Source organism: Streptomyces araujoniae (genome assembly GCF_050871195.1).
In the GTDB taxonomy this organism is placed as follows: domain Bacteria; phylum Actinomycetota; class Actinomycetes; order Streptomycetales; family Streptomycetaceae; genus Streptomyces; species Streptomyces bacillaris.
The window spans coordinates 5800631-5856931 of sequence record NZ_CP194070.1 but is presented as its reverse complement, the minus strand read 5'-3'; the positions used below and the strand labels follow the sequence as shown (position 1 = coordinate 5856931).

Genomic DNA, 56301 nt, shown 5'->3' with positions numbered 1-56301 from the left:
TCCTCCTCGCCGCCCTCGGCTACGCCTCCGCGCACCCGGCCTCCGCCGGTTCGGTGCTGCGGCTGCTGTGGTGCTTCATCCCGCTGGCCGCCACCGTGCAGTTCGCGGTGGCCGTCGCCCGTACGGACCCGAGCACCCGGCCCCGGCCCGGCCTCTCGTCGCTGGGCCTCGGCCCGGTGCGGCTCTCGGTGCTGGCCGCCGTCTCGACCGCGATCTCCACCACCCTCGGCTCGATGGTGGCGCTGCTGTTCTTCCTCCATCTGCGGGGCGATCTGACCGGGATGCCGTTCGACGGCGGCGCGGCGGAGTTCCTCGGCGCGGGCACCCCGCTGCCGCTGGCCGCCGCGCTGATGCTGCTCGCCCTCGTACCGGTGACGGCGGCGACCGCGAGCGCGCTGGCCCTGCGGTCCCGGCCGGACCCGGCGCGGGACACCTTCGGCTCCGAGGAGCTGCCGGAGCCCGCGCCCGCGCCGACCGGGCTGCCCTGGGGCGTGGCGCTGACGGCCGCCGGGCTCGCCGTGGAGGCGTACGCGTCCCGTGGTGCGGCCGGGCACGCGTTCCCGCTGCCGGGCCGGTTCGACGCGACCCCGGTGGCGGTGCTGGCGGGGTGGACGCTGACCGCGACCGGCCTGGCCATGGCCGGACCGGCGCTGACCCATCTGTGCGGGCGGGCGCTCCAGGCGGTGCGCCCGGGGGCGGTGCGGCTGCTGGCGGGCCGGGTCCTGATGGACGAGGCGCGTCGGCTGGGGCGCCCGCTCGGGGTGGTCTGCGCGGTGATGGCCGCGGTGGTGGCCGCTTCGGCGCTGTACGCGGGCGACGAGCGCCCCTGGGGCCCGCTCACCGCGCTGGGCGCGGTGCTGGTCCTCGGCTGTACGGCGGCGACGCTGCTGACCTCGGCCCTGGAGGCGAAGCAGGCCCGCGCCCACACGGCGGAGGCGCTGCTGCGGATGGGCGCGCCCGCCTCCGTACCGCGCAAGGCGGCAGCGCTCCGGGCCGCCGCCCTGGTCGCGCTGTTCGCCCCGCTGACCTGGGCGATCGCGGAGCTGGCGGCACTGCCGCTGGCGAAGTAGGCCGCACGGTCCCGGGGGTGCCCGGCCGGGCACCCCCGGCTCAGGAGCGGTGGGCCCTGGCACCCCGGCTGAGGGGCGGTGGGCCCGGGCACCCCCGGCTCAGGAGCGGTGGCCCTGGCACCCCGGCTGAGGGGCGGTGGGCCCGGGACTCCCGGCCCAGGGCCGGCCGACTCGGGGAAGCCGGTTCAGGGGTGGGTGACGAGACGGGCGGCGAGGGCGTCGAAGAAGGCCTCCCAGCCGTCCTCCGCCGCCGCGTACTGGGCGGGGGTGAGGTTGCCGCCGCGCTGCTGGAAGGCCAGCTCGGTGGTGCCGTCGCCCAGATCGGTGAAGGTCACGGTGACGATCTCGCCCTCCGCCTCCTTCGGCGCTGATCCGTCCTTGAGCGTGAGGACCAGCCCGTCGGGCTCGCTCACCTCGCGGTACACCCCGTGGAAGGGCATCTCGACGCCCGGCATCACGATGACCAGGCTCCACGCCCCGCCGGGCCGGACGTCCATCGCCACCCGGTCCAGCGGGACCTCGGCCTCGCCGCCGTACCAGGCCGCGAAGTCCTCCGGTGACGTCCAGGCCGCGAAGACCCGCCGCTGCGGGGCATGGAGCACACGGGTGAGGTCGATGCCCTGGCGGGTGCCGCCGTTCATGGTCGCGGTCCTCGTCTCGTGGTGGGGCCCCTGGCCGGAATCCGGGGGTCCGGGGTCGTCTTCCAGCTTGCCCGCCCCGCCCGGTCCTGTCCTGTCCTGCCCTGTGACAGCGGTCGGGCCCCGGTCACTCCCCCGCCAGCACCACCGTCTCCGCCGCGTCGAACCGCACGCCCACCACGGCCCCCTCGTCCGGGGTGTCCCGCAGCGCGCACTCGGCCTCCAGGACCGGCGCGTTCTCGGGGGTCAGCCGTACGGAGACATGGTTGCCCCGGAAGGTGCGGACGCCCACCACGCAGCGCAGCCCGTCCTCCGGGGCGCCGATCAGCACCCCGCCCGGGCGGACCAGGAGGTCGGCCTCGCCCTGGGGGGAGCCTTCCGGGACCGGGACCTTGCCCCAGGCGGTGGCGGCGGCCCGGCCGGTCACGGTCGCCGGGGTCACGTTGTCGAACCCGAGGAAGCGGGCGACGAACGCGGAGGCCGGGCGCTGCCAGACGTCCAGCGGGCTGCCCTCCTGGGCGATCCGCCCGTCCCGCATCACGACGACCCGGTCGGCGAGCGCGAACGCCTCGCCCTGGTCATGGGTGACGGCGAGCACCGTCGTACCCAACTCCTGGAACAGCGTGCGCAGTTCGATGACGAGCCGTTCGCGCAGGCTGCGGTCGAGCTGGCCCAACGGCTCGTCCAGCATGAGGAGTTTCGGGCGCGGGGCCAGCGCCCGGGCCAGGGCGACGCGCTGCTGCTCCCCACCGGAGAGGGCGGCGACCGCCCGGCGTTCGGCGCCGGGGAGGCCGACCAGCTCCAGGAGTTCGCGGACCCGGCGCTCGGTCTCCGCCCGGCCGACGCCGTGCATCCGCAGCCCGAAGGCGACGTTGGCGCCGGCATCGCGGTGCGGGAACAGCTGGTGGTCCTGGAACATCAGGCCGAGGCCCCGCCGGTGGACCGGGACGCCCGCCTGGTCCTGACCGTCCAGCAGCACCCGGCCGCCGTCCATGGGCTGGAGTCCGGCGACGGCCCGCAGCAGGGTGGACTTGCCGCTGCCGCTGGGGCCGAGGACGCAGAAGATGCGGTGGTCGGCCACCTCCAGGTCGACGGCGTCGAGCGCGGCCCGCTTCCCGAACCGCACGGTGGCCGCTTCCAGGCTCAGCATGGTGGTCAGAACTCCCCGGATCGGTCGGTACGGATACGTTCGAGAAGCAGCAGCGAGACCGCGCACACCAGCATGAGAATCGTGCTGAGGGCCATCGCCTGCCCGTAGTTCAGCTCCCCGGAGCGGCCCAGCAGCCGGGCGACCGCGACCGGGAGGGTCGGGTTGTCGGGCCGGGCGATGAAGACGGTGGCGCCGAACTCCCCGAGCGAGACGGCGAACGCGAACCCGGCCGCGACCAGCACCGCCCGCCGCACCAGCGGCAGATCGACCTCCCGCCAGGCCCGCAGCGGCGAGGCCCCCAGCACGGCGGCGGCCTCGCGCAGCCGCTCGTCCACCGCGCGGAGCACCGGGAGCATGGTCCGTACGACGAAGGGGACGCCCACCAGGGCCTGGGCCAGCGGGACCAGGATCCAGGAGGTGCGCAGGTCGAGCGGCGGCTTGTCGAGGGTGATGAGGAAGCCGAAGCCGACGGTGACGGCGGAGACCCCGAGCGGCAGCATCAGCAGCGCGTCGAAGCCCCGTACGAGCCGTCCCGCCCGGCGGGTCAGGGCGGCCGCCGCGAGACCGCCGACGACCAGGGCGATGAGGGTGGCGACGAACGCGTACCGCAGGGAGTTGCCGACGGCCTCCAGCGGCGGTACGAGGAAGGTCGAGCCGCTGCCCCCGGCGCTCTGGAGGGCCTCGTAGTAGCCGAAGCCGTAACCGCCGGGACCGTCGAACGACCGCTCCACCAGCACCCCGAGCGGCAGCAGGATCAGCAGCAGCGCGGTGAGCAGCACCCCGCCGAGCAGCGCCCACTGTCCGGCGCCGTGCGGCCTGCGGGAGGTCTGCGCCGGGTCGACGAGCTTCAGCGCCCGCTCCCGGCGGCGTACGGTCACGGCGTGCACGGCGAGGATCGCGCCGACGGCCACGAACTGGACCATGGTCAGCACGGCCGCCGTCGGCAGGTCGAGGAGCTGGGCGGTCTGGCGGTAGACCTCCACCTCCAGGGTGGAGTAGGCGGGGCCGCCGAGGATCTGCACGACACCGAACGAGGTGAACGTGAAGAGGAAGACCATGAGCGCGGCGGCGGCCACGGCCGGGGCGAGCGCGGGCAGCGTCACCCGCCGCCAGGCGGCGAACCGTCCGGCACCGAGCACCCGGGCGGCCTCCTCCTGGCGCGGGTCGAGCTGGGACCAGAGGCCGCCGACGGTCCGTACGACCACCGCGTAGTTGAAGAAGACGTGCGCCAGCAGGATCGCCCACACGGTGGTGTCGAGCCGCAGCCCCCACACCTCGTCCAGGAGCCCGCCGCGCCCGAGCAGCGCCAGGAACGCGGTGCCGACGACGACGGTGGGCAGCACGAACGGCACGGTGACGACCGCGCGCAGCACCTGCTTGCCCGGGAAGTCGAAGCGCGCGAAGACGTACGCGCCGGGCAGGGCGATCAGCAGGGTGAGCGCGGTGGAGGCGAGGGCCTGCCAGGTGGTGAACCAGAGGACGTCGAGGATGTCCGGGCGGGTCAGCACCTCGCCGATCCGCCCGAACTGCCAGACGCCGTCCGTCCGCAGGCCGCGGCCGACGATCGCGGAGACGGGGTAGGCGAAGAAGACGGCGAAGAACGCGACGGGCACGGCCATCAGCCCGAGCCGCACCGCCGCTCCGCGCCACCCTCCGCCGCCCCCGGCCCGCGCGCCGCCGGACCGGGGTCCGGCGGCGGGGCCGGCCCCGGCGGCCTTGGTGAGGCCGTCTACTTCACGGCGATCGAGTGCCACGCCTGGACCCACTGCTCACGGTTGGCGGCGATCTTCTCCGGAGCCACCGTGGCCGGCTTCTCGACGGTCTCACCGAACTCGGTGAAGATCTCCGGCAGCTTCGCGTCCGTCACGACCGGGTTGACGAACATGTTCAGCGGCACGTCCTCCTGGAACGTCCTGCTGATCAGGAAGTCCAGCAGCGCCTTGCCGCCCGCCTCGTTCTTGGCGCCCTTCAGCAGACCGGCGTACTCGGTCTGCCGGAAGCAGGTGCCGGTGGACACACCGGTGGGGGCCTCCTCGGGCCGCGGGTCGGCGTAGAGGACCTCGACGGGCGGGCTGGAGGCGTAGCTGACGACCAGCGGCCGGTCCGCCTTGGCCTTCCTGCCGCCCGCGGAGCCGGAGAACTCCTCGTTGTAGGCCTGCTCCCAGCCGTCGACCACCTTGACGCCGTTGGCCTTCAGCTTCTTCCAGTAGTCCTGGTAGCCGTCCTCGCCCTGGGAGGCGATGGTGCCGAGGAGGAAGCCGAGGCCGGGCGAGGAGTTCGCCGCGTTCTCGGTGACCAGGAGGTTCTTGTACTCCGGCTTGACCAGGTCCTCGAAGGTCCGCGGCGGGTCGAGCTTCTTCTCCGCGAAGTACTTCTTGTCGTAGTTGACGCAGATGTCACCGGTGTCGACGGGCGTGACCCGGTGCTCCTCGTCCTGCTCGGTGCCTTCCGCGACCCGGTCCAGGCCCTTGGCCTCGTACGCGGTGAAGAGGCCGTTGTCGAGGGCGCGGGAGAGCAGGGTGTTGTCCACGCCGAAGAAGACGTCGCCGCGCGGGGAGCCCTTGGTCAGGATCTCCTGGTTGAGGGCGGCACCGGCGTCACCGCTCTTGAGCAGCTCGACGGTGTAGCCGCTCTCCTCGGTGAACTGCTTCAGCACGTCTTCCGAGGCGTTGAAGGAGTCGTGGGTGACCAGGGTGACGGTCTTGGATCCGCTGCCCTTGGACGCACCGGACCCGGCCGGGGTGTCGTCGTCGGAGCCGCCGCAGCCCGCGAGGACGGTGACGCCGAGCGCCGCGGCGAGCGCGGTGGCGGCGTACTTCTTGGTGGTGTTCATGTGATTCCTCCTGGAGGTGACCAGGAAGAGACGCGGCCCCACCCGTCTCCGGAGACGTCACGGACGCGACCGGAAGCGGGCAGGGCGCAACAGCTTGAGTAAGGTCCGAACTTCCTACCCGGAATGACCCGGGCGAGGTTCAGAGGGTCTGCGGCCAACCTGTCCTTGGTGCCGCACTCTCAGCGCTGTGGCGCTCCCCTGTCGGAATATGAAGTTGATTTCGGGCCCAGGCTACACGGGCGGATTTCGGCCGGTACGGCTGAGGTGACCGGCCCCCGGAGCCCCGGCCGCTCTCAGCGCTCCGAGGCCGCCAGCTGCCCGCAGGCCCCGTCGATCTCCTGGCCGCGGGTGTCCCGGACGGTGACGGGCACGCCGTGGGCCGCGATGGCCTCGACGAACGCCTTCTCGTCCTCGGGGCGCGAGGCGGTCCACTTGGAGCCGGGGGTGGGGTTGAGCGGGATCAGGTTGACGTGGACCCGCTTGCCCTTGAGCAGCCGGCCCAGCAGGTCGCCGCGCCAGGCCTGGTCGTTGATGTCCCGGATCAGGGCGTACTCGATGGAGATGCGACGGCCGGACTTCTCCGCGTACTCCCAGGCCGCGTCCAGCACCTCGCGGACCTTCCACCGGGTGTTGACCGGGACGAGGGTGTCGCGCAGTTCGTCGTCCGGGGCGTGCAGCGAGACGGCGAGGCGGCACTTGAACCCCTCGTCCGCGAAGCGCAGCATCGCCGGGACGAGCCCGACCGTGGAGACGGTGATCCCGCGCTGGGAGAGGCCGAGGCCGTCCGGCTCGGGGTCGGTGAGCCGGCGGATGGCGCCGACGACCCGCTTGTAGTTGGCGAGCGGCTCGCCCATGCCCATGAAGACGATGTTGGAGAGCCGGGCCGGGCCTCCGGGCACCTCGCCGTCGCGGAGGGCGCGCATGCCGTCGACGATCTGGTGCACGATCTCGGCGGTCGACAGATTGCGGTCGAGCCCGGCCTGCCCGGTGGCGCAGAACGGGCAGTTCATCCCGCAGCCGGCCTGGGAGGAGATGCACATCGTGACGCGCTCGGGGTAGCGCATCAGGACGGACTCGACGAGCGTGCCGTCGTGCAGCTTCCACAGCGTCTTACGGGTGGTGTCGTCGTCGCAGCTGATGTGCCGCACCACGGACATCAGCTCGGGGAACAGCGCCTCGGCGAGCTTCTCCCGGGACCCGGCGGGGATGTTGGTCCACTCGGCCGGGTCGTGCGCGTACCGCGCGAAGTAGTGCTGCGAGAGCTGCTGGGCGCGGAACGGCTTCTCGCCGGTCGCGGCGACCGCTTCCTTGCGCTCGGCGGGCGTGAGGTCGGCGAGGTGCCGCGGGGGCTTCTTGGCTCCGCGGGGCGCGACGAAAGTGAGTTCTCCGGGCTTAGGCATGGTTCATCCAGTGTCGCAGACATACGGGTGAGGGCCCGCCGCCCTGTGGACGACGGACCCTCACTCGTGGAACGTGCAGGTGGGACGGGGTGCGCGCCCGTGCGGGGACGCTCAGCCCGAGCCGACGAACAGCACCAGCAGCAGCCAGACCACCGGCGCGGTCGGCAGCAGCGAGTCCAGCCGGTCCATGATGCCGCCGTGACCGGGGAGCAGGGTTCCCATGTCCTTGATCCCCAGGTCCCGCTTGATCATGGACTCGCCCAGGTCGCCGAGGGTGGCGCTGACGGCGACCGCGAGGCCGAGCAGCAGACCCTGCCACCAGGAGCCGCCGTCGATCAGGAACTCCATGCAGAGCGCGCCCGCGACCATGGCGAAGGAGACCGCGCCGAGCAGGCCCTCGCGGGTCTTGCCGGGGCTGATGCGGGGGGCCAGCTTGTGGGTGCCGAAGCGCCAGCCGACCGCGTACGCCCCGGTGTCGCTGACGACGGTGAGGACGAGGAAGGTGAGGACCCGCCACGGCCCGTCGTCCGACGTCAGCATCATGGCGACGAAGGTGGCCAGGAACGGGACGTAGAACGCGGCGAAGACCCCGGCGGTGACGTCCTTGAGGTAGCCCTCCGGTGGCTCGGTCATCCGCCAGACCAGCACCGCGAGGGCGGTCAGGGCCATGGCGACCCAGGCCCCCTCCGCGCCGCGCGCGTACCCGGCGACGACCATCGCGGCACCGCCGACGGCCAGCGGGATCAGGGGCGCGTTGATGCCCTTCTGCTCCCGCAGCCGGGAGGTCAGCTCCCAGAGGCCGACGACGACGGCGACGGCGATCACGCCGACGAAGATGGCCTTCACGAAGAACAGCGAGGCGACGATGACGGCGCCGAGCCCCACGCCGACCCCTATGGCGGCGCGCAGATCACGCCCCGCGCGCTTCTTCTGCGGCGGGGACGGCAGCGGGGTGGACATGGGCTCCTGCGGCATCTCGTCACGGAACAGGGGGCCGCCGACGTGCGCGGCATCCCCGTTCCGACGGTCGCGGCCGACCGCGTCTGCTTCTACGTCTCTACCTGCGTCGGGAACGTCCGGCACGTTGGGCATGGGCCGAGTCTGCTGGGCTTCATGCACATCGTAGGCGGGACCCGCCGGAGCGACCCCCATCTCGGGGGCGGCCCGGTAACCGGCTCCCTGCGGTGCGCCCCAGGAAGAGTCGTTCATCAGACTTCGAGCAGCTCGGCTTCCTTGTGCTTGAGCAGCTCGTCCACCTGCGCGACGTACTTCGCGGTGGTGTCGTCCAGCTCCTTCTCGGCGCGGCGGACCTCGTCCTCGCCGGACTCCTTGTCCTTGACGAGCTTGTCGAGCGCTTCCTTGGCCTTGCGGCGGATGGAGCGGATCGAGATCTTGGAGTCCTCGGCCTTGCCCTTGGCGACCTTGATGTACTCCTTGCGGCGGTCCTGGGTCAGCTCGGGGAACGTCACCCGGATGATGTTGCCGTCGTTGCTCGGGTTGACGCCGAGGTCGGAGTCGCGGATCGCCTGCTCGATGTTGCGCAGCGCGGTCTTGTCGAACGGCGTCACGACGGCCATCCGCGGCTCGGGCACCGAGAACGAGGCCAGCTGGTTGATCGGGGTCAGCGCGCCGTAGTAGTCCGCGACGATCTTGTTGAACATCGCCGGGTGCGCACGGCCGGTCCGGATCGCGGCGAAGTCCTCTTTCGCGACGACGACGGCCTTCTCCATCTTCTCCTCGGCCTCGAGGAGGATTTCTTCGATCACCACGTGCTCCTGCGTGTCTTGAGCGGGCCCGTCATCGACGGGTCCTGCGGGTCCTGCGTCGCGTCCTCACCTGCACGGTGTCCGACCGGCAGGCCGTTGTCCATCCTGGGGGGCCGTCAGGCCCGGGTGCTCTCGTCGCTCACGAGCGTGCCGATCTTCTCACCCTTGACCGCGCGGGCGATATTGCCCTCCGCGGTCAGCTCGAAGACGAGGATCGGAAGCCTGTTGTCACGGCAGAGCGTGATGGCGGTGGCGTCGGCGACCTTCAGGTCGCGCGTGATCACCTCGCCGTACTCCAGCGCGTCGAACTTCACCGCGTCGGGGTTGGCCTTCGGGTCGGAGTCGTAGACCCCGTCCACACCGTTCTTCCCCATGAGCAGCGCCTCGGCGTCGATCTCCAGGGCGCGCTGGGCGGCGGTGGTGTCGGTGGAGAAGTACGGCATGCCCATACCGGCGCCGAAGATGACGACGCGGCCCTTCTCCAGGTGCCGCACCGCACGGAGCGGGATGTACGGCTCCGCGACCTGGCCCATGGTGATGGCGGTCTGGACGCGCGAGTCGATGCCCTCCTTCTCCAGGAAGTCCTGGAGCGCCAGGCAGTTCATGACCGTGCCGAGCATGCCCATGTAGTCGGACCGGGCCCGGTCCATGCCGCGCTGCTGGAGCTCGGCACCGCGGAAGAAGTTGCCTCCTCCGATGACCACCGCGATCTGGGCGCCGTCGCGGACGACGGCGGCGATCTCGCGGGCGATGGTGTGCACGACGTCGGGGTCGACGCCGAGGCCGCCGCCGCCGGCGAATGCCTCACCGGAGAGCTTCAGCATGAAGCGCCCGGAGCCCTTGTCGTCGTCGCGCCTGTCGTCGGCCTGAGTGGCGTCCGCGCCCTTGTCCATGGAAATTCTCCTCGTGCACATACGAAGAAGGCCATTGCCGGTGGGTCTGGTGTCCCTACAGCGGCAATGGCCTCCTCGTCAGATCTGCGGTCGTCCGGCGTGAGTGCGGCCGTCGACTGCACCAGACCCTATCGGGTCCGGCGCCGTTCGCCCGGACGGACTCAGATGCCGACCTTGATGCGCGAGAAGCGCTTCAGGGTGACACCGGCCTCGTCCAGGACCTTCTGGACGGACTTCTTGGCGTCCAGCGCGTACGGCTGGCCGAGGAGGGTGGCCTCCTTGAAGAAGCCGTTGACGCGACCCTCGACGATCTTGGGGAGGGCGGCCTCGGGCTTGCCCTCGGCGCGGGTGGTCTCCTCGGCGACGCGGCGCTCGGCCTCGACGACCTCGGCCGGGACGTCCTCGCGGGAGAGGTACTTCGGCGCGAAGGCGGCGATGTGCTGGGCGATGCCCTTGGCCAGCTCGGCGTCGGCCTTGTCCAGCTCGACCAGGACACCGATCTGCGGGGGCAGGTCGGGCATGGTGCGGTGCATGTAGACGGAGACGAAGGCGCCGGTGAACTGCGCGAAGCGGTCCAGGACGATCTTCTCGCCGAGGTTGGCATTGGCCTCGTCCACGTACGCCTGGACGGTCTTGCCGGGCTCGATCTCGGAGGCGAGGAGCGCGGCGATGTCGGCCGGGGAGGTGGCGGCGACGTGCGCGGCCAGCGCGTTGGCGACGGCCTGGAACTTGTCACCCTTGGCGACGAAGTCCGTCTCGCACTTCAGCTCCAGGAGGACGCCGGAGGTCTTGTCCTCGGAGATGAGGGAGACGACGGCACCGTTCTCGGCCGAGCGGCCCTCGCGCTTGGCGACGCCCTTCTGGCCCTTGATACGGAGCGCCTCGACGGCCTTGTCGACGTTGCCGTCGGCCTCGTCGAGCGCCTTCTTGCAGTCCATCATGCCGGCGCCGGTGAGCTCGCGGAGCTTCTTGACGTCAGCGGCGGTGTAGTTCGCCATGAGTCTGTATGTCTCTCTCGAAGTCTGAAAGATCTACGGGTGAACGGCGGGGGCGGCGCTCGTGGCACCGGCCCCCGCCGTCAGCACGCGTGACGGGTGTCAGGCCTGCTCGGCGTCCGCGGCCGGAGCCTCGGCCTCGGCGACGGCCTCGGCCGGCTTCTCGGCGTCGGCGACCTTCTCGGTCTCGGCGGAGGACTGGACCTCGGCGGCGGCCGCGGTCTCGTCCTTCTTGTCGCCCTCGAGCAGGTCGCGCTCCCACTCGGCGAGGGGCTCGCCGGCGGCCTTCTCGCCCGGCTTCGAGTCACCGGTGGCGGCACCGGAGCGGGCGATGAGGCCCTCGGCGACGGCGTCGGCGATCACGCGGGTGAGCAGGGTGACGGAGCGGATCGCGTCGTCGTTGCCCGGGATCTTGTAGTCGACCTCGTCGGGGTCGCAGTTGGTGTCGAGGATCGCGACGACCGGGATGTGGAGCTTGCGCGCCTCACCGACGGCGATGTGCTCCTTCTTGGTGTCGACGATCCAGACGGCGCTGGGCACCTTCTGCATCTCGCGGATACCACCGAGGGTCTTCTCCAGCTTGGCCTTCTCGCGCGAGAGGACCAGGAGCTCCTTCTTGGTGAGGCCGGAGGCGGCCACGTCCTCGAAGTCGATGAGCTCCAGCTCCTTCAGGCGCTGGAGGCGCTTGTAGACGGTGGAGAAGTTGGTGAGCATGCCACCGAGCCAACGCTGGTTGACGTACGGCATGCCGACGCGCGTCGCCTGCTCGGCGATGGCCTCCTGGGCCTGCTTCTTCGTACCCACGAACATGATGGAGCCGCCGTGGGCGACGGTCTCCTTGACGAACTCGTAGGCGCGGTCGATGTACGACAGCGACTGGAGCAGGTCGATGATGTAGATGCCGTTGCGCTCGGTGAAGATGAAGCGCTTCATCTTCGGGTTCCAGCGACGGGTCTGGTGACCGAAGTGGACGCCGCTTTCCAGCAGCTCCCGCATCGTGACGACGGCCATGGCCGTACTCCTTGAGGTACTCGGTTATCGCGACCGCAGGTTTGCGCTCGCGCCTGACGCCCCGACGCGCCGTGCCACGAGGGACCGAGGAGCGCGGCCACCGTCCGCTGAGGGGGAGGTGGCGGGGCGTGCGAAGTCGACCCGGTCACCCGGATCGCCGTAAGAAGTGTACGGGACCCGCCGGGCGCCGGGTGACGGAGATGCCCGGGAGCGGACGGGGCCGGAGGCCGGGGGCGCGCTCGGTGTTCACGGCGAGTGCGCGCGGTGTCCACGGTCAGGCGCGTCCGATGTCCATGGTGAGGCGCGTCCGATGTCCACGGTCGGGTGGTGGAGATGTCCACAACCGGCGAGTAGTCCACAGGCGCGGCCCATGATCCCCGGAATCCCGGCCTCCGGGAGAACGTGGGCGCATGCGCTTCCCGACCTCGCGGCCCCCGGACCGCTGCGCCCTGGACCACCGCACTCCGAGCCGCCGTGCCCGGGGCGTCCGTTCACCGGACCTCCGTGCCCTGGGCCTCCGTTCCCCGGGCCGCCGCGCCCTGGGCTTCCGTGCTCAGAGCCGCCGCGCCCGGGGCTTCCGCGCTCTGGGCTTCCATGCTCTGGGCTTCCGGGTTCCGGGCCGTCGTGCCCTGGGCCGCCGCGCCCGTCCGTCTCCCGTCTGCGCCGTGCTGCTGGGGCTGGTGGTGGCGGTGCTGATGGCCGCGCTCCCGCCGCCCTCGGCCGCCCTGCGGCTCCTTCCGGCCGTACGGGCCGGGGAGTCCCCGCTCCCCGTGGCTCTCCGTACCGGGGCGCCCGGCAGGGCCCCCGGCGCTCCGGGTGAGAGGGCCGGCGGGCCGGTCTGGCCGCTGGCCGGGAGACCCGCGGTGGTCCGGGGGTGGGAGCCGCCCGCCGGTCCGTACGGGCCCGGGCACCGCGGCGTCGACCTGGCGGCCCGGGCGGGCGACACCGTGGTGGCCGCCGCCACCGGCCGGGTCGCGTTCGCGGGGCGGGTGGCGGGGCGCGGGGTCCTCGTCATCGAGCTGACCGGCAGCGGGGCGCCGCCGCTGCGCACGACGTACGAGCCGGTGCGGGCGCTGGTGGCGCAGGGGGACGAGGTCGTCGCGGGGCGGCCGGTCGGCCTGCTGGAGGCGGGGCCGTTCCACTGCGCCCGGGGCTGTCTGCACTGGGGGCTGCGGCGGGGCGAGGCCTACCTCAACCCGCTCTCGCTGCTGCGGCGCGGCCCGTCCCGGCTGCTGCCGGTGTCCGGGGTGCCCGAGCTGTGAGGGGCACCGGAGGCCTGTCGCGTACGACGGTGGCACCTCGGTCGCGCACGGCGGCGGGCCCGGCTCGCTCACGACGACGGGCTCGGTCGCCTACGCCGTCGGGCCTCGGCCGCGTGCGCCGTCCGCCCCCTGTCACGGGCGGCGACCGGGCCCCGACCGCTCACGGCGGCGGGGTCAGCCCCGTACGCCGCGCAGGATCATCGCGACGGCGGTGTCCGCGATGACGCCGGGCTCCTCGGCCACGCTCAGCTCGATACGGCGCACGGCGGCGTCGACCGAGCCCTGGAGGAGCATCGCGGCGAGCCTGGGCTGCGTGTGGCCGAGGTCCCCGAGCGCTTCGACGATCATGGCGATCAGGCCGCCGTGCGCGGCCCGGATCTTCTCCCGGGCACCGGCGTCCAGCTCGCTCGCGGAGATCGCGACGACCGCCCGGTGGCGACGGTCCCCGACGAGGTCGAGCTGTCGGCGCACATACGCCTCGATCTTCGCCTCGGGCGTCTCGGCGCGCTCCATCGCGTTCTCGACCTCGGCCGCCCAGACGGGGAAGTCGACGGCGCACAGCTCCTCGACGACGGCGGCGCGGGAGCGGAAGTACTCGTACACGGAGGACCGGGCGAGGCCCGTGCGCTCGGCGAGTGCGGGGAAGGTCAGCGCCTCCGTACCGCCCTCGGACAGCAGGGAGCGCGCGGCGTCCAGGAGGGCGCCGCGCTGCATGGTCCGGTGCTCGGCCACGGAGGCCGCTCGAATCCTGGGCACGTATCCACTCTACGGCGGCGACTGCCGGAGGGAAGGGCTCAGCCTCGGACGGGGTGGCCGGTGGGTGGAGTCTCAGCGTCCGGCATCGGCCAGTTTCGCCCGGAGCTGGAGCACGGATTTGGTGTGGATCTGACTCACCCGGCTCTCCGTGACGCCGAGGACGTTGCCGATCTCGGCGAGGGTCAGGCCCTCGTAGTAGTAGAGGGTCACCACCGTCTTCTCGCGGTCGGGCAGCGTGTTGATGGCCCGCGCGAGCAGCCGTCTCAGCTCCCGGTCCTCGGCCACCTCCACCGGGTTGTCGGCGGCGGTGTCCTCCAGGGTGTCCATCAGGGTGAGCCGCTCGCCGCCGTCGCCGCCGACCTGGAGCATCTCCTCCAGGGCGACGACGTTGGCCAGCGACAACTGGCTGAAAACCGCGTGCAGTTCCTCCAGCGTGACCCCCATCTCCGCGGCGACCTCGGCCTCGGACGGGGTACGCCGCAGCTGGGCCTCCAGCGTGGCGTAGGCGCGTTCCACGTTGCGCGCCTTCTGCCGCACCGAGCGGGGGATCCAGTCGAGCGCCCGCAGTTCGTCGATCATCGCGCCGCGGATCCTGGTGATCGCGTATGTCTCGAACTTGATGGCCCGCTCGACATCGAACTTCTCGATGGCGTCGATCAGTCCGAAGACCCCGGAGGAGACGAAGTCGGCCTGCTCGATGCTGGACGGCAGCCCCACACTGACCCGGCCCGCGACGTACTTGACGAGCGGCGAGTAGTGCAGGATCAGCTGCTCCCGCAGCCGCTCGTCGCCGGTGGTCTTGTACGAACGCCACAGTTCGTCGAGCGAGGAGGGGGCGGGAGGGCGCACAGTGCCACGCGCAACCGGTGGTACTGCCGCGCGGTCAGACCCGGAGGTGTGCTGGGGCATGTGGTGCCTTGAGCCGTTCTGCCGTGAAGTGCTGGGGACTTCTGTCTGGGGCGGAATCCTTGTGAGCGTAGCGTGACTGTGGCGTCGCAGTCCGCACAGGAGCGGAGATCCGTGCCGCGTGATTGCGTTCCGCCTGCCGCGCCGCCCGCACCTGCCGGGAGCCGGGGCCCTCGCGGTGGGCGACGGCCCCCGACAGGTCACCGATCGATCGTGCGCGGTCATCGGCCTTACCTTTTCACCCGAATGCTCCAGGTCAAGAACCGCCTCGCCGTACAGCGCGGTCGCGGGGCGACGAGCGCGTCAACCGCCAGCCGTCGCCCTCGCGTTCGACGAACCCCAGTGAGTGCAGTTCGTACAGTCGCCCGAGCGTTTCGTCGGCCGAGGCGCCCGCTCCACGGGCGAGTTCACGGATGCGCGTCAGACCGTCGTACGGAAGGGCGTCGAGGACCCTCGCCGCGATCGGGTCCAACCGGTCCCGGGGCAGCACCGGACCGCGCCGGTCGGGTGCGAGGTCACCGATCTCCCCGATCAGCTCGGCCACTTCGGACGCCTCGGTGACCAGCACCCCTTCCCCGCGCAGCAGTTCGTGGACACCGGCCGACAGTCCGCTGGTGGCGGGGCCCGGCACGCCCATCACGAACCGGCCGAGCCGCTGCGCCTGCCGGGCGGTGACGAGGGAACCGCTGCGGTACTCCGCCTCCACCACGACCGTCCCCCTGGTCAGTGCGGCGATGACCCGGTTGCGCAGGACGAACCTGGCCCGGGTGGGATGGCCGCCCGGCGGCAACTCCGCGACCACCAGGCCTTGTCGGGCCACCCGCCCGATCAACTCGGCGTGGCCCCGCGGATAGGGGACGTCGACCCCGCAGGCCAGCACCGCCGCCGTCGCGCCGCCCACGGCCAGGACCCCGCGGTGGGCCGCCCCGTCCACACCGAAGGCCGCGCCCGACACCACCACCCAGCCGCGCTCCGCGAGCCCGGCTCCGAGGGTGGCCGCCATGTGCGCCCCGTACGGCGTGCAGGCCCGCGCCCCGACCACCGCGACCGAACGCAGGGCCCACAGCCGCAGATCCGGCCGCCCCCGCACCCAGAGCGCGACGGGCCGGGCGTCCCCCAGGTCGTCGAGCTGGGTGGGCCACTCCCGGTCCCCCGGGCAGACGAGGCGTCCGCCGAGAGCGGCCACCGCCGCCAGGTCCCGCGCGGGGTCGGTGGCCGCCGCGCGGAGCCGGTAGCCCTCCAGCCGTACGGCGGTCATCCCCGGCAGCCTCTCGGCGGCGCCGTCCTCGGTGCGGAGCACCCGTAGCAGCTCGACGGCCCCCACCTGCCGCAACCATGCCCCGGCCCGCTCGTCCCCCGGCTCCACCACCCGCGTCAACGCGGCCCGCGCCAACCGCTCGGCCTCGACGCCCGACTCCGGCCCGTCCCCCGGCACCGGCCCCCGTTCCAGCCCCGGCAGCTCCGACAACTCAGCCTCCACCCGCGCGGGCACCGACCGCTCGGACTCCGACGGCCACGCAGGCACCGACGGACCGGTCTCCGGCCACGCAGGCTCCGACCGTTCAGCCTCCACCCGCGCGGGCACCGGCCGCTCGGACTCCGGCCGCTCCGACTCCACCCGCCTCACAGCGCCCCCGCCCCCATCGGCGCCCCGCGCTGGACGCCCGTGCGCAGCTCCAGGGCCACCGCCACGTCCCGGGCCTCCGGCCTGGGGGCGCCCCGGAGGTCGGCGACCGTCCAGGCCACCCTCAGCACCCGGTCCAGGCCCCGGGCCGTGAGGAGGCCGCGTTCCAGGTCGCGTTCGGCGGCGGCCAGGGCGCCGGGGGCGGTCAGCAGGCGGGTGCGCAGCTCATGGCCGGGCACCTCGCTGTTGGTGGTCCAGGGCGTCCCCGCCAGGCGCTCGGCCGCCCGGTCCCTGGCCTCCCGCACCCGTGCCGCCACCGCGGCGGTCGGCTCGCCCCGGCCGCCCTGCTCCAGCAGGTCCGCGCGGTCTACCGGCTCCACCTCGACCCGCAGGTCCACCCGGTCGAGCAGGGGCCCGGAGAGACGGGCCTGGTAGCGGCGGACCGCCGAGGGCGGGCACTCGCATCCCGCGCCCGCGAGGGTGTGCCGACCGCAGGGGCAGGGGTTGGCGGCCAGCACCATCAGGAACCTGGCCGGCAGCCGCACCACCCCCGCCGCCCGCGCCACCACCACATGGCCCGACTCCAGCGGCTGGCGCAGTGCGTCCAGGGCCTTGCCGGAGAATTCGGGCGCCTCGTCCAGGAAGAGGACCCCTCGGTGAGCGAGCGAGACCGCGCCCGGCCTCGGCATCCCGTTGCCGCCGCCCACGAGGGACTGCATCGTCGCGGAGTGGTGCGGGGCGCAGTAGGGCGCCCGGGAGACGAGCGGTTCACCCGGGGGAAGGATGCCCGCCACTGAATGGACGGCCGTCACTTCGAGGGACTCCTGCCGGGTCAGCGGCGGCAGGACCGCCGGGAGCCGCTCGGCCAGCATGGTCTTCCCCGCGCCCGGCGGGCCGGAGAGGAGCAGATGGTGGCCCCCGGCCGCCGCCACCTCCAGGGCCTTGCGGGGGCGCGGCTGGCCCGCCACGTCCGCCAGGTCCGGGGTGTGTCCCCCGCCGCGCGCCGAGGCGGGCGCGAGACCGGCGCCCAGGCCGGTGCCCGGGACCATGAGTCCGGCGAGCATGGCGTCGGGGCGCCCCCGGTCGTCGGTGGGCTCGTCGGGGACCGGCTCGTCGCAGAGGACGGCGATGAGCTGGCGCAGGCTCCGTACGCCGAGGACCGAGACACCCGGCACCAGGGCGGCCTCCCCGGCCGTCTGCTCGGGGACGACGACCTGCCGGTATCCGGCCTCGGCCGCCGCGAGGACGGCGGGGAGCACCCCCCGGACCGGACGGACCCGGCCGTCGAGCCCCAGCTCGCCGATCATCACCACGTCCGCGATGACGGCGGCATCCAGCCGCTCCGCCGCCCCGAGGATCGCGCACGCGACGGCGAGGTCGAACCCCGAACCGCCCTTGGGGACCGAGGCCGGGGAGAGCCCCACCGTGAGCTTCTTCTGCGGCCACTCGGCTCCGGAGTTCGTCACCGCCGCCCGCACCCGGTCCCGGCTCTCGATCAGGCTCTTGTCCGGCAGCCCGACCAGCGTGAAGGCCGCCACCCCGGGCTCCAGGTCCGCCTGGACCTCCACCACCACGCCCTCGACGCCCACCAGCGCCACGGAACACGCCCGTGCGTACCCCATCAGGCCACCCCCCGTGCGTGCTCGGTCACCGGGGCGCCGCGCCGGGGCACGATCACCCCGACCAGATCGATCCGGACCCCGCCGGGCGGCGGCCCGCCGTGCCGCTCCAGCCAGATCCCCGCGAGCCGTCGCAGCCGGTCCGCCTTGACCGGGGTGACCGCGGCCATGGGGTGTTCGAACCGGCCCGATCTGCGGGTCTTCACCTCGCAGAGGACCAGTGCGTCGCCGTCCGCGGCGACGATGTCGACCTCTCCGGCGCGACAGCGCCAGTTGCGCTCGATCACGGTCATCCCGGCGTCGGACAGCAGCCGTGCCGCCAGATCCTCGCCGTACCGCCCGAGTGCCCCCCGTGCGTTCATCTCTCCACCACCTCCGGGACCGACTCTGACCCGGCCGCCGGAAAGTTGTGGATCTTGGTGGACAACTCCCCCGATGTGGAAAACCCGGTCACCCACAGGGGTGACCGGGTCTCCACGTCGTGTACGCGACGCCCATGGTCAGGACCGCGCTCCGTCCGGGCCGCGCGTGGTCCGGGCCGCGCGGGTCAGCCTCCCGGGAGTTCCAGATCGCTCTTGTTCAGCTCTTCGATGTTGACGTCCTTGAAGGTCAGCACGCGGACCTGCTTGACGAACCTCGCGGGCCGGTACATGTCCCAGACCCAGGCGTCCGCCATGGACACCTCGAAGAAGACCTCACCCTGGACGGAGTGCACCTGCATCTCGTAGTCGTTGGTGAGGTAGAAGCGCCGTTCGGTCTCGATCACATATTTGAACAGACCGACGACATCGCGGTACTCCCGGTAGAGCTTCAGCTCCATCTCGGTCTCGTACTTCTCGAGGTCCTCGGCGCTCATGGCATGTTTCCCCTTCAGCCGTGCGTCCCCCCATTGTGCGTCAGCCTCCGACGCCCCTGGACGATCAGACGATCTCGGCGGCGAGGACCAACGGAACACGCGGGGGACCCTCGTCGAGGAGCGTTCGCAGCAGCTCGGCGAGTCTGGTCGGGTACACCGTCTCACGCGCCGAGAGAAGTTCGGCGGAAGTCCACCACCTCAGCCCGGCGACGCTGCGCAATTCCAGCTCGGTGAGGCCCTGCGGGGCGGTGGCGGTCTGTGCCGTACGGGCCAGGAAGTACCACTCGTCCTGGTCCCAGCGGCGCCCGTCGAACGGGAACGAGCAGGTCCGCTTCCAGAGCACCGGGCCCAGCTCGATGGCGGTGATCCCGGTCTCCTCGGCCAGCTCCCGGCGGGCGGCCTCCTCATGGGTCTCGTCGCCCTCCAGACCGCCGCCGGGCGTGAACCACCAGTCGTCGTCCGGGTCGGCCGGCTCATGGCCGTGGAGCAGCAGGATGCGGTCGTCGGGGTCCAGGAGCACCACCCGGGCCACTCTGCGCGCCCCGGCGGTCACCGGGCTGCCCCGGGGGCCCGTCGGCGGGCCGAGCGGGCGGCCACGGGCCCGTACGCGGCTCCGCCGAGGATGAGCACCATGCCCACCACCACGGCCCCCAGCTGGAGCGGGAGCGGGCCGTCGGCGGAGATGCCGCCGGGCAGCGCGGCGAAGGAGTCGGGGCGGCCGATCATGCCGTTCACCGGCCAGGCCACCGCGTCGACCCGGGCCTGGACGGCGCTCAGCGGTACGGAGCCCTGTCCGGGGTCGTCCAGGTGGACCCGGGAGTCCAGGGAGGTGGACCGCTCGTCGCCGAGCAGGAAGATCTGGCCCTCGGGCACCTCGGCGGAGAACTCCTGCGGCGAGGCGGGCGCGGGCTTGCCGTCGGCGCTGCGGCCCCGGTCCAGATACGGCTCCTCGACGGAGGTCCCGCCGACGGTGAGCCGCCCCTTCTCGTCGCAGCACGCCACCGTGTCCCCGCCGACGCCGACCACACGCTTCACCATCGGGGTGTCGCCCCAGACCCGGTCGGTGAAGACCACCACGTCACCGCGGCGGACGTCGGCGCCCGATATCCGCTCCGCGAGCACCCGGTCGCCGGCGTTCACCGTGGGGGACATGGAGTCGGTCGGGACGGCGTACGGCTTGTAGACCACCGCCGCCCAGAGGAAGCCGCCGAGAAAGAGCACGCAGCCGACGGCCACGGCCAGACCGGACACCATGGCGCCGGTCCGGCCGCGGCCGCCCCCGTCACGTTTCGTACCGCTCATCCCAGCGCTCCCCCATCGGAGATCGACAATCGCTGATCCGAGTCGGCACCCTACCCGGCGGTACGCCGGACGGTCAGCCTCCTGCGCCGCCAGAGCACCAGGGGCACGGCTCCGGCCAGGCCCAGTGCGGCCGGAGCCATCGAGGCGGCCGCGTTCAGGCCGGGCTGGTCGAAGGTGTCGGGCACCGGCAGGGTCGCCCAGCGGCCGATGGGCCAGGCGACGACGATCGCACGGCCGACGACCTCGTCGTTGGAGACGGTGCCCTGGCCGGGAAGCTCCTGGTGGTAGCGGGAGTCCAGGGAGTTCTGCCGGTGGTCGCCCATGACGAAGATCCGGCCCTCCCCGACCTTGATCGGGCCGAAGGGCTTGTCGTTGCACGGGGTGTTCCCCGGGAAGATGAACGACTTCTCGTCGAGCACCTTGCCGTTGACCGTGACCGGCCCGTTCTCCTTGCACTCCACGGTGTCACCGCCGACCGCGATCACCCGCTTGATCAGGTCCTTCTCCTCCGAGGAGGGCATCAGACCGATGAAACTGAGGAACTTCTGCGCCACGTTGGGCTCGGGGGTGGCGGTGTCCTCCAGCCAGCCGCCCGGGTCGTGGAAGACCACGACCTCGCCGCGCTCCGGCTCCGCGCCGAACCACGGGGTCAGCTTGTCGACCAGCACCCGGTCGCCCCGCTGCAGCGTGTTCTGCATCGAGTCCGAGGGGATCGAGAACGCCTGGATCAGGAAGGTCTTGATCAAGAGCGCCAGGACCAGCGCGATACCGATGAGCAGCGGCAGCTCCACCCAGAAGGAACGGTGCTTCTTGGGAGGCCTGTCATCACCCCCCGGCGTCCCGCCGTCGTCGCCGGGCGTACCGCTCTCACCGCCCGGCGGGACCGCCTGGCCGCCTGCGGGAGAGTCGTCGTGCCCCGGCCGGTCCTCGGGCTCGTCGCGTCCGGATCGTGCGCCGACCGCCAAATCCCCCACATCCACTCCTCAGTACGTGCCACTGCCCACGCCCCATCCGGCGCAGGCCCACCACTCCCATAACGAGCGGGAGTTCCGCAGGGGTCGGGAGCCGGACCATTCCGTCCCGATCCGGAGGGGCAACCCTATGCGACGGCTCCGGAACAGCAGCCTCCGATCCCCGCCCGGAACCCGGCGCCGCGGCCTCCGGTACCTGCCCGGACACCGGCGCCGCGGCCCGCGATCCGCTCGCCCGCGCCACCGCGGCGAAGGCCTCGCGCTCCTCCAGGGTGGTCCAGTTGGCGAGCGGCCAGGCGATCACGACGGCCCGCCCCACCACCTCGTCCTCGGAGACCGTGCCCCGGTCCGGTTCGTCGAGGTGGAAGCGGGAGTCGGCGGAGTTGGAGCGGTGGTCGCCCAGCATGAAGAGGCGTCCGGGCGGGACCTCCACCTCGAACTGCACGGTCGAGGGCCGGTCGTCCGGGTGCAGATAGGGCTCGGTGAGCGGTACGCCGTTGACGGTGACCCGGCCGTCCTCGCCGCAGCACTTCACGGTGTCGCCGCCGACCGCCACCACGCGTTTGATCAGGTCCTGCTCGTCGTCGGATGGCAGCAGGCCGATGAACTTCAGCGCCTCGGTGACCTGCTTGACGCCGACCGGCGGGTCCTCCTTCTCCCCGGTGTTCTCCTGCTGGAGCCAGCCTCCGGGATCCTTGAAGACGACGACGTCCCCGCGCTGCGGCTTCGATCCGAACAGCGGGGTCAGCTTGTCCACCAGGACCCGGTCACCGATCTTGATGGTCTGCTCCATCGACCCGGACGGGATCACGAACGCCTGGACCAGGAAGGTCTTCAGGACCAGCGCGATCAGCAGCGCCATCACGATGAGGACCGGTATCTCCTTCACCGCGGACCTGCGGCGCTTGCGCCGGACCTTCTTGGCGAGCTTGCGGCGCTCGGCCCGGGTCGGCAGCGAGCGGGGCGCGGTGGGCCGGGTCCCGGTCGGCAGGGACGCGTCGGGGTCCGGGGCACCGCGGGGGCGCCCGCGGTTACCCATGCGCTCCGCCGGGCTCCCGTACGCCGTCGAAGGCGCCGGTCCCTTCGAGGCCGCCGATCCGGGCCGGCGGCCAGCCCAGCCAGTCCACCCGGCCGATCACCCGCTCGACGGGGACCATCCCGCCGCCGGGCGAGCCCAGGTGGTCGCGGGAGTCACTGGAGCGGCTGCGGTGGTCGCCCAGCATCCAGAGCGTGGACCGGGGGACGACGATGTCGAACGGCGCCTTGGAGGCGGTGTCCCCGGGGTGGAGGTACGTCTCGTCCACCGGCGCTCCGTTCACCGTGAGCCTCCCCCGCGCATCGCAGCAGACGACCCGGTCGCCGCCCACGCCCACGACGCGCTTCACGAAGTCGGTGTCGGGGGGTTCGGCCAGACCGAGCGAGGCCGCCGCCCCGTGGACCAGGGCGGCCAGCGGGTGGGCGTCCGGGTCCTCCCGTACGAAGGAGCCCGTACCGTCGAAGACCACGACGTCCCCGCGCTCGGGCTCGGCGCCGAACCGGTACGCGAGCTTGTTGACGAGCACCCGGTCCCCGACCCGGAGGGTGGGCTCCATCGAGCCGCTGGGGATCAGGAAGGGCTGGACCACGAAGGCGCTGAACAGCAGCAGCCCGGCCACGCCCGCCGCCCCCACGACGAGGGCGCGCCGCCGCCAGGGCCGTACGCGGGCGGTCGCCCTCCCGAGACGCGAGAAGCGCGACCCCTCCTCGGACCCGGTGGGGGGTTCCGAGGAGCGATCGCGCTCCGAGTGCTCTGCTTGGGTGTCCATCGCGGCCGAATCCTATCCGGCCGCGCTGTGGACACCAGCGGTGCCTCAGTTGTCGCGCTTCTCCTTGATCTTCGCGGCCTTGCCGCGCAGCTCACGGAGGAAGTACAGCTTGGCGCGGCGGACGTCACCGCGGCTGACCAGCTCGATCTTCTCGAAGATCGGGCTGTGCACCGGGAAGGTGCGCTCGACGCCGACGCTGAAGGAGACCTTGCGGACCGTGAAGGTCTCGCTGACGCCCGAGCCCTGGCGGCGGATGACGATGCCCTTGAACTGCTGGATACGGGAGCGGCTGCCCTCGATCACTCGCACGTGGACGTTGACGGTGTCACCCGGGCGGAACGCCGGGAGGTCCGAACGGAGGGTGGCGGCGTTGACGCCATCGAGCAGGGAAGACATGAATTCTGCTTTCTTCGCCGATGCCACAGGTCATCGACGGGATATCGAGAGGAGTTCGGAGTGCTGATCGCGTCGGGCGGGCGTCTTTCCCCCTGTGGCAGGGGCGCACGCCGGACGTACAGCAGCGGCCTATTCTTCCACGGCCGGTGGCCTGCGCCAAAATCGGCCGCCGGGCTCCGGCGCGAAGCCCAGGATGGAGAGGATCTCGCGGTCCTTCTTGTCGAAGGCGCTGGCCTCGCACCGCTCGATCAGATCGGGCCGGTTGAGAGCGGTCCGGGCGAAGGCCTGGTCGCGCCGCCAGCGGGCGATCTTCCCGTGGTGGCCGCTGAGCAGGACGTCCGGGATGCCCCGGCCGCGCCACTCCGGCGGCTTGGTGTAGACGGGGCCCTCCAAGAGGTTGGCCATGGCACCGGGGGCGAAGGAGTCGTCGCGGTGGGACTCGGCGTTGCCGAGGACCCCGGGCAGCAGCCGCGCCACGGCTTCCGTGATCACCAGGACGGCCGCTTCCCCGCCGGCCAGCACATAGTCACCGATGGAGACCTCGACGACCGGGACGCGGGTGGCGTACTCGTCGATCACCCGGCGGTCGATGCCCTCGTACCGGGCCGGGGTGAAGACCAGCCAGGGCTGCGCGGACAGCTCCACGGCCAGCTCCTGGGTGAACGGTCGGCCGCTGGGGGTGGGCACCACGAGGACCGGGGAGTGCGCGCCGGACTCGTACCCGTCGGCCAGCGCCTCGTCCAGGGCGTCCCCCCAGGGCCCGGTCTTCATGACCATGCCGGGGCCGCCGCCGTACGGGGTGTCGTCGACCGTGTTGTGCCGGTCGTACGTCCACTCCCGCAGATCGTGGACATGGACGTCGAGGACCCCGCGGGCGCGGGCCTTGCCGACCAGGGAGACGTTCAGCGGGTCCAGGTACTCGGGGAAGATCGTGACGACGTCGAGCCGCATCAGGAGCCATCGCCCTTCGGCGTCCCGCCGGTCTCCCCGGCCTCCTCGGCCGCCGCGCCGCCGTCGGCCCCGTCCGCGCCCCCGTCGCCGTCGGCCGCCTCCGCGTCGCGCGAGGAGGCCACCACGGCCTCGCTCTCGTCGATCAGGCCGGGCGGCGGGGTGATGACCGCGCGCTGCTCCTCCAGGTCGATCTCGGTGACGATCTCCTCGACGAAGGGGATCATCACCTCGCTGCCGTCGGGGCGCTCCACGATGAACAGGTCCTGCGAGGGCAGGTGGGAGATCTCGGTGATCCGGCCGATCTCCGTGCCGTCGGCGAGGACGACGTCCAGGTCGATCAGCTGGTGGTCGTAGAACTCGTCCTCGTCCTCGGGCAGCTCCGCCGGGTCCACCTCGGCGATCAGCAGGGTGTTACGGAGCGCCTCGGCGCCCGTACGGTCGTGCACGCCCTCGAAGCGCAGCAGGAGCCTGCCGCTGTGGACCCGGCCCGACGCGACCGTCAGCGGACCCGTGGCCGCCGGTTCGGTGGCCAGGACGGCGCCGGGACCGAGCCGCAGCTCCGGCTCGTCCGTTCGTACCTCGACGGTGACCTCGCCCTTGATGCCGTGGGCGCGGCCGATCCGCGCGACTACCAACTGCACGCTGTTCTCCGAATTGATGGGGGTGCGGACGCATGGATGGGGTCCGGACGCGGTGGCGCCCCGGTGTGGCCGGCGAGAAGGGGCCGGGGACCGACAAAGGCCGGGGAAGGCTCGAAAGCCCTCCCCGGCCCTGGCCGGTGTTCAACTGCGGTCAGCGGACCTGGTCCACATCGACGAGGTCGACGCGGATGCCACGGCCGCCGATGGCGCCCACGACGGTCCGCAGGGCGCGGGCGGTACGGCCGTTACGGCCGATCACCTTGCCGAGGTCGTCGGGGTGGACCCGGACCTCCAGCACGCGCCCGCGGCGCAGGGTGCGCGAGGCCACCTGCACGTCGTCGGGGTTGTCGACGATGCCCTTCACGAGGTGCTCGAGAGCCTCCTCGAGCATGCTCAGGCCTCGGTCGACTCGGTGGACGCGGCAGCGTCAGCAGCCTCGTCCGCCTTCTTGTCGGGCTTCTTGGCCTTGGGGGTGATGGCCTCACCCTTGGCCTCGTCGCCGTCCGCGGACAGCGCCTCGAACAGGGCACGCTTGTCAGCCTTGGGCTCCGGCTGCAGCAGCGGCGCGGGGGCCGGGAGGCCCTTGTGGGCCTGCCAGTCACCGGTGAGCTTCAGGATCGCGAGGACCGGCTCGGTCGGCTGCGCGCCGACGGACAGCCAGTACTGCGCGCGCTCCGAGTTGACCTCGATGCGGGAGGGGTTCTGCACCGGGTGGTACAGGCCGATCTCCTCGATGGCCCGGCCGTCACGGCGGGTACGGGAGTCGGCGACGACGATGCGGTAGTGAGGCGAACGGATCTTGCCCAGACGCTTCAGCTTGATCTTGACTGCCACGGAAGTGGTGTCTCCTGGTCTCTGACGTGGTTGGGCACAACGAAGATGCCACGTGGGGTTGCGGTACTCGGAGTGCCCGACGGACGCGTCAGCCGGAGGAGAGAGGGGTCCTATGCGGCTGTCGAGTACAGCTAGCCATTGTGCCACACCACTTCACCTCACCCCACCGCGACCGCCGCTTCCGGGATCCGGAACGGCTTGCCGCAGCCGCCGCAGACGATCGGCGCCTGGGCCAGGACCGAGGGGACGACGCGGACGTTGCGTCCGCAGTCGCAGACGGCCTTGACCCGGACCCCGCCCCCGGAGGAACCGTGCCGGGCGGCAGGGCCCCGGAAGGAGCGCTTGGTGTCGGCGGCGGTGGCGACCGTGTGCGCCTTGAGGGCGCGCTGCAGCCGCTCGGTGGTCGGGCGGTACCGGCGCTTGGCCTCGGGATTCAGCGTGACCAGCGAGAATCCGCTGCTGGGGTGGGGCTCCTCGGCATGGTCGAGGCCCAGCTCCTCGGCGATCGCGAGGAAGCGTCTGTTGTGGTAGCGGCCGGCGCGGGAGGTGTCACGGACCCCTCTCGCGGCGGCGATGCCGTGGACTGCCTCGTGGAGCAGCCGTTCGAAGGAGAGCTCGGCGCCACAGGCGGACGAGGACTCTCCGATCAGGGACTCTGGCGCGGCTAGATCGGGCAGCTCGGGGTGGTACCGCTGAATGTCGGCCCACGCCTGTGCCAGCTCTGCGGCAAGTACAGGTGGTGTCGTGCTCACGTCGTGACAACGAGCCCGAGTGCCGTGGTGTTCCTATTCCGGGGCATCCCAAATAATTTGCACGTACCAGTCAGTTGCTCGTGATGTGCCCTGGATGCGGCCGGAGGCGGGCGGGTGCGCCGAACTGCGGAGAAGCCGCACAGCTCGCACCAAGGTGGTGCACAGCACGCGGTGCGCCCGGCGTACGGGGTTTGCGGCGCGCCGGCGCCCGTCGCCGCTCACCGGGCCGCCTGCGAGGGTACCCGGCGGCCCGTTCGACGTGCCCGGTGCCCGGTGTCGGGTCAGACTGATGCGGAGAGGGCGCATGACCGGGGTACGCAATCGGTGCCCCACACCCCCTGGACGGAACGGCGGATGCGCAGTTCTCTGGCATACGGGGGGTGCGGACACACGCACACGGGGGCCGTCCACTCGGACAAGATCGACCTCTTGGCGGATTGGGGCGCTTTCCATGACACCAACGCTCGTCCGGAACCTCCGGGACGCGGATCCCTCCGCGCCGGCGGACGCCGGAACCCGTGCCCGCGACTGGGCCGAGATCCAGGAACGCATGCTGGCACCGCTCTACGAGGCGGTGTACGACCGGCTCGAAGTCGGGGCCGCCACCCGGATGCTGTCGCTCGGCTGTGGCTCCGGGCTCGCCCTGCTGATCGCGGCGGCCCGGGGGGCGCAGGTCACGGGTGTGGACTCCGACCGGGAGCGGCTGGCGCTGGCACGCGCGCGGCTGCTGCCCGAGGAGGGCGCGGAAGGCGCGCCCGCGCACCGGGCCCGGCTGCACGAGAGCGGGCTCCCGGCGGGCGCCGGAGCGGACGGGGCACCGTACGGCCTGATCACCGTGTTCGAGCCGATCGGCTGCGCGGCCGGCGACTCCGAGGGGCTGGTGCCCGCGCTGGAGGCGGCGCTGCCGCTGGCGGCCCGGGGCGCGACCGTGGTGCTGACCGGCTGGGGCCCGCCGGAGCGGTGCGCCACGGCGCCGGTGCTGCGGGTCGCTGCCCGGCTGACGGAGTCCGCCCGTCCGCCCCGGCCGGGCGGGTGGCGGCCGACGCTCCGGGACGATCTGGAGGACGTGGCCGCGCGGGCCGGGCTGAAGCCGGACGGTTCGGGGCGGGTCTCCTGCCCGTTCGGATACGCGGACCAGGAGAGCGCGGTGCGCGGACTGCTGTCGACCGGGCTCTTCGATGACGCCGTACGGGCCACCGACCGCTCCCAGGTGGAGAAGGAGGTGGCGGAGGCGCTGCATCCGTACCGGCGCCCGGACGGCACGGTGTGGATGCCGAACGTCTTCCGCTACCTGGTCTGCAGGGCATGACCGGCCCTGGTCCGCGCGGAGTGACCGGCCTGCACGGCCTGCACGGCCTGCACGGCCTCCCCCGAAGGAAGCCCGCACGCATGGGGAAGCCGTACGCGGTGACCTGAGGGCCGCCGTACGCGCGTAAGGGGCGCCCTCTCTCAAGGGCGCCCCTTACACATGCCTGCTGTCGTCGTTCAGCCCATGAACTTCTTGAACTCGTCCGGCAGCTCGAAGTTCTTGTCGCCCTGGGCCGGCAGCCCGAACGCGCCGCCCTGGGCGGCCGCCTGCTCGCGGCGCTCCGCCGCGGCGGCCTCCTCGGCCTTGCGCTTCATCGGGTTGCCGCTCTTGCGCTTGCCCTTGGCCTGCTTGACCTGCTTCTTCTGCCGGCCGGGGCCGCCCCCCATGCCGGGCATCCCCGGCATCCCGGGCATGCCGCCGCCCTGGGCCATCTTCGACATCATCTTGCGGGCCTCGAAGAAGCGCTCCACCAGGCTCTTGACGGCGGAGACCTCGACGCCCGACCCCTTGGCGATACGGGCCCGGCGCGAGCCGTTGATGATCGTCGGCTCGGCGCGCTCCTTGGGGGTCATCGACTTGATGATCGCGGCGGTGCGGTCGATGTCGCGCTCGTCGATGTTGTTGATCTGGTCCTTGATCTGCCCCATGCCGGGCAGCATCCCGAGCAGCTTGGAGATGGAGCCCATCTTGCGGACCTGCTCCATCTGGGCCAGGAAGTCGTCGAGGGTGAAGTCCTTCCCACCCTTGCTCGACTGGAGCTTCGAGGCCATCTTGGCGGCCTCTTCCTGGCTGAACGTCTTCTCCGCCTGCTCGATCAGGGTGAGCAGGTCACCCATGTCGAGGATGCGGGAGGCCATCCGGTCCGGGTGGAACGCGTCGAAGTCCTCCAGCTTCTCGCCGTTCGACGCGAACATGATCTGCTTGCCCGTGACATGGGCGATCGACAGCGCCGCACCACCGCGGGCGTCACCGTCGAGCTTGGAGAGGACCACGCCGTCGAAGCCGACGCCGTCGCGGAAGGCCTCGGCGGTGTTGACCGCGTCCTGGCCGATCATCGCGTCGACGACGAAGAGGATCTCGTCGGGGCTGACGGCGTCGCGGATGTCCGCGGCCTGCCGCATCAGCTCCTGGTCGATGCCGAGGCGGCCGGCCGTGTCGACGATGACGATGTCGTGGACCTTGGCGCGGGCGAACTCGATGGAGTCCTTGGCGACCTGGACCGGGTCGCCGACGCCGTTGCCCGGCTCGGGGGCGTAGACCGCGACCCCGGCGCGCTCGGCGACGACGCTCAACTGGTTGACGGCGTTGGGGCGCTGGAGGTCGCAGGCGACGAGCAGCGGGGAGTGGCCCTGGCCCTTGAGCCAGAGGCCGAGCTTTCCGGCGAGTGTCGTCTTACCGGCACCCTGGAGACCGGCGAGCATGATCACGGTGGGCGCGGTCTTGGCGAACCGGAGGCGCCGGGTCTCGCCACCGAGGATGGCGACCAGTTCCTCGTTGACGATCTTGACGACCTGCTGGGCCGGGTTCAGCGCCTGGGAGACCTCGGCGCCGCGCGCCCGCTCCTTCACGTTGGCGATGAAGGCCCGGACGACGGGGAGGGCGACGTCGGCCTCGAGCAGGGCGATACGGATCTCGCGTGCCGTGGCGTCGATGTCGGCCTCGGACAAGCGGCCCTTGCCCCTGAGGTTCTTGAAAGTCGCGCTAAGGCGGTCGGAGAGAGTATCGAACACGGCGCTCGTCGGTCCTCAGGGTCGGGGGCGGGGCAGGTCAGTCGCCCTCCAGGGTATCCGGCCCCCGGAGAACACCAAGCCCTCGCCCGGAACCGGCCGGGCGAGGGGGTGCCGTACAGGTCAGCCGAGGGCCTTCTCGACCTCCCGGGCGACCTCGGCGGCCCGGAGTTCCGGCAGGGGTTCGCCGTCGGTGCCGGTGACGTAGAAGGCGTCGACGGCGTTGGCGCCGAGGGTGGAGACATGGGCGCTGCGCACCCGTACGGCGCTGGATTCCAGCGCGTTGCCGATCCGGTGCAGCAGCCCCGGGGCGTCCTGGGCGCGGACCTCGATGACGGTGGCCCGGCGGGAGCCCGCCGCCGCGACGGTCACCCGGGGCGGCGGGGCCTTCACCCCGCGCCTGCGCGGGTAGGCGGCCTCCCGCTCCGCGAGCCGGGCACGGATGTCCAGCGAGCCCTCCAGGGCGCGTACGAGGTCGGCGCGGAGCCGGGCGGCCTGCGGGAGGGACCCGTACTCGGCCGCCACCCGCCAGCTGAGCAGCAGCAGGTCCGCGCTCTCCCCCACCTCGTTGGGCAGCTCCACCGCCCGCAGGTCGGCGGCGCGCACGGTGAGCCGGTGCAGGGCGAGGACCCCGGCGGCGGCGGGCAGCACGCCGGGCCGGTCGGGCAGGGCGATGAGCAGCTCCACGCCGACGGGCTCCACCTCGCCGTCCCCGGCGGGCTCCTCGGGCCGGGTGTGCAGGGTGAGGACGGGTTCGCCGGTGCGCAGGGCCTCGATGGCGAGGCGTTCGTGCTCGGCGCCGGGCGCTCCCTCCTCCGTCTCCTCGGGCTCCTCCCCCGCGAGGACGGCGGCGACGCGCTTGACCAGGTCGGCCACGAGGGAGGCCCGCCAGGCGGACCAGGCGGCGGGCCCGGTGGCGAGCGCGTCGGCCTCGGTGAGGGCGTGCAGCAGCTCCAGGGTGGACGTGCTGGAGACGGCCTCGGCCACCGACCGCACGGTGGCGGGGTCGTCCAGGTCGCGGCGGGTGGCGGTCTCGACGAGCAGGAGATGGTGGCGTACGAGGGTGGCGATGACGCCCACGTCGTGCTGGTCGAAGCCGATCCGGGTGGCCATGTCCCGGGCGATGACCTCACCGGCCACCGAGTGGTCGCCGGGCCAGCCCTTGCCGATGTCGTGGAGGAGGGCGGCGACCAGGAGGAGGTCGGGGCGGTGGACGCGGCGGGTGAGGGAGGCGGCGCGGACGGCGGTCTCCACCAGGTGCCGGTCGACGGTCCAGGTGTGGACGGGGTTGCGCTGGGGGCGGCAGTGGACGCGTTCCCAGTCGGGCAGCAGCCGGGTGATGATCCCTTCCGCTTCGAGCGCCTCCCAGACGCCGACGGTGGCCTCCCCCGCGCCGAGCAGGGTGACCAGCTCCTCGCGGGCCTCCGGCGGCCAGGGCACCGGCAGCGGCCGGACGGTGGTGGCGAGATGGCGTACGAGGTGGCGGGAGAGCGGCAGCCCGGCCTCGGCGGCGGCCGCGGCGGCGCGCAGGGTGAGGACGGGGTCGCGGTCGGGGCGGGCGGCCCGGGCGAGGACCACCTCTCCGTCGGCCTCCACCACGCCGTCGGCGAGCGGGGCGCGCTCCGGCGCGGGTTTGGTGCCGCCGAGGGAGCCGCTGAGCATGGCGCGGAGCCGGGGCCGGACCGAGCGGGCGCGCAGCACCCGGTTGACCTCGCGCCAGGTGACGTCGGTGGCGTACGAGACCGTGCGCGCGGCCTCGTACACCTGGCGCAGCAGCGCGTCGGCGTCGAGCAGGCCGAGCGCCCCGGCCACCTGGTCCTGTTCCTGGAGGGCGAGGCGGTCGGTGGCGCGGCCGGTGGTGAGGTGGAGGGCGTCGCGGGCGTCGAGGAGGGTGCGGCGGGCCCGGTCGAGTCCTTCGCGCGGGGCGTCCGCGACCCAGGAGGCGGCGACGGCGCGCAGGGCGGTGGCGTCGCGGAGACCGCCGCGGGCCTCCTTGAGGTCGGGTTCCAGGAGGAACTGGAGCTCGCCCGCGCGCTCCGCGCGTTCCTGGCACAGCTCATGGAGGGCGGGGAGCCGTTTGGGTGCCTGGTTGCGCCAGTCGGCGAAGATCGCGGTGCGCAGGGAGGCGACGAGCCCGAGGTCCCCGGCGACGGGCCGGGCGTCCAGCAGCCCGAGCTGCACCTTGAGGTCCTCGCCGGCCGTCTTCCGGGCCTCGCCGGGGGTGCGTACGGAGTGGTCGAGGGCGAGGCCCAGGTCCCAGACCGGGTACCAGACGGCGTCCGCGAGGGCGGCGACGGCGGCCGCGTCGGCGCTGCCGTCGTGGAGCAGGAGCAGGTCGAGGTCGCTGCGCGGGGAGAGTTCGCCGCGGCCGTAGCCGCCGACGGCGACGAGGGCGGCCCCGCGCACCCCGGCGCGGGTCGCGGCCGCCGTGAACAGGCCGGTGAGCCAGTCATCGGTGAGCCGGGCGAGGGCCGCACGGCGCGGCGGCCCGGACCGCGCCTCCTGCTGGAGGAGGCGCAGCCGGGCCGCCGCGTAGCCGCTGGGTCCCGAGTCTTCGCTGTCGGTGATCGCTTCGGTGCTCGTCACCCAGATGCCTTCCGTTTGGCGGGGCCTCGGTCAGGGGCGCCCGTCCGGTGTGCGGGGCCGTCGGGCCGGGGGCCTTCGGCCGGGACGTCCGGCCGGGTGCCCGGCCCCTCGGCAGGGGGCTGTCGGGCCGGAGCCTTCGGCCGGATCGGCCGGCCGAGTGCCGGACACCGGCCGGAAAGCCCCGGCCGGGTGCCGGAGCCTCCAGCCCCAGTACACCCCGGCCGGGCGCCGGGCGCCGGGGCCCGGCCGGACCGGGTCCGGCCCGCGGGCCCCGGCGCCCGGCTCCGGCCGGCGCCTCCGTCAGAGGGCGTCCGGGCCGCGTTCGCCGGTGCGGACGCGGACGGCGGTCTCGACCGGGACGCTCCACACCTTCCCGTCACCGATCTTGCCGGTACGGGCGGCCTTGACGACGACCTCGATGAGCTGTTCGGCGTCCTCGTCCTCGACCAGGACCTCGATGCGGATCTTGGGGACCAGGTCCACGGTGTACTCGGCGCCCCGGTAGACCTCGGTGTGGCCGCGCTGGCGGCCGTAGCCGCTGGCCTCGGTGACGGTCAGCCCCTGGACGCCGAAGGCCTGGAGGGCCTCCTTGATCTCGTCCAGCCGGTGGGGCTTCACGACCGCGGTGATGAGCTTCATGCGTCCACCTTCTTTGCCTTCGGTGCTGCCGTCGGGTCCGTCGCGGGGGCGGTGGTGCGGGCGACCGAGCCGCCGCCGGTGCCGCTGAAGTCGTACGCGGTCTCGGCGTGCTCGACCTGGTCGATGCCGGAGATCTCGTCGTCCTCGGAGACCCGCATCCCGATGGTCTTGTGGAGCACCAGGGCGATGAGGCCGGAGACGACCAGAGAGTACGCGAGGACCGCGACGACGCCGACGATCTGCTTGCCGAGCTGTTCGACACCGCCGCCGTAGAAGAGGCCCTTGGCGTCGGACTGGACCCCGCCGGTGGCGAAGAAGCCCACCAGGATCGAGCCGATGATGCCGCCGACGAGGTGGACGCCGACGACGTCCAGGGAGTCGTCGTAACCGAACTTGTACTTCAGGCCGACCGCCATGGCGCACAGGACACCGGCGATGGCGCCGACCGCGATGGCGCCGAGCGGGGAGACGGAGCCACCCGCGGGGGTGATGGCGACCAGCCCGGAGACCGCGCCGGAGGCGGCGCCGAGGGTGGTGAAGGAGCCGTGGCGCAGCTTCTCGTAGATCAGCCAGCCGAGAACGGCGGCGGCGGTGGCGACCTGGGTGTTGAGGAACATGACCGCGCCGACGCCGTCGTCGTTGCCAAGCCAGGATCCGGCGTTGAAGCCGAACCAGCCGAACCACAGGAGGGCCGCGCCGAGCATGACGAGCGGCAGGCTGTGCGGCCGCATCGGGTCCTTCTTGAAGCCGATGCGCTTGCCGATGACGAAGATCACGCCGAGGGCCGCGGCACCCGCGTTGATGTGGACGGCCGTACCGCCGGCGAAGTCGATGACGCCCATCTCGAAGAGCCAGCCGCCCGAACCCCAGACCCAGTGGGCGACGGGGAAGTAGACGATCGTGACCCACAGGACGATGAAGAGCGCCCACGCGGTGAACTTCACGCGGTCGGCGAGCGCACCGCTGATCAGGGCCGGGGTGAGGACGGCGAACATCAGCTGGAAGGCCGCGAAGACGTACACCGGGATGGTGGTGCCGTCCCAGAGTTCGGTGAGGCCGATCCCGCTGAGGCCGACGTAGTCACCGCTCCAGCCGATCACCGAGCCGATGTCGGAGCCGAAGGCGAGGCTGAATCCGTAGAGCACCCACAGGATCGTGACGATCCCGAGGCTGATGAAGCTCATCATCAGCATGTTGAGGGTGCTCTTGACGCGGACCATGCCTCCGTAGAAGAAGGCCAGGCCGGGGGTCATGAGCATCACCAGGGCCGAGCAGATGAGCATGAACCCGGTGTTGGCGGCAGACAGCTCGGGGGCGTCTGCGGCAAGCGTCGTGATGCCTGGGGGCATCGGCGTCTCCTCGTCGTCGGAGCGGCCGCGGCGTGCGGGGGAAGGCTGCGGGACCACTGGGAAGGGTGCGGGCCGGTCAGGGGCGTCCGGTGGATCATGGCCGGAGACCGCCTGTGCGCCATGAGATTGGCGGAGCGCCGTTTCCGGGGAGGCCGCTCGATGTTTCGCGAGCGTGACGAAGAGGTGGTGCGTGTTACGAGGGAATGAATCCCGGGTGGCGGGTCCGGTGCGCTGCCTACCATGCAGCCCATGCCGTACACGGTGTGGGCGAAACGCCGCCGGGTGGGCGGACAGGGCCCCTTCGTACGCGAACCGGCCGCGGCTCCTCTCCGGGTGACCAGGCGATGGGGGAGCCGAGTCGGGCAGTACGGAGAGGGGCCGCGGCCGGGGCCGTGGTGCCGGGTCAGACCGCTTCGGCGGTCTCCGGCAGCTGTTCGCTGAGCAGATCGGTGAGCCGGGCGACATCGGCGACGTCCCCGAAGTCCCTGGCAGCGGTGTCGACGGTCTTGCGCAGCCGGGTGTTGACCCGCTCGGAGCGGACCTTCTTGGCGATCTTCAGGGCCTGCCCGGCGAGCACGGTGGACTGCTCGGGCTCGCGCTGGAGGAGATGGACGGTGGCCATGCCGATGAGGTTCAGCGCGTAGGAGCGCTGGTGTTCGTCGTCCTCCCCGAACAGCTCGACGGCCTTCGCCATGACGGGCTCGGCGAGCGAGGCGTAGGTGGGGCTGCGGCCGGCGACATAGGCCAGGTCACGGTAGGAGTGGGCGTTCTCCCCGTTGAGCTCGGCCTCGGAGAAGAAGCGGATCCAGTCGGGCTCGGGCTCGCCGTCCAGTCCGGCGTCCAGGAAGGTGTCCTCGGCCATCCGGACCGCCCGCTTGCACTTGCTGGGCTGGCCCATGTTGGCGTACGCGCGGGCCTCCATCGCATACAGCATGGCCTGCGTACGGGAGGTGGCGCAGTCGCGGCTGCCGTACTGGGCCAGGTGGATCAGCTCCAGGGCGTCGTCGGGGCGGCCCAGGTGGATCATCTGGCGGCTCATGCTGGAGAGGATGTAGCTGCCGAGCGGCTTGTCCCCGGCCTCCTTGGCCGCGTGCAGGGCGAGCACGAAGTACTTCTGGGCGGTGGGCTGGAGGCCGACGTCGTAACTCATCCAGCCCGCCAGCTCGGCCAGTTCGGCGGCGCAGCGGAACAGGCGCTTGGAGGTGGGGCCGGGCTGGGGCTCCTGGAGCAGGTCGGTGACCTCGTGCAGCTGGCCGACGACGGCCTTGCGGCGCAGCCCGCCGCCGCACTGGGCGTCCCACTGCCGGAACATCGTGGTGGTCGACTCCAGCAGGTCCAGCTCGGGTGCGGAGAGGCGGGAGGGCCTGCGGGCGGCGGCCTCCGACTCCGGTTCGCCCGGGCCCTTGGCCGGGACGGGCACCAGCCAGCGCTGCATCGGCTCGATGAGGGAGGGGCCGGCGGCCAGCGCGAGCGAGCTGCCGAGGAAGCCCCGCCGGGCGAGCATCAGGTCGCTGCGGGAGAACTCGCTGAGCAGGGCGACGGTCTGCGGGCCCGCCCAGGGCAGGTCGACCCCGGCGACCGAGGGTGACTGGTGGGCGGTGCGCAGGCCGAGGTCCTCGACGGCGACGACCGCGCCGAACCGCTCGGAGAACAGTTCGGAGAGGATGCGCGGGATCGGCTCGCGCGGCTGTTCGCCGTCGAGCCAGCGCCGCACCCGGGAGGTGTCGGTGCTGATGTGGTGGGCGCCCATCTGCCGGGCCCGCCGGTTGACCTGGCGCGCCAGCTCGCCCTTGGACCAGCCGCTGCGCAGGAACCACGATCCCAACTGCGCGTTGGGGCGCTTACCGGTCCCGGCCTCCGCTTCGCCTGCGCCGCTGCCACTCACTGGAACGCCCCCATCACGCTGAATCCTCCCCGTCGAATCTCATCGCGCGAACCGCCGTCAGAAATCTGTGCCCCCATCAGAATGCCGTGCATCGCCGCCGCTCGTACGGGAGTTGCACGGGGTCGAACTGGAAACCGGGTTGCCCGGGGCATACCCATGGACGCACATTCTTCCAGGGTTCGTGTACCGACGGTAATCCTACGATCACCCCTCCTGCGAGGGGGATTGCGGAAACGCCACCATTCGCCACCCCTTCGAATGAACCCGACTGCCGCTCGGCACGCTTGACTTGAGCCACTACGACCGATGGCGAGCGTACGGAAGCATTCAGGGGCGCATGCACCGCGCCGCACCACCTCGCGCACCACGGCGCACACCACTCGATCGAGTTGCAGCGACGGAGGGCTACCCGAGCACTCCGGATCGTAACCACCGATGAGTCGGACCCGTTGGAGGGGGCATGGGCTTCACGATCGGCGGCATCCGTGAGAAACGTTCCGGCGTACGGCGGCGCGGCCGCGGCGCCGAGGCCACCGCGGTGGCCGAGTACACCGGGCTCTGGGGCTGGACCGTGGTGCCCGGCACCCGCGCCCGGGACGGCGCCTGCTCCTGCGGGCAGCCGGACTGCCCCGCCCCCGGCGCCCATCCGCTGGGCTTCGCCCGGGAGGTCCCGGCGGGCACCGGCGTCGACGCGGCGGCGGACGCCTGGGGCGAGACCCCGGGCGCCTCGATGCTGCTGCCGGTGGGCCGCACCTTCGACGTCCTGGACGTCGCCGAGCAGGCCGGACGCCGGGCGCTGGTGCGGCTGGAGCGGATGGGGCTGCCGCTGGGCCCGGTGGCGGTGACGCCGACCGGCCGGGCGCAGTTCTTCGTCGCCCCCGGGGCCGCCGCCGAACTGCCCGGCCTGCTCTACCGCATGGGCTGGGACGACGCGGACCTGGATCTGCGGGCGCTGGGGCCGGGCACGCACATCACCGCCCCGCCCTCCGACCTCGGCGGCCTCGGCCCGGTCCGCTGGCTGCGGCCGCCGGTGCTGGACACGGCCGCCGCTCCCCCGCAGGCACGGCTGCTGCTGGGGACGCTGGCGTACATCTGCCACCGGTCCTGACCGGGCCACCGGTCCAGGCCGGACCACCGGTCCAGGCCGGGAACCACAACGGCGGACGGGCGGCGGGCTCCTCGTGGGAGCCGCCGCCCGTCCGCCGTACGGGGTGGTACGCGTCAGTCGCCGATCAGGGCGTCCACGAAGGCGCCCGGCTCGAACGGGGCCAGGTCGTCCGGCCCCTCGCCCAGCCCGATCAGCTTCACCGGGACGCCCAGCTCGCGCTGGACCGCGATGACGATGCCGCCCTTGGCGGTGCCGTCGAGCTTGGTCAGGACGATGCCGGTGATGTCCACCACCTCCGCGAAGACCCGGGCCTGCACCAGGCCGTTCTGCCCGGTGGTGGCGTCCAGGACGAGCAGCACCTCGTCCAGCGGTCCGTGCTTCTCCACGACCCGCTTGACCTTGCCCAGCTCGTCCATGAGCCCGGTCTTGGTGTGCAGCCGGCCGGCGGTGTCGACGAGGACCACGTCGGCCCCCTCCGCGATGCCCTCCTTGACCGCGTCGTACGCGATGGAGGCCGGGTCGCCGCCCTCGGGTCCGCGGACCGTACGGGCTCCGACGCGCTCGCCCCAGGTCTGGAGCTGGTCGGCGGCGGCGGCGCGGAAGGTGTCGGCCGCGCCGAGGACCACGCTGCGGCCGTCCGCGACGAGCACCCGGGCCAGCTTGCCGGTGGTGGTGGTCTTGCCGGTGCCGTTGACGCCGACGACCATGACGACGCCCGGGGTCTCGGCGCCGCCCTCGGTCCTGACCTCGCGGTCGAGGTCCGGGCCGAGCAGGGTGATCAGCTCTTCGCGGAGCAGGGCGCGCAGCTCTTCCGGGGTGCGGGTGCCGAGCACGCGGACGCGCTCGCGGAGCCGCTCGACCAGTTCCTGGGTGGGGGCGACGCCGACGTCGGCGGTGAGGAGGGTGTCCTCGATCTCCTCCCAGGTGTCCTCGTCCAGGTTGTCCCGGGACAGCAGGGTGAGCAGCCCCTTGCCCAGCGAGTTCTGGGAGCGGGCGAGCCGGGCCCGCAGCCGGACGAGCCGGCCCTCGGTGGGCTCGGGGACCTCCAGCGCCGGGGGCGCCGGGGTCTCGACGGCCGGGGCCTCCTCGGCGGGCGCGACGGCGTCCGGGAGGCTGACTTCGTCGATGGTGCGCCGCGCTTCGTCGCGCGGCGTCTCGGCCTCCTCGCCGACCTTCGGCTCGGCGGGAGGAGTGATGGTCGGCGTGGACGGCGGCGGGGGCGGCAGCTGCTTCTTCCTGCGGCTGCCGACCACGAGCCCGCCGACCAGGCCGACGGCGGCCAGGGCGATGACTACAGCGAGGATGACGATTTCGACGAGTTCCATAACCCGTCCAGTATCGGCCACGGCCGCCGCGCGGGCACGGCCCCGCACGCCGCCCGGCGATCCCCCGGACCCGGATGCACCTTTTGGCGGTAAAGGCCGGTCCCGGCCCCTCCACTTCTGACGGAACGTCAGCTACTGTGCGCCCCGCCGCGCCCCTCAGGCGAGCCCTGCCCGTCCGGCGAAAGGGACACCCGTCATGGCCTTCACCGTGGTCCGGTTCAATCTCGTCGATCCCGCAGCCACCCCCGACTCCCTCTCGGCCCGCTACCGCGCCGCCCTGGAGATGGCGGCGTACGCGGACGGGCACGGGCTCGACACGGTCCAGACCGAGGAGCACCACGGGGCGGCGAACTCCTGGCTGCCCTCCCCGTTCACCTTCGCCGGGGCGGTCTTCGGAGCCACCCGGCGGATCGCGGTGACCGTCTCGGCCGTGATCGGGCCGCTGCACGATCCGCTGCGGCTGGCGGAGGACATCGCGGTGCTGGACCTGCTGAGCGCGGGGCGGCTGGTGACGGTCGCGGGGATCGGCTACCGGCCGGAGGAGTACGAGCGGGCGGGCGTGGAGTGGGGGCGGCGCGGCCGGCTCCAGGACGAGCTGCTGGAGACCCTGCTCGCGGCGTGGACCGGGGAGCCCTTCCCGTACCGGGGCCGTACGGTGCGCGTCACCCCGCGCCCGTACACGCGACCGCATCCGATGCTGCTGGTCGGCGGCAGCTCGCGGGCGGCGGCGCGGCGGGCGGCCCGGCTGGGGCTGCCGCTCTTCCCGAGCGCACATCTGCCGGAGCTGGAGGCGTACTACCGGGAGCAGTGCGCGGCCCACGTGACGGAGGGCTTCTGCATGATGCCCGCGGAGCGCACCCCGCTGCTGCACGTCTCCGAGGACCCGGAGCGTACGTGGGCGCTGTACGGGGAGCACCTGCTGCACGAGGCGCGGACGTACTCCTCCTGGCAGTCGAAGGACATCCGCTCGGCGGTGCGGTCGGCGGCCACGACGGTGGCGGAGCTGCGCGAGGAGGGCGTCTACCGGATCGTCACGCCCGGGGAGCTGGCGGCGCTGGAGGCGGACTCGGTGGTGCTGCACCCGCTCTGCGGCGGGATGCCGGTGGAGGAGGGATGGCGGAGCCTGCGGCTGTTCTGCGAGGCGCTGGGAACGCCGGCCGCCCCGGCTCGGCCGTGAACCGGGGCAGCGCGTGAACAGGGGAGGAGGGGGTCAGCCCATCTCCTCCAGCGTCTTGCCCTTGGTCTCCTTCACGAACTTGAGCACGAAGGGGATGGAGAGGACGGCGAAGCAGGCGTAGATGATGTACGTCCCCGAGAGGTTCCAGTCGGCCAGGCTCGGGAAGCTGGCGGTGATCGCCCAGTTGGCCATCCACTGCGCGAAGACCGCGACGCCGAGGGCGGCGGCCCGCAGCCGGTTCGGGAACATCTCGCCCAGGAAGACCCAGACGACGACACCCCACGACAGGGCGAAGAAGAGCACGAACGTGTGGGCGGCGACCAGGGCCACGACGCCCTGAGTGGTGGGCAGCTTGCCGTCGACCAGGTCGGCGGAGAAGGCCCAGGCCTCGAAGGCGAGCGCGATGGCCATGCCGACCGAGCCGACCAGGGCGAGCGGCCTGCGGCCCACCCGGTCCACCAGCACCATCGCGATCACCGTGCCGATGATGTTGATGATCGAGGTGGTGAACGAGTAGAAGAACGAGTCGGTCGGGTCGATGCCGACGGACTGCCACAGCGTGGCCGAGTAGTAGAAGGCCACGTTGATGCCGACGAGCTGCTGGAACATCGACAGGCCGATGCCGACCCAGACGATGGGGAGGAAGAAGAAGCGGTTGCCCAGCAGGTCCTTGAAGGACGACTTGTGCTCGCGGTGCATGGCGGTCTCGATCTCGGCCACGCGGGCGTCGAGATCGATGTTCTTGCCCTCGACCTCTTCGAGGATCCTGCGGGCCTGGGCCTTCTTGCCGACCGAGATGAGGAAGCGCGGGGACTCGGGGATGGCGAAGGAGAGGAGCCCGTACAGGATGGCCGGGACGACCATCACGCCGAGCATCCACTGCCAGGCCTCCAGGCCCAGGATCTTGCCGCGCTGGTCGCCGTCCGCGATCTGCAGGACGGCGTAGTTGACCAGCTGGGAGACGGCGATGCCGATGACGATCGCGGCCTGCTGGAAGGAGCCGAGGCGGCCGCGGTAGGCGGGCGGGGAGACCTCGGCGATGTAGGCCGGGCCGATCACGGAGGCCATGCCGATGGCGAACCCGCCGATGATGCGCCACATCGCCAGGTCCCAGAGCGCGAACGGCAGCGCCGAGCCGATGGCGCTGGCGGTGAAGAGGACCGAGGCGATCTGCATACAGCGGATGCGGCCGATCCGGTCCGCGATCCGGCCGGCCGTGGCGGCGCCGATCGCACAGCCGATCAGCGCGATGGCGATGACCTGGGCGAGCGTCCCGGAGCCGATGTCGTACCGGTCGCGGATGGCTTCGACGGCCCCGTTGATGACGGAGCTGTCGTAGCCGAAGAGGAAGCCGCCCATCGCCGCGGCCGCCGTGATGAAGATGACATGGCCGAGGTGGTCCGGATGGGCCGTCCGGGCCCCGGACTCCGGTCCGTTCGCTGCAGTGGTCACATGAACTCCTGATGCCTGGCCGCACGTCAGACGTTGGGGTGAGCCTTCCTAGTGGCGCACACCATGCAGCACGCCACCACTTGAAGGCGAAAACGACTCCGCAGAGGTTATGCGTTCAAGAAATGAAGCAAACCAGCGGGGTCGGACCGACGTGTACCCAGCTCGGACAAGAACGTGCCTCCACGTTCCGATGTCTGCGTGAAGAGTCGAATGGGTCCGTGAAGGGGTCAGCGGAGCCGCTGGCTGATCACCTTCGACACGCCGTCACCCTGCATGGAGACGCCGTACAGCGCGTCGGCGACCTCCATCGTCCGCTTCTGGTGGGTGATGACGATCAGCTGGGAGCTCTCCTGCAGCTCCTCCATGATCCGGATCAGCCGCTGCAGGTTGGTGTCGTCGAGCGCCGCCTCGACCTCGTCCATCACGTAGAACGGACTGGGGCGGGCCTTGAAGATGGAGACCAGCAACGCCACGGCCGTCAGGGACCGCTCACCGCCCGAGAGCAGCGAGAGCCGCTTCACCTTCTTGCCCGGCGGACGGGCCTCGACGTCGACTCCGGTGGCCAGCATGTTGTCCGGGTCGGTGAGGATCAGCCGCCCCTCGCCGCCGGGGAAGAGCCGGGCGAAGACGCCCTCGAACTCGCGGGCTGTGTCCCGGTACGCCTCGGTGAACACCTGCTCGACCCGCTCGTCCACCTCCTTGATCACCTGGAGCAGGTCGGCCCGGGTCTTCTTCAGGTCTTCGAGCTGCTCGGAGAGGAACTTGTGCCGTTCCTCCAGCGCCGAGAACTCCTCCAGGGCGAGCGGATTCACCTTCCCGAGTTGCTGGTACGCCCGTTCGGCCGACCGCAGCCGCTTCTCCTGTTCGGCCCGGACGAAGGCCTTCGGCAGGTTGCGGGGGTGCTCCGGGTCCTCCGGCAGCTCCTCGCCCTCCGCCGCGGGCGAGGGCGGAACGGGCTGGTCCGGTCCGTACTCCGCGACCAGCCCCGCCGGCTCCACCCCCAGCTCCTCCAGGGCCTTGGTCTCCAGCTGCTCGATGCGCAGCCGCTTCTCGGCGCCGAGCACCTCGCCCCGGTGGACGGAGTCGGTGAGCTTGTCCAGCTCGCCCTTGAGGTCGCGGCCCCGGCCCCGCTCGGCGGCCAGCCCGCGCTCCCGCTCGCCCTTGGCGGCCTCGGCCGACGTGCGCTCCTGATCGGCCCGTACGAGGGAGACCTCGACGTGGGCCAGGAGCTGACGGGCGCCCGAGGCGACGGCGGAGGCCACGGCCGCCTCATGGCTCAGCCGGGCCCGCCGCTGCTCGGCCCGGGCCCGCGCCTCGCGCTCGGCCCGGGCGGCCCGGTCCAGCCCGTCGGCCCGCCCGGCCAGCCCCTTGACCCGCTCCTCGTGCGTACGGGCCTGGAGCCGGGCCTCCATCTCGGTCTGGCGGGCGTTGGCCCCGTCGGCGGCGAGCCGGTCCCGTACGGAGGTGTCGGGCTCCTCCTCCACCGGCGCCTCCTGGGCCACCAGCAGCCGCTCGGCCAGCTCCTCGGCCTCCTCGACCGCCCGCTCCAGGGCCTCCTGGGCGCGGGCGGCGGAGGCCGTCATCCGCTCGGCCTCACCCGCCGCCGCCCGGGCCTGCCCGGAGAGCCGCCCGAGCTGCTGGGCGACGCCCGACTTCTCCCGTTCGGCCGCCCGCCGCCGCTCCCCCAGCTCCTCGACCAGCGCGGCCGACTCCTTGCGCCGCTCCCCCGCCAGCCGCTGGGCCTCCGCCAGCTCCTCGCACCGCACGGCGAGTTCGGCCAGCTCGGCGGCGGCCTCGTCCACGGAGGCCTGAACCTCCAGCAGACTGGGCGCCCCGGCGGACCCGCCGTGCGCGAAGTGCGCGGAGAGCACGTCTCCTTCACCGGTCACGGCGGTGAGCCCGGGGTGCGCGGCGACGAGCGCCTCGGCCTCCTCCAGGGTGGCGACCACCACGGTGTCCCGCACGAGACGGCGGACGGCGTCCAGGAGGGGGGCGGGGCCGGTGAGGAGGTCGGTGACGGCGGGGGCGGAGAGGGTGGTGATGCTCTCGGTACGGCCGTGGGCACCGGCGCCGGTCTCCGTACGGCGGTGGGCGCCATCCTCCGTACCGCCCGGCGCTCCGCCTTCCGTATCGCCGCCCGGCGCTCCGCTCTGCACCGGCAGGTGCGCGGCGGCACCCGGCACCTGTTCACCGCCCTGCCCCGGTACGTGGCCGGCCCCCACGCCCTCCACCACCCCGTCCGCCAGCAGCATCGCCGCGCGGCCCGCGTCCCGGGCGCGGAGGAGGCGGATCGCGGCGGCGGCCGCGGCCGGGTCCCGTACCGCCACCGCGTCCGCCGCGGCGCCGAGGGCGGCGGCGACCGGGATCTCGTAGCCGGGCCGGACGGTGAGCAGGCCGGCGGCCGGGCCCAGCAGGCCCGTCAGGTGGTCGCGGGCGCCGAGCAGGGCGCCCGTGCCGTCCTTGCGGCGGAGTCCCAGGGCCAGCGCCTCGTGGCGGGCCGCGACCGCCGCCCGGCGGCGCTCGGCGGCGGTGGCCTCGTCGCGGGCGGTGCTGTGGGCGGCCTGGGCGTCGGCCAGGGACTGCTTGGCCCGCTCGTGGCGGACGGTCAGCTCCTCGTCGTCCGCGTCCAGGCCCTCGACCTCGGCCTTGAGCTGCTCGTACTCCTCCTGCGCGGTGACCGCGCGCTCCTGGGCCTCGTCGCGGGAGGCGGCCAGCCGGTCGATCTCGGCCTGGGCCGAACCGGCCCGGCTGCGGGCCGCGTTGACCTGGCCGGTCAGCCGGGCCAGCCCCTCGCGGCGGTCCGCGATGGCGCGGGCGGCGTCCTTGAGCCGGCGCTCCTCGGCGGCCAGCTCGCGCTCCAGGTCGGCGCGGTGGGCGACGGTGTCCTCCAGCGCGTGTTCGGCCGCCTCCAGGGCCGCCGTCAGCTCCGCCTCCTGCTCGCGGATACGGGCGGCCTCGCGCTCCAGGTCCTCGGGGTCGCGGCCCCGGCGCTCCTCTGTGGGGGGCTGGGTGGCGCTCCTGACCCGGGCGTCGGCCAGCGAGATCGTGCCGCGCACCCGCTCGGCCAGCTGCGACAGCTCGTACCAGGTCTGCTGGGCGCGCTGGAGCCGGGGCGCGAGGCGGCGCACCTCGCCCTCCAGCTCGGCCTCCCGGGCGAGCGCCGCCTTCAGGTCGGCCTCGGCCGCCTCCTTCCGCTTCTTCAGCTCGGCCTCGTCGGCGATCTCGTCGCGCAGGGCGTCCCGCAGGGTCACCAGGTCGTCGGCGAGGAGGCGGAGACGGGCGTCGCGCAGATCGGCCTGGATGACGGCGGCGCGGCGGGCGACGGCGGCCTGCCGGCCGAGTGGCTTGAGCTGGCGGCGGAGTTCGTCGGTGAGGTCCTGGACGCGGGCGAGGTTGGCGCCCATCGCGTCCAGCTTCCGCAGCGCCTTCTCCTTGCGCTTGCGGTGCTTGAGCACCCCCGCGGCCTCCTCGATGAAGGCCCGGCGGCCCATCGGGTCGGCGTGCAGGACGGAGTCCAACTGGCCCTGGCCGACGATGACGTGCATCTCGCGGCCGATACCGGAGTCGGAAAGGAGTTCCTGGATGTCGAGCAGCCGGCAGGTGTCGCCGTTGATCTGGTATTCGCTGCCGCCATTGCGGAACATGATCCTGGTGATCGTCACTTCGGCGTACTCGATGGGCAGTGCGCCGTCGGAATTGTCGATGGTCAGCGAGACTTCGGCGCGGCCGAGTGGGGGCCGACCGGTGGTCCCGGCGAAGATCACGTCTTCCATCTTGCCGCCGCGCAGGGATTTCGCGCCCTGTTCTCCCATGACCCAGGAGAGGGCGTCCACCACATTGGACTTTCCCGATCCGTTGGGGCCGACGACACAGGTGATCCCCGGTTCGAACCGCAGGGTGGTGGCGGACGCGAACGATTTGAAACCACGCAGGGTCAGGGCCTTGAGGTGCACGCCGCCGGACTCTACCTTTCGCTCTCGGTTTCGGTGATGAAGGTGCAGGGCACATCAGACGGTAAGCGAGAGGGGCGGGGCGGGGGCCGGGGGCCCGGGCAAAGAAAAAGGGACGCCGAAGCGTCCCTGTGGATCTTGATGCGATCCCGCGCGAGACCGTCGTGCGGTGTCGCGCGGTGGATCGTGGTGCGGTCCTGCACGGGGCATCGCCACGGCCGGCGGGCCGTGTCGTTGCCGGTGGGCCGTCACCCGGGCATACGTCGGCCGGTGACCCTGTCGGTCAGGGGCCCGGCCTGCCGGGAGGCGGCGATCCGTGACGCAGGACGGATCGGATGGAGCGGTTATGAGGAGAGAGTGCCGAGGCTGCTGAGCCTGCCCGGCCCGACCGGCCCCCGAGGGGCCGACGGTCAGGTCAGCGCAGGCTCGCCCTGGGGTACGTCGATGTCGATGCTGTCGAGCAGTGACTCCTGGTGCTGAGCGGCGGCGTTGAGCGCGTCGTTCTCGTGCTGGATCCGGTTCAGCTCGGATTCCAGGTCCTGGACGCGCTGCTGGAGCCGTCGCATCTCGGCGAGGAGTCGCGGGTCGGAACCGCCGACGTAACCGAGAAGCGCCTTTGCCATGATGGATGGTCCTCCACAATGAGTGACCGACCGATGCGGTGTGGGTCGTCTGGGAATCGCACCCGCGGTGCTCGGCAGGGCTCTGTCACCACTGCGGTTCTGCTGCATATCAGCTCTGCCGAACAGCTAAGGTGCGCGGGGTTTTCAGCGTCTCACCAAAAAGTTTGACGGTCAACACGATCACACCCCGTGGAGCCAGGTGTCCCGGGGGCGCGCGGCTGGACGATCATGCGGCGCGACTCACCTGCGGGACCCCGACGGGTGTGGGGATCTTCGCCAATGCCGCAGCCTTGCACGACATCCCGCATCTGGCAACCATCGGCCGCCGGGCGGTCCCTTCGCAGGTCATTTCGGGTGCGGGGCTCCGGGGGCCGGTCCGTGACGGTTCGCTCACGGGCGGCTCCGGCACGCTCACCGGGCGGACTGGGGCGCCGCTTCGGGGCCCGTATCAGCGGATGGCGAATCCGTCGTAACCGCCGCGCGGCGTGTCCCAGATCTCAGTGACTCCCTCCACGCGCCCGGGTGTGTCGTCGGAGCGCAGCCAATCCAGCAGACGGTGGCAATTGTCACGTGATCCTTCGGCGACGACCTGGACGCGACCGTCGTCGAGATTGAGTGCAAAGCCCACGAGTCCACCGATCTCCAAAGCATTTGCCCTGGTGAACCAGCGGAACCCTACTTGCTGTACTCGGCCGCGTACCCAGACCACCAGCCGTGCCTCTTCGTTCATGCCCGAACGCTAACCGGCCAATTGCTCCGAGAACACGGCGGCCCCTTTGGCCCATGGCGTACAGTCCCGTCGCAATAGCCTCACTCGATCGGGTGAGTATAGGGATGAAGATCGACCGGTGATGGTGACATCGCCGCGACATCCGGAGCATGAGGAAGGCACAGCGCATGGGACGCCACCGACGATCCGCCGCAGGCCCCGCCGCTGAAGAACCCGCGGTCAGGGCCGCTTCCGGACACCGGGGCACGCGCCGGAAGAAGAAGTCCGCCGTACCCGTGCGCACCGGACTCCTCGGAGCCTCGGCCGCGATGGCGGTCGGCGCGGTCGCCGTCGCCTCCGGCCTGCTGCCCGGCGGCTCCACCTACACCTCGGGCGGCCCCACCGCCGCCGACCAGGTCCGCTCCGGTGGCGGCGTCCCCGACCTGCTGACGCAGCAGGGCGGCTCCACCACCACCCCGGCCGACCGCTCCTCCTCCCCCGCCAGCCGGGGTAGCGAGCGCCCCGAGGCCCCGTCGAAGTCGCCGTCCACGACACCGTCGAAGACGCCGTCGGAGTCCCCCTCCACCGCGTCGAAGGCCCCGTCGAAGTCGGCCGCGCCCTCTTCCGCGGCCCCCTCGAAGAAGGCGGCGGCGGAGCCGTCCGAGAAGTCGAAGGCGCCCACCACCGCCCCGAAGAAGAGCACCGCCCCGGCGAGCAGGGCCCCGGCACCCACGAAGACCACGGCCGCCCCGCCGCCGGCCCAGAAGCCCGCTCCCTCGCCCTCCGCCGCCTCCGCCCGCAGCGAGGTGCTGGCCCTGGTGAACCAGGAGCGCGCGAAGGTCGGCTGCTCCCCGCTGACCACCAGCGGCGGCCTCACCTCTCTCGCCCAGAACTTCAGCGAGGACATGGCGGCCCGGGGCTTCTTCGACCACACCGACCCCGACGGCGACACCCCCTGGGACCGGGCCGCGCAGGCCGGTGTCCAGGGGCTCGGCGCGGAGAACATCGCCCGTGGCCAGGCCGACGCCCAGGCCGTGATGGACGCCTGGATGAACAGCGAGGGCCACCGCGCGAACATTCTCAACTGCGACTACAAGACCATCGGCATAGGCGTCCACGAGGCCTCCGGCGGCCCGTGGTGGGTCCAGAACTTCGGCTTCTGACCGGGAGCGCGTGTCCCGGACGCCCGACCGCTTTCGCCCGTACAGCGCTCCCTCGGGGTGAGCGCTGTACGGGCGTAAGCTGGTGATATGGCCAGCGATACGGACGATCTCGCCTTCGACGTCTTCTCCCGCCGGTGCCCCTCGCGCTCCACGCTGGAGCACGCCACCGGGCGCTGGGGCGCTCTGACGCTGGGCGCGCTGTACGAGGAGAGCCTCCGGTTCAACGAGCTGCGGCGGCGGGTCGACGGGGTCAGCGAGAAGATGCTCTCCCAGACGCTGCACGCCCTGGAGCGGGACGGGCTCGTCCTGCGGGAGGCCCAGCCGGTCAATCCGCCGCGGGTGGATTACGAACTGACCCCGTTCGGGCGCGAGGTCGCCGGGCGGCTCCTCGGGCTGATCCAGCTCGTGGAGGGGCGGATGGACGAGGTCCTGGCCGCCCGGAGCCGTTACGACGAGGCGCGCGGCGGGCGCTGACAGCGCGGGCAGAAATAGCTGGAGCGGTTCATCCAGGCACGGCGGCGCATCGGCGTCCCGCAGCGGCGGCACGGCTCGCCCTCCCTGCCGTACGCGTCGAGTGACCGGTCGAAGTAGCCGGACTCGCCGTTCACGTTGACGTAGAGGCTGTCGAAGCTGGTGCCGCCCTGGGCGAGGGCCGCGTTCATCACGTCCCGGGCGTGGCCGAGGAGTTCGGCGGACTTGGGACGGGTGAGGGTGGCGGTCGGCCGGTCGTAGTGCAGCTTCGCGCGCCAGAGCGCCTCGTCCGCGTAGATGTTGCCGACGCCGCTGATCAGCGACTGGTCCAGGAGCGCGCGCTTGACCGTCGTACGGCGCAGGCGCAGGGCCGTGTGGAAGGCGGCGTCGTCGAAGAGCGGGTCGAGCGGGTCCCGGGCGATGTGCGCGATGGTGTCGGGCAGGCCGTCGGGGGTGGTGTCGTGCAGCGAGAGCCCGCCGAACGTGCGCTGGTCGACGAAGCGCAGCTCGGTCCCGAGCGCGTCGTCGAACCGCATCCGGATCCGCAGGTGCTTCTCGTCGGGCGCGTCCGTGGGCTGCACCAGCAGCTGGCCGCTCATGCCGAGGTGGCCGAGCAGCGAGGAGGCGGCTTCGTCGATCGGCACCCAGAGGTACTTGCCGCGCCGCATCGCCGTACCGAACCGGACCCCGCGCAGCCGGGCCGCGAAGTCGACCCCGCCCGCGAGGTGGCGGCGGACCGAGCGCGGGTGCAGGACCTCCACCTCGGTGACGGTCCGGCCGCTGACCCAGCGCTCCAGGCCCCGGCGGACGACTTCGACCTCGGGCAGCTCGGGCACGGTGGACCACTCCAGACACGGTGAGCGTAGTACGGGAGCACGGGACCGGCTCCCCGGGACAGGGCGAACCCCCCGGTGCGCGGGGCACCGAGGGGTTCGGAGTACTGCGTCAGGCGGGAGCGGCGTCCGGGTCGGGCGACGGGTCGGCAGGGGTGTCGGCGGCCCCTCCGTCGGCGGCGGACTTCTCCGCTGCCTGCCGTGCCTCAGCGGCGGCGCTGATCTCGCGCCAGGCGGACTCGGCCGCCTGCTGCTCCGCTTCCTTCTTGCTACGGCCGGTGCCGGTGCCGTACGAGACACCACCGACGCGAGCGGCAGCAGTGAAGGTCTTCTCGTGGTCCGGGCCGGTCTCCGTGACGAGGTACTCGGGCACGCCGAGGCTCTCGCTCGCGGTGAGCTCCTGGAGGCTGGTCTTCCAGTCCAGGCCGGCGCCGAGGTTCGAGGACCTGTCGATCAGCGGGTCGAAGAGCCGGTGGACCAGCTCCGAGGCCGCGCCGAGGCCCTGGTCGAGATAGACCGCGCCGATCACCGCTTCGAGGGTGTCGGCGAGGATGGAAGCCTTGTCCCGGCCCCCCGTGCCCTCTTCACCGCGGCCGAGCCGGATGAAGGAGCCGAGTTCGAGGCCGCGGCCCACTTCCGCAAGCGCCCGCGAGTTGACCACCGCGGCCCGCAACTTGGCCAGCTGGCCTTCGGGCAGGTCGGGGTGGGTGCGGTACAGCGTGTCCGTGACCACCAGGCCGAGCACCGAATCCCCGAGGAATTCGAGCCGCTCGTTGGTGGGCAGGCCGCCGTTCTCGTACGCGTACGAACGGTGGGTCAGCGCACGCACCAGAAGGGCGGACTCGAGGTGATACCCGAGCCGCCCTTCCAGAAGCGTGTGGGACGAGGCTGTGTTGACGTTGTCTGCCTGCTTCTTGGCGCTGGACAACTCAGACATCGGGCCTCTCACCAGCCGCTCAGACCTCGAGGACCTGGCGCTTGTTGTAGGTGCCGCAGCTCGGGCACGCAATGTGCTGGAGCTTCGGCTCCTGGCAACGCTCGCACGAAACCAGGGTGGGGACCGCAGCCTTCCACTGCGACCGGCGGTGGCGCGTGTTGCTGCGCGACATCTTCCGCTTCGGAACAGCCACGGCTACTTCTCCTGCTTCTCGTCGACGCCCGGTTCGGCGCCGCCCATGTTGTCCTTCTCGCCGTCCTGAACGGTCTCGGCGAGTCCTTGCAGTGCCGCCCAACGGATGTCGACGGCGTCGTGGTGGTGGCCCGGGTTCTCGTCCAGCCTGATTCCGCATTCGGAACACAGACCGGCGCAGGTCTCCTTGCACACCGGCTGCATGGGCAGTGCGAGCACTACCGCGTCACGCAGCACTGACTCGAGGTCGAACAGGCCGTCCTCGAGGAAGAACCTGTCCTCGTCGTCCTCGGCGTCGTCGGCCGGGTCCGCAGGGCGGCCCCGGTCATCGGCGTCAGGGTACGAGAACATCTCCTGGAAATCCGCGTCGACCTCGACGGTCAGCGGCTCCAGACACCTTACGCACTCCCCTTCGGCGGTTGCACGGGCGGTGCCTGTGACGAGCACCCCTTCCATGACCGATTCGAGTCGGAGGTCCAGCTCCAGGGGCGCGCCTTCCGGCACACCGATGACGCCGTCGATACCGAGGACCGGTGAACCGGGAGCTTCCACCGAGCGGGAGAGCCGCTTCAGGGCACCGGGACGCCGACCCAGCTCGCGCGTATCGAACACGAGAGGGTTGCGGTGGTCGAGGTGGCCGTTCAGGGCGTTTCCTGCTTTCGAAATCATGGAGGTCGTGCTTGCTGCGGAGGGGAGGGGCCGTCTGCGGTCCGTAGGCGGCCTGACCTGTTCCGTAGCCGAAACGGGCAGCCGGGATCACGAACCTATGCGCGACCGAGGATTCAGGATACTGGACGGACCGCTCAGCACCCAATCGGCCCAGGGCGGCCCCGGCCGGGACCGGGCCCGGGGTCGGTCAGCGGCCCTCTTCGTACCGGCGCAGCTGCTCCAGGTCGATCATGCTGGTGTCGAAGAGGCTGGTCTCGTCCAGCGCACCCGGCCCCTGCTGGGCGGGCACCTGGGGCTGCTGCTGCCAGCCGTAGCCGGGCTGGGACTGCGGCTGGGGCGGGTACGCGGTGGCGTTCGGGTCGTAGCCGGGGGCGGGCTGCTGGTAGGTCGCGTACGGGTCCGGCACCTGCTGGTAGCCGTACGGGTCCTGGGTCTGCTGCTCCGGGTAGCCGTACGACGCCTGCGCGTACTCGGGCCGGGCGTACTCCCCCTGTCCGTATCCCGGCTCGGCCTGCGGCTGCCGCGGGGGCTGCTCCTGGTAGAGCGGCTGCTGGGGGGTCTGCTGGGGTTCCGGGGTGGCGAGCTCCGCCAGGCCGGCCAGATAGTCGGCGTCGCTGGTGTGGCCCTGGGCGCCCGCCGCGTCCTGGGCGGCGATGTGCGCGCCGAGGTCGTCGGAGGCCACCCGGCCGTGCAGCTTCTGCCGGCCGCGGCCGACCGCCTCCAGGGTCTTGGCGAGGACGGCCTCGAAGGCGCCGAACTTGGCGTCCACATAGGCGTCGGCCCGCTGCCGCAGCGTCTCCGGGTCGGTGCTGCGCTCGGGGGCCTCCGCGAAGTCGGGGTCCTGGTAGCCCTGGTCGTCCAGGCCCTGGCCCCGGCCGAGCAGCTTCTCGCGGCCGCGGTCGACGGAGCCGATGGTCTTGGTGAGGACGACCTCGAAGTTGGCGAGCTTGCTGTCGACGTAGTCGTCGGCCTCGGCCCGGACCTCCTCGGCCTCGCGGCGGGCCTCGGTGAGGATCCGGTCGGCCTCGCTCTGCGACTGGCGGGCGATCTCGGTCTCCGCGATCAGGGAGGCGCGCTCGGCGTGCGCGGACCGGATGATCCGCTCCGCCTCCTGGCGGGCCTGCTCCGCGAACTGCTCCTGGCCGCCGATCAGCTCCTGGGCCTGGGCGAGCGAGCCGGGCAGGGCCTCGCGTACCTCTTCGAGCATGGCGAGCAGCTCGGCGCGGTTGACCACGCAGGAGGCCGACATGGGCATGGCGCGGGCGTTCCCGACCGTTTCGACGATCTCGTCGAGCTTCTTCTGCACGTCCACCGTGTGCTCGCCACTCTCTGCTGCTCTTCGGAGCTGCTGCTCTGTTGGAGACGGACGGGACGACTGTAAGGCCAGTCGGCGGCCACCCGACACCTGGTGACGGACCGTCAGCCGCTCAGCGCTCGCCCAGCCGCTTCGTGAGCGCCTCGTGGACCGTGGGGGGCAGCAGGTGGGAGACGTCGCCGCCCCAGGTCGCGACCTCCTTGACCAGCGAGGACGACAGGAAGCTGTACGTCGGGTTGGTGGGCACGAAGAGGGTCTCGACGCCCGAGAGGCCGTTGTTCATCTGGGCCATCTGGAGTTCGTAGTCGAAGTCGCTGACGGCCCGCAGGCCCTTCACGATCGCCGGGATCTCCCGCTGCTTGCAGAAGTCGACCAGCAGGCCGTGGAAGGACTCCACCTCCACGTTGCCGAAGTCGGCGGTCACCTCGCGGATCAGCTCGATCCGCTCGTCGACGGTGAACAGCCCCTTCTTGGACTGGTTGATCATCACCGCCACGTGCACCACGTCGTACAGCTTGGAGGCTCGTCCGATGATGTCGAGATGTCCGTTGGTGATGGGGTCGAAAGACCCCGGACAGACGGCGCGGCGCACTGTGATTCCCTCGCTCTCCGGTCCGGTCATCGTGCGTCTTCGCACGTAGCGGCGGCGCGACCGTACCAAAGCGTTCCCTCGCCGTAGCGACGGGCCCGCAGTGGCTCGAATCCGGCGGGCCAGCCGAATTCTCCGCCCCGGGTGCTGCGTTCCACGGTGACGAGCGCATCGCCCGTGAGCCACCCCTGGGCACGGAGTGTGAGCAGGATCTCGCGAAGATCGTCGTCGGTGACGGCGTACGGCGGGTCCAGGAAGACGACGTCGTACGGGTGGGCGGGCGCCGGTCCTGTCACGATCTGTTCGGCTCTGCCCGTACGGACCTCGGCGCCGGGCAGGCCGAGGGTGCGGACGTTCTCCCGGACGGTGCGCACCGCCTTCTGGTCCGCCTCGACGAGCAGGGCGTGGACCGCGCCCCGGGAGAGCGCTTCGAGGCCGACGGCGCCCGATCCGGCGTACAGATCGGCGACGCGGATGCCGTCGAGGGTGCCGAGCAGCGCTTCCCAGGTGGAGAAGAGGCCCTCCCGCGCACGGTCGGAGGTGGGGCGGGTGCCGGTGCCGGGCGGTACGGCGAGGCGGCGTCCGCCGGCCGTTCCGGCGATCACGCGGGTCATGGGTGTCGGGTCCTCGGGGTCGGGATCTCTGCGGGCCTGCGGGCACGGGTGGCCGCGTGCCGCTGTGCGTCCACGATATGGCGTGCGGGCCGGACCGGCAGGGCGGCCCCGTGGCTCACGGACCGGCCCGCCCGGATCGCGCCGGGCGCTCACCCCTTGTCGAGATACTCCTCGCGCTCCTTGTCCAGCAGGGCGGCCAGCACCGTGCGCAGCTCCGGCAGGTGTTCCAGCTCCGGGTCGGCGGCGACGATCGCCACGGCCTCCTCGCGGGCGGCGGCGATCACCTCCTCGTCGTCGATGACGGTAAGCATCCGGAGCGAGGAGCGCACCCCGGACTGGGCCTGGCCGAGCACATCGCCCTCGCGGCGCTGCTCCAGGTCGATCCGGGAGAGTTCGAAGCCGTCGAGGGTGGCGGCGACGGCGGAGAGGCGGGCCCGGGCGGGGCTCGCCTCGTGGGCCTCGCTGACCAGCAGGCAGAGCCCGGGGGCGGAGCCGCGGCCGACACGGCCGCGGAGCTGGTGGAGCTGGGAGACGCCGAACCGGTCGGCGTCCATGATCACCATGGCGGTGGCGTTGGGGACGTTGACCCCGACCTCGATGACGGTGGTGGCGACCAGGACGTCGACGTCACCGGCGGCGAACCGGCGCATCACGTCGTCCTTCTCGTCGGGGTGCATCCGGCCGTGGAGCACTTCGACGCTCAGCCCGGCCAGCGCGCCCTTGCGCAGCCCGTCCGCGACCTCCAGGACGGCGAGCGGGGGCCGCTTCTCGGGGTCCTCGTCGGCGGCCGCCTTCTTGGCCCCGGCCTTCTTCGCGCCCTTCCCGTCCTCCTCGGCCTCGTCCCCGATGCGGGGGCAGACCACGTACGCCTGGTGGCCGTTCTCCACCTCCTCCCGGACGCGCTCCCAGGCGCGGGCGAGGAAGTGCGGCTTGTCCTGGGCGGGGACGACATGGCTGGCGATCGGGGAGCGGCCGGCCGGGAGCTGGTCCAGGACGGAGGTCTCCAGGTCTCCGAAGACCGTCATGGCGACCGTGCGCGGAATGGGGGTGGCGGTCATGACGAGCAGGTGGGGCGGCTGCTTGCCCTTGGAGCGGAGGGCGTCGCGCTGCTCCACTCCGAAGCGGTGCTGCTCGTCGACGACGACCAGGCCCAGGTCGTGGAACTGGACCTTGTCCTCGATGAGGGCGTGGGTGCCGATGACGATCCCGGCCTCGCCGGTGACCAGGTCCAGCAGCGCCTGCCGACGGGCCGCCATGCCCATGGAGCCGGTGAGCAGGACGACCTTGGTGCCGTGGTCGGAGCCGCCCAACATGCCGCCCTCGGCCAGCTCGCCCATCATCTCGGTGATCGAGCGGTGGTGCTGCTGGGCCAGGACCTCGGTGGGGGCGAGCATCGCGGCCTGGCCGCCCGCGTCGACGACGGTGAGCATGGCGCGCAGGGCCACCATGGTCTTGCCCGAACCGACCTCGCCCTGGAGGAGGCGGTGCATCGGATGCTCGGTGGCCAGGTCGTCGAAGATCTCCCCGCTGACCTTCTGCTGGCCCTCGGTGAGGGTGAACGGGAGCTTGGCGTCGAAGGCGTCCAGCAGCCCGCCCTCGACGGGGCGGCGGGCGACGGCGGGGAGCTGGGTGTCGGCGTACCGGCGGCGGGCCAGGGCGACCTGGAGGACGAATGCCTCGTCCCACTTGAGCCGGGCCCTGGCGTCCTCGATGTCCGCCTTGGTCTGCGGGCGGTGGACCTTGAGCAGGGCCTCGGGCAGCGGGGTGAAGCCGCGCCCCTCGCGCAGGGCGGCGGGCAGCGGGTCCACCGCGTCCTGCGCGCTGGGCAGCACGGCGTCCACGGCCTTGGCGATCCGCCAGGAGTCGAGCTGCTTGCAGGCGGGGTAGATCGGCAGCAGCCGTCCGGCGAAGGCGTCCACGGCCTCGGTCGCCTCGTCGGCGTCGGAGACGTCGAGCAGTTGGTACGTGGGGTGGGCGAGCTGCATCTTCCGGTTGAAGACGGAGACCTTGCCCGCGAACATCGCCTGGCGGCCCGGGAGCAGCTCCTTGTGCGGCTTGTGGACGCCGTGGCCGAAGAAGACCAGCTGGAGGCGGCCGCTGCCGTCGGTGAGGGTGACCTCCAGGCGCTTGCCCCGGCCGTTGTTGAACATCAGGATCCGGGCGTCGGCGACCTGGGCGACGACCGTGACGTGCTCGTCCAGCGGGAGGTCGGCCAGCGCGGTCAGCCTGCCGCGCTCCTCGTACCGCCGCGGGTAGTGGTGCAGCAGGTCCCCGACCGTGTGCAGGCCGAGGTGTTCGGCCATCACCTTCGCGGTGGCTCCGCCGAGCAGCTTCTTGAGAGGTTCATCGAACGAGGACACGCGGTCCATTGCACACCACGCCACTGACAACCGTCCGCCGGGCACGCACACCCGGCCGGGGTCACTCGACGCCGATCAGCAGGGGCGCGCGCTGGTGGCCGCCCCGGTAGACGACGGTGTCCACGGCGAGATGGCCCTCGCGTACGTACTCCTCCAGCGCGTCCGCGAGCGTGTCCGGGACGTCCTCGCCCAGGACCAGGGTGACCAGTTCGCCGCCGGCCGCCAGCATCCGGTCCAGCACCGTGCGGGCGGTGGTCCGGACGTCGGCGCCGATCACGGCCACGTCCCCGTCGATCAGGCCGAGGACGTCCCCGGCCTGGCAGATGCCCGCCATGGTCCAGGACCGGTGCTCGGCCACGGCCAGTTCGGCGTAGCGGGTGGCCCCGGCGGCGGCGGTCATGGCGACCACGTCCTCGTCGAAGCCCCGGTCCGGTTCGTGCACGGCGAGGGCGGCGATGCCCTGGACGGCGGCGCGGGTGGGGACGAGGGCGACCCGGACCCCCTCGGTCCTGGCCTGTTCGGCGGCGGCGGCCGCGGTGTGGCGCAGGGCCGCGTCGTTGGGCAGCAGCACCACCTCGCGGGCGTGGGCGCGGCGGATGGCGTCGACCAGTTCGCCGCTGGCGGGGGGTTCGCCCGGGCGGGCGATCACGGTGGTGGCGCCCGCCTCGGCGCAGAGCCCGGCCAGTCCGTCGCCGGGGACCACCACGACGACCGCGCGCCGGGCGGGTTCGGCCTGGACGCGCACGTCGTGGCCGCTCTCGGTGGCGAAGTGGGTGATGCGGATCCGGTACGGCCGCCCGGCCTCGACGCCCGCCTCCACGGCGGCCCCCGCGTCGTCGACGTGGACGTGCACGTGCCAGAGCCCGTCGCCGCCCACCACGACCAGGG

The 56301-nt window shown here is 72.2% G+C and carries 53 protein-coding genes (2 of these 53 only partly in view); 7 read left to right on the top strand and 46 right to left on the bottom strand.

The annotated features are described in order from the left end of the window. Positions 1-1070 carry the 3' portion of a hypothetical protein gene (locus ACQ9ZG_RS25405; protein ID WP_084991862.1) on the top strand. Its footprint begins 91 nt before the window's first position, so only the last 1070 of its 1161 coding nucleotides appear in the window; the start codon falls outside the window, past its left edge; it ends in the stop codon at positions 1068-1070. Positions 1071-1255: 185 nt separating this feature from the next. Here the strand turns inward: ACQ9ZG_RS25405 and ACQ9ZG_RS25400 are convergent, their stop codons facing one another. The 10 genes from ACQ9ZG_RS25400 to rpsB all read right to left on the bottom strand — a co-directional run bounded on the left by ACQ9ZG_RS25400 (position 1256) and on the right by rpsB (position 11756). Beyond that, positions 1256-1711: an SRPBCC family protein gene (locus ACQ9ZG_RS25400; RefSeq protein ID WP_084991865.1), complete on the bottom strand. Its 456-nt coding sequence runs from the start codon at positions 1709-1711 to the stop codon at positions 1256-1258. 124 nt (positions 1712-1835) lie between these two features. Continuing rightward, entirely contained in the window at positions 1836-2858 is a 1023-nt protein-coding gene (locus tag ACQ9ZG_RS25395; RefSeq protein ID WP_109916972.1) for an ABC transporter ATP-binding protein, read from the bottom strand. Positions 2859-2863: 5 nt separating this feature from the next. After that, the gene (locus tag ACQ9ZG_RS25390; RefSeq protein WP_032756504.1) at positions 2864-4477 is read right to left on the bottom strand and encodes an ABC transporter permease; all 1614 of its coding nucleotides are present in this window, start codon (positions 4475-4477) and stop codon (positions 2864-2866) included. A gap of 110 nt (positions 4478-4587) precedes the next feature. After that, complete coding sequence (locus tag ACQ9ZG_RS25385) at positions 4588-5691, bottom strand: thiamine ABC transporter substrate-binding protein (protein ID WP_109915218.1); 1104 nt, start codon at positions 5689-5691, stop codon at positions 4588-4590. Between the two features lie 293 nt (positions 5692-5984). Next, complete coding sequence (gene rlmN, locus ACQ9ZG_RS25380) at positions 5985-7091, bottom strand: dual-specificity RNA methyltransferase RlmN (protein WP_018488730.1); 1107 nt, start codon at positions 7089-7091, stop codon at positions 5985-5987. A gap of 111 nt (positions 7092-7202) precedes the next feature. After that, a complete protein-coding gene (locus tag ACQ9ZG_RS25375; RefSeq protein ID WP_026237638.1) occupies positions 7203-8300 on the bottom strand; it encodes a phosphatidate cytidylyltransferase in 1098 nt (365 codons plus the stop codon). Beyond that, positions 8300-8857, bottom strand: coding sequence for a ribosome recycling factor (gene frr / locus ACQ9ZG_RS25370; protein WP_018488728.1), 558 nt, complete (start codon positions 8855-8857; stop codon positions 8300-8302). The genes ACQ9ZG_RS25375 and frr overlap by 1 nt, the downstream gene beginning before the upstream one ends. Positions 8858-8973: 116 nt before the next feature. After that, positions 8974-9750: a UMP kinase gene (gene pyrH, locus ACQ9ZG_RS25365; RefSeq protein ID WP_028419455.1), complete on the bottom strand. Its 777-nt coding sequence runs from the start codon at positions 9748-9750 to the stop codon at positions 8974-8976. A 161-nt stretch (positions 9751-9911) separates the two neighbouring features. Then, on the bottom strand, positions 9912-10748 hold the full coding sequence (tsf, locus tag ACQ9ZG_RS25360) for a translation elongation factor Ts (protein ID WP_018488726.1): 837 nt from the start codon (positions 10746-10748) through the stop codon (positions 9912-9914). Between the two features lie 99 nt (positions 10749-10847). Continuing rightward, a complete protein-coding gene (gene rpsB / locus ACQ9ZG_RS25355; protein WP_019766411.1) occupies positions 10848-11756 on the bottom strand; it encodes a 30S ribosomal protein S2 in 909 nt (302 codons plus the stop codon). A 410-nt stretch (positions 11757-12166) separates the two neighbouring features. On the opposite strand from rpsB, the gene ACQ9ZG_RS25350 reads away from it, so the two are divergent. Next, complete coding sequence (locus ACQ9ZG_RS25350; RefSeq protein WP_499281255.1) at positions 12167-13018, top strand: murein hydrolase activator EnvC family protein; 852 nt, start codon at positions 12167-12169, stop codon at positions 13016-13018. 174 nt (positions 13019-13192) lie between these two features. Here the strand turns inward: ACQ9ZG_RS25350 and ACQ9ZG_RS25345 are convergent, their stop codons facing one another. The 17 genes from ACQ9ZG_RS25345 to ACQ9ZG_RS25265 form a co-directional block, all read right to left on the bottom strand. Next, positions 13193-13750, bottom strand: a complete 558-nt coding sequence (locus ACQ9ZG_RS25345) for a TetR/AcrR family transcriptional regulator (protein ID WP_018488723.1) — start codon at positions 13748-13750, stop codon at positions 13193-13195. A 96-nt stretch (positions 13751-13846) separates the two neighbouring features. Further along, positions 13847-14683 (bottom strand): RNA polymerase sigma factor WhiG, encoded by an 837-nt coding sequence (gene whiG / locus ACQ9ZG_RS25340; RefSeq protein ID WP_028419457.1) that lies wholly within the window; start codon positions 14681-14683, stop codon positions 13847-13849. Positions 14684-14936: 253 nt separating this feature from the next. Continuing rightward, positions 14937-16049: a DNA-processing protein DprA gene (gene dprA / locus ACQ9ZG_RS25335; protein WP_499281638.1), complete on the bottom strand. Its 1113-nt coding sequence runs from the start codon at positions 16047-16049 to the stop codon at positions 14937-14939. Positions 16050-16303: 254 nt separating this feature from the next. After that, positions 16304-17926: a YifB family Mg chelatase-like AAA ATPase gene (locus ACQ9ZG_RS25330; protein WP_499281254.1), complete on the bottom strand. Its 1623-nt coding sequence runs from the start codon at positions 17924-17926 to the stop codon at positions 16304-16306. Then, complete coding sequence (locus tag ACQ9ZG_RS25325) at positions 17926-18285, bottom strand: YraN family protein (protein ID WP_028419460.1); 360 nt, start codon at positions 18283-18285, stop codon at positions 17926-17928. Before ACQ9ZG_RS25325 ends, ACQ9ZG_RS25330 begins: the two co-directional genes overlap by 1 nt. 185 nt (positions 18286-18470) lie before the next feature. Then, positions 18471-18779 carry a DUF2469 domain-containing protein gene (locus ACQ9ZG_RS25320; RefSeq protein WP_003965949.1) on the bottom strand — a complete coding sequence of 103 codons (309 nt, stop codon included), beginning with the start codon at positions 18777-18779 and terminating at the stop codon, positions 18471-18473. A 64-nt stretch (positions 18780-18843) separates the two neighbouring features. Further along, on the bottom strand, positions 18844-19332 hold the full coding sequence (locus ACQ9ZG_RS25315) for an NUDIX hydrolase (RefSeq protein ID WP_018488718.1): 489 nt from the start codon (positions 19330-19332) through the stop codon (positions 18844-18846). Further along, complete coding sequence (lepB, locus tag ACQ9ZG_RS25310) at positions 19329-20081, bottom strand: signal peptidase I (RefSeq protein WP_028419462.1); 753 nt, start codon at positions 20079-20081, stop codon at positions 19329-19331. The genes ACQ9ZG_RS25315 and lepB (ACQ9ZG_RS25310) overlap by 4 nt, the downstream gene beginning before the upstream one ends. Before the next feature lie 50 nt (positions 20082-20131). Next, the gene (lepB, locus tag ACQ9ZG_RS25305) at positions 20132-21046 is read right to left on the bottom strand and encodes a signal peptidase I (protein ID WP_109915366.1); all 915 of its coding nucleotides are present in this window, start codon (positions 21044-21046) and stop codon (positions 20132-20134) included. After that, positions 20949-22091, bottom strand: coding sequence for a signal peptidase I (lepB, locus tag ACQ9ZG_RS25300; RefSeq protein WP_028419463.1), 1143 nt, complete (start codon positions 22089-22091; stop codon positions 20949-20951). Before lepB (ACQ9ZG_RS25300) ends, lepB (ACQ9ZG_RS25305) begins: the two co-directional genes overlap by 98 nt. Continuing rightward, positions 22084-22857, bottom strand: coding sequence for a signal peptidase I (gene lepB, locus ACQ9ZG_RS25295; protein ID WP_109915367.1), 774 nt, complete (start codon positions 22855-22857; stop codon positions 22084-22086). The genes lepB (ACQ9ZG_RS25300) and lepB (ACQ9ZG_RS25295) overlap by 8 nt, the downstream gene beginning before the upstream one ends. A gap of 45 nt (positions 22858-22902) precedes the next feature. Then, positions 22903-23253 (bottom strand): 50S ribosomal protein L19, encoded by a 351-nt coding sequence (gene rplS, locus ACQ9ZG_RS25290; protein WP_018488713.1) that lies wholly within the window; start codon positions 23251-23253, stop codon positions 22903-22905. A gap of 129 nt (positions 23254-23382) precedes the next feature. Beyond that, a complete protein-coding gene (gene trmD, locus ACQ9ZG_RS25285) occupies positions 23383-24204 on the bottom strand; it encodes a tRNA (guanosine(37)-N1)-methyltransferase TrmD (protein ID WP_099219122.1) in 822 nt (273 codons plus the stop codon). After that, entirely contained in the window at positions 24204-24845 is a 642-nt protein-coding gene (gene rimM, locus ACQ9ZG_RS25280) for a ribosome maturation factor RimM (protein WP_415738598.1), read from the bottom strand. Before rimM ends, trmD begins: the two co-directional genes overlap by 1 nt. A 151-nt stretch (positions 24846-24996) precedes the next feature. Next, complete coding sequence (locus tag ACQ9ZG_RS25275) at positions 24997-25236, bottom strand: RNA-binding protein (RefSeq protein WP_003980229.1); 240 nt, start codon at positions 25234-25236, stop codon at positions 24997-24999. A 2-nt stretch (positions 25237-25238) separates the two neighbouring features. Beyond that, on the bottom strand, positions 25239-25679 hold the full coding sequence (rpsP, locus tag ACQ9ZG_RS25270) for a 30S ribosomal protein S16 (RefSeq protein WP_109917321.1): 441 nt from the start codon (positions 25677-25679) through the stop codon (positions 25239-25241). A gap of 158 nt (positions 25680-25837) precedes the next feature. After that, on the bottom strand, positions 25838-26431 hold the full coding sequence (locus ACQ9ZG_RS25265) for a hypothetical protein (protein WP_003965961.1): 594 nt from the start codon (positions 26429-26431) through the stop codon (positions 25838-25840). A gap of 451 nt (positions 26432-26882) precedes the next feature. Here ACQ9ZG_RS25265 and ACQ9ZG_RS25260 point away from each other — a divergent pair, with 451 nt between their 5' ends. Next, entirely contained in the window at positions 26883-27740 is an 858-nt protein-coding gene (locus ACQ9ZG_RS25260; protein WP_499281253.1) for a methyltransferase domain-containing protein, read from the top strand. A 176-nt stretch (positions 27741-27916) separates the two neighbouring features. On the opposite strand, the gene ffh is transcribed toward ACQ9ZG_RS25260, so the two are convergent. From ffh to nsdA, 5 genes are all read right to left on the bottom strand, one after another. Further along, positions 27917-29470 carry a signal recognition particle protein gene (gene ffh / locus ACQ9ZG_RS25255; protein ID WP_028419469.1) on the bottom strand — a complete coding sequence of 518 codons (1554 nt, stop codon included), beginning with the start codon at positions 29468-29470 and terminating at the stop codon, positions 27917-27919. Between the two features lie 120 nt (positions 29471-29590). Further along, complete coding sequence (locus ACQ9ZG_RS25250; protein WP_499281252.1) at positions 29591-32053, bottom strand: [protein-PII] uridylyltransferase; 2463 nt, start codon at positions 32051-32053, stop codon at positions 29591-29593. Between the two features lie 300 nt (positions 32054-32353). Further along, complete coding sequence (locus ACQ9ZG_RS25245; protein WP_003965965.1) at positions 32354-32692, bottom strand: P-II family nitrogen regulator; 339 nt, start codon at positions 32690-32692, stop codon at positions 32354-32356. Then, positions 32689-34041 (bottom strand): ammonium transporter, encoded by a 1353-nt coding sequence (locus ACQ9ZG_RS25240; RefSeq protein WP_499281251.1) that lies wholly within the window; start codon positions 34039-34041, stop codon positions 32689-32691. Before ACQ9ZG_RS25240 ends, ACQ9ZG_RS25245 begins: the two co-directional genes overlap by 4 nt. Positions 34042-34444: 403 nt before the next feature. Continuing rightward, entirely contained in the window at positions 34445-35926 is a 1482-nt protein-coding gene (gene nsdA, locus ACQ9ZG_RS25235) for a transcriptional repressor NsdA (protein ID WP_018488705.1), read from the bottom strand. Between the two features lie 460 nt (positions 35927-36386). On the opposite strand from nsdA, the gene ACQ9ZG_RS25230 reads away from it, so the two are divergent. Continuing rightward, a complete protein-coding gene (locus ACQ9ZG_RS25230; RefSeq protein WP_084991889.1) occupies positions 36387-37034 on the top strand; it encodes a bifunctional DNA primase/polymerase in 648 nt (215 codons plus the stop codon). A gap of 113 nt (positions 37035-37147) precedes the next feature. Here the strand turns inward: ACQ9ZG_RS25230 and ftsY are convergent, their stop codons facing one another. Beyond that, positions 37148-38359, bottom strand: a complete 1212-nt coding sequence (gene ftsY / locus ACQ9ZG_RS25225) for a signal recognition particle-docking protein FtsY (protein WP_028419473.1) — start codon at positions 38357-38359, stop codon at positions 37148-37150. Positions 38360-38555: 196 nt separating this feature from the next. On the opposite strand from ftsY, the gene ACQ9ZG_RS25220 reads away from it, so the two are divergent. After that, on the top strand, positions 38556-39536 hold the full coding sequence (locus ACQ9ZG_RS25220; RefSeq protein ID WP_109915535.1) for an LLM class flavin-dependent oxidoreductase: 981 nt from the start codon (positions 38556-38558) through the stop codon (positions 39534-39536). Positions 39537-39569: 33 nt separating this feature from the next. Here the strand turns inward: ACQ9ZG_RS25220 and ACQ9ZG_RS25215 are convergent, their stop codons facing one another. From ACQ9ZG_RS25215 to ACQ9ZG_RS25200, 4 genes are all read right to left on the bottom strand, one after another. Further along, positions 39570-40988: a sugar porter family MFS transporter gene (locus ACQ9ZG_RS25215; protein WP_386698763.1), complete on the bottom strand. Its 1419-nt coding sequence runs from the start codon at positions 40986-40988 to the stop codon at positions 39570-39572. A gap of 227 nt (positions 40989-41215) precedes the next feature. Further along, positions 41216-44941: a chromosome segregation SMC family protein gene (locus ACQ9ZG_RS25210; protein ID WP_499281250.1), complete on the bottom strand. Its 3726-nt coding sequence runs from the start codon at positions 44939-44941 to the stop codon at positions 41216-41218. A gap of 407 nt (positions 44942-45348) precedes the next feature. Beyond that, the gene (locus tag ACQ9ZG_RS25205) at positions 45349-45561 is read right to left on the bottom strand and encodes a hypothetical protein (protein WP_018488699.1); all 213 of its coding nucleotides are present in this window, start codon (positions 45559-45561) and stop codon (positions 45349-45351) included. Between the two features lie 448 nt (positions 45562-46009). Continuing rightward, complete coding sequence (locus tag ACQ9ZG_RS25200; protein ID WP_109917301.1) at positions 46010-46291, bottom strand: acylphosphatase; 282 nt, start codon at positions 46289-46291, stop codon at positions 46010-46012. A 167-nt stretch (positions 46292-46458) separates the two neighbouring features. Between ACQ9ZG_RS25200 and ACQ9ZG_RS25195 the strand changes: the two genes are divergently transcribed. Both ACQ9ZG_RS25195 and ACQ9ZG_RS25190 read left to right on the top strand, forming a co-directional pair. Then, positions 46459-47433: a CAP domain-containing protein gene (locus tag ACQ9ZG_RS25195; protein WP_109917300.1), complete on the top strand. Its 975-nt coding sequence runs from the start codon at positions 46459-46461 to the stop codon at positions 47431-47433. An 87-nt stretch (positions 47434-47520) separates the two neighbouring features. Further along, positions 47521-47907, top strand: coding sequence for a winged helix-turn-helix transcriptional regulator (locus tag ACQ9ZG_RS25190; protein ID WP_028419479.1), 387 nt, complete (start codon positions 47521-47523; stop codon positions 47905-47907). Here ACQ9ZG_RS25190 and mutM read toward each other — a convergent pair. From mutM to ACQ9ZG_RS25145, 9 genes are all read right to left on the bottom strand, one after another. Further along, entirely contained in the window at positions 47880-48740 is an 861-nt protein-coding gene (gene mutM, locus ACQ9ZG_RS25185; RefSeq protein WP_028419480.1) for a bifunctional DNA-formamidopyrimidine glycosylase/DNA-(apurinic or apyrimidinic site) lyase, read from the bottom strand. The two genes, ACQ9ZG_RS25190 and mutM, sit on opposite strands and share 28 nt — an antisense overlap. A gap of 109 nt (positions 48741-48849) precedes the next feature. Further along, positions 48850-49674 carry a ribonuclease III gene (gene rnc / locus ACQ9ZG_RS25180; RefSeq protein ID WP_026237633.1) on the bottom strand — a complete coding sequence of 275 codons (825 nt, stop codon included), beginning with the start codon at positions 49672-49674 and terminating at the stop codon, positions 48850-48852. Positions 49675-49693: 19 nt separating this feature from the next. Next, positions 49694-49867, bottom strand: coding sequence for a 50S ribosomal protein L32 (rpmF, locus tag ACQ9ZG_RS25175; RefSeq protein WP_003965982.1), 174 nt, complete (start codon positions 49865-49867; stop codon positions 49694-49696). A 2-nt stretch (positions 49868-49869) separates the two neighbouring features. Next, the gene (locus ACQ9ZG_RS25170; RefSeq protein WP_019765956.1) at positions 49870-50535 is read right to left on the bottom strand and encodes a YceD family protein; all 666 of its coding nucleotides are present in this window, start codon (positions 50533-50535) and stop codon (positions 49870-49872) included. 187 nt (positions 50536-50722) lie between these two features. Then, complete coding sequence (locus tag ACQ9ZG_RS25165) at positions 50723-51847, bottom strand: F0F1 ATP synthase subunit B (RefSeq protein ID WP_109917299.1); 1125 nt, start codon at positions 51845-51847, stop codon at positions 50723-50725. A gap of 115 nt (positions 51848-51962) precedes the next feature. Beyond that, complete coding sequence (gene coaD, locus ACQ9ZG_RS25160) at positions 51963-52442, bottom strand: pantetheine-phosphate adenylyltransferase (RefSeq protein ID WP_018488691.1); 480 nt, start codon at positions 52440-52442, stop codon at positions 51963-51965. 26 nt (positions 52443-52468) lie between these two features. Next, positions 52469-53053 carry a 16S rRNA (guanine(966)-N(2))-methyltransferase RsmD gene (gene rsmD / locus ACQ9ZG_RS25155; RefSeq protein WP_028419483.1) on the bottom strand — a complete coding sequence of 195 codons (585 nt, stop codon included), beginning with the start codon at positions 53051-53053 and terminating at the stop codon, positions 52469-52471. Between the two features lie 149 nt (positions 53054-53202). Beyond that, entirely contained in the window at positions 53203-55422 is a 2220-nt protein-coding gene (recG, locus tag ACQ9ZG_RS25150) for an ATP-dependent DNA helicase RecG (protein WP_181398394.1), read from the bottom strand. A 52-nt stretch (positions 55423-55474) separates the two neighbouring features. Beyond that, positions 55475-56301, bottom strand: the end of a protein-coding gene (locus ACQ9ZG_RS25145) for a DAK2 domain-containing protein (protein WP_499281249.1). The gene runs 871 nt beyond the window's last position; the window shows 827 of its 1698 coding nt (coding positions 872-1698); the start codon falls outside the window, past its right edge; the stop codon is at positions 55475-55477.

Excerpts from the sequence above, each read along its gene's own strand:
- pyrH (WP_028419455.1), bottom strand. The coding sequence starts at position 9,750 with ATGGACAAGGGCGCGGACGCCACTCAGGCCGACGACAGGCGCGACGAC.
- ACQ9ZG_RS25190 (WP_028419479.1), top strand. The coding sequence starts at position 47,521 with ATGGCCAGCGATACGGACGATCTCGCCTTCGACGTCTTCTCCCGCCGG.
- ACQ9ZG_RS25245 (WP_003965965.1), bottom strand. The coding sequence starts at position 32,692 with ATGAAGCTCATCACCGCGGTCGTGAAGCCCCACCGGCTGGACGAGATC.
- ACQ9ZG_RS25330 (WP_499281254.1), bottom strand. The coding sequence starts at position 17,926 with ATGGGGTACGCACGGGCGTGTTCCGTGGCGCTGGTGGGCGTCGAGGGC.
- rlmN (WP_018488730.1), bottom strand. The coding sequence starts at position 7,091 with ATGCCTAAGCCCGGAGAACTCACTTTCGTCGCGCCCCGCGGAGCCAAG.
- lepB (WP_028419462.1), bottom strand. The coding sequence starts at position 20,081 with ATGAGCGGTACGAAACGTGACGGGGGCGGCCGCGGCCGGACCGGCGCC.
- rsmD (WP_028419483.1), bottom strand. The coding sequence starts at position 53,053 with ATGACCCGCGTGATCGCCGGAACGGCCGGCGGACGCCGCCTCGCCGTA.
- ACQ9ZG_RS25230 (WP_084991889.1), top strand. The coding sequence starts at position 36,387 with ATGGGCTTCACGATCGGCGGCATCCGTGAGAAACGTTCCGGCGTACGG.
- ftsY (WP_028419473.1), bottom strand. The coding sequence starts at position 38,359 with ATGGAACTCGTCGAAATCGTCATCCTCGCTGTAGTCATCGCCCTGGCC.
- ACQ9ZG_RS25400 (WP_084991865.1), bottom strand. The coding sequence starts at position 1,711 with ATGAACGGCGGCACCCGCCAGGGCATCGACCTCACCCGTGTGCTCCAT.
- ACQ9ZG_RS25240 (WP_499281251.1), bottom strand. The coding sequence starts at position 34,041 with ATGCCCCCAGGCATCACGACGCTTGCCGCAGACGCCCCCGAGCTGTCT.
- lepB (WP_028419463.1), bottom strand. The coding sequence starts at position 22,091 with ATGGGTAACCGCGGGCGCCCCCGCGGTGCCCCGGACCCCGACGCGTCC.
- ACQ9ZG_RS25205 (WP_018488699.1), bottom strand. The coding sequence starts at position 45,561 with ATGGCAAAGGCGCTTCTCGGTTACGTCGGCGGTTCCGACCCGCGACTC.
- recG (WP_181398394.1), bottom strand. The coding sequence starts at position 55,422 with ATGGACCGCGTGTCCTCGTTCGATGAACCTCTCAAGAAGCTGCTCGGC.
- ACQ9ZG_RS25320 (WP_003965949.1), bottom strand. The coding sequence starts at position 18,779 with ATGAGCGCCGAGGACCTCGAGAAGTACGAGACCGAGATGGAGCTGAAG.
- ACQ9ZG_RS25375 (WP_026237638.1), bottom strand. The coding sequence starts at position 8,300 with ATGAACGACTCTTCCTGGGGCGCACCGCAGGGAGCCGGTTACCGGGCC.
- lepB (WP_109915367.1), bottom strand. The coding sequence starts at position 22,857 with ATGGACACCCAAGCAGAGCACTCGGAGCGCGATCGCTCCTCGGAACCC.
- ACQ9ZG_RS25260 (WP_499281253.1), top strand. The coding sequence starts at position 26,883 with ATGACACCAACGCTCGTCCGGAACCTCCGGGACGCGGATCCCTCCGCG.
- ACQ9ZG_RS25395 (WP_109916972.1), bottom strand. The coding sequence starts at position 2,858 with ATGCTGAGCCTGGAAGCGGCCACCGTGCGGTTCGGGAAGCGGGCCGCG.
- trmD (WP_099219122.1), bottom strand. The coding sequence starts at position 24,204 with ATGCGGCTCGACGTCGTCACGATCTTCCCCGAGTACCTGGACCCGCTG.
- rnc (WP_026237633.1), bottom strand. The coding sequence starts at position 49,674 with ATGTCTGAGTTGTCCAGCGCCAAGAAGCAGGCAGACAACGTCAACACA.
- ACQ9ZG_RS25390 (WP_032756504.1), bottom strand. The coding sequence starts at position 4,477 with ATGGCCGTGCCCGTCGCGTTCTTCGCCGTCTTCTTCGCCTACCCCGTC.
- ACQ9ZG_RS25200 (WP_109917301.1), bottom strand. The coding sequence starts at position 46,291 with ATGAACGAAGAGGCACGGCTGGTGGTCTGGGTACGCGGCCGAGTACAG.
- rpsB (WP_019766411.1), bottom strand. The coding sequence starts at position 11,756 with ATGGCCGTCGTCACGATGCGGGAGCTGCTGGAAAGCGGCGTCCACTTC.
- ACQ9ZG_RS25275 (WP_003980229.1), bottom strand. The coding sequence starts at position 25,236 with ATGCTCGAGGAGGCTCTCGAGCACCTCGTGAAGGGCATCGTCGACAAC.
- ACQ9ZG_RS25195 (WP_109917300.1), top strand. The coding sequence starts at position 46,459 with ATGGGACGCCACCGACGATCCGCCGCAGGCCCCGCCGCTGAAGAACCC.
- ACQ9ZG_RS25220 (WP_109915535.1), top strand. The coding sequence starts at position 38,556 with ATGGCCTTCACCGTGGTCCGGTTCAATCTCGTCGATCCCGCAGCCACC.
- ACQ9ZG_RS25170 (WP_019765956.1), bottom strand. The coding sequence starts at position 50,535 with ATGATTTCGAAAGCAGGAAACGCCCTGAACGGCCACCTCGACCACCGC.
- ACQ9ZG_RS25385 (WP_109915218.1), bottom strand. The coding sequence starts at position 5,691 with ATGAACACCACCAAGAAGTACGCCGCCACCGCGCTCGCCGCGGCGCTC.
- whiG (WP_028419457.1), bottom strand. The coding sequence starts at position 14,683 with ATGCCCCAGCACACCTCCGGGTCTGACCGCGCGGCAGTACCACCGGTT.
- ACQ9ZG_RS25350 (WP_499281255.1), top strand. The coding sequence starts at position 12,167 with ATGCGCTTCCCGACCTCGCGGCCCCCGGACCGCTGCGCCCTGGACCAC.
- rplS (WP_018488713.1), bottom strand. The coding sequence starts at position 23,253 with ATGTCTTCCCTGCTCGATGGCGTCAACGCCGCCACCCTCCGTTCGGAC.
- ACQ9ZG_RS25325 (WP_028419460.1), bottom strand. The coding sequence starts at position 18,285 with ATGAACGCACGGGGGGCACTCGGGCGGTACGGCGAGGATCTGGCGGCA.
- tsf (WP_018488726.1), bottom strand. The coding sequence starts at position 10,748 with ATGGCGAACTACACCGCCGCTGACGTCAAGAAGCTCCGCGAGCTCACC.